The sequence below is a fragment of the Pedococcus soli genome, from assembly GCF_054782575.1.
This window is the reverse complement of the sequence record NZ_BAAGSF010000003.1, coordinates 111,130-165,414: the sequence shown is the minus strand read 5'-3', so window position 1 is coordinate 165,414 and position 54,285 is coordinate 111,130. Positions and strand designations below refer to the sequence as shown.

At 71.7% G+C, this 54,285-nt stretch carries 58 protein-coding genes (1 of these 58 only partly in view); 25 read left to right on the top strand and 33 right to left on the bottom strand.

Annotated elements, in window-relative coordinates:
* Positions 1–4: 4 nt before the first annotated feature.
* The gene (moeB, locus tag ACYVKF_RS03765) at positions 5–1,219 is read right to left on the bottom strand and encodes a molybdopterin-synthase adenylyltransferase MoeB (RefSeq protein WP_460964931.1); all 1,215 of its coding nucleotides are present in this window, start codon (positions 1,217–1,219) and stop codon (positions 5–7) included.
* A 76-nt stretch (positions 1,220–1,295) separates the two neighbouring features.
* Here moeB and ACYVKF_RS03760 point away from each other — a divergent pair, with 76 nt between their 5' ends.
* From ACYVKF_RS03760 to ACYVKF_RS03750, 3 genes are all read left to right on the top strand, one after another.
* Entirely contained in the window at positions 1,296–1,952 is a 657-nt protein-coding gene (locus ACYVKF_RS03760; protein ID WP_460964929.1) for a TetR/AcrR family transcriptional regulator, read from the top strand.
* Between the two features lie 76 nt (positions 1,953–2,028).
* On the top strand, positions 2,029–2,253 hold the full coding sequence (locus ACYVKF_RS03755; RefSeq protein WP_460965523.1) for a DUF3107 domain-containing protein: 225 nt from the start codon (positions 2,029–2,031) through the stop codon (positions 2,251–2,253).
* Between the two features lie 240 nt (positions 2,254–2,493).
* The gene (locus tag ACYVKF_RS03750) at positions 2,494–2,763 is read left to right on the top strand and encodes a GlsB/YeaQ/YmgE family stress response membrane protein (RefSeq protein ID WP_460964927.1); all 270 of its coding nucleotides are present in this window, start codon (positions 2,494–2,496) and stop codon (positions 2,761–2,763) included.
* Between the two features lie 82 nt (positions 2,764–2,845).
* Here the strand turns inward: ACYVKF_RS03750 and ACYVKF_RS03745 are convergent, their stop codons facing one another.
* Entirely contained in the window at positions 2,846–3,538 is a 693-nt protein-coding gene (locus ACYVKF_RS03745) for a ferritin-like fold-containing protein (protein WP_056915352.1), read from the bottom strand.
* A 241-nt stretch (positions 3,539–3,779) separates the two neighbouring features.
* Here ACYVKF_RS03745 and ACYVKF_RS03740 point away from each other — a divergent pair, with 241 nt between their 5' ends.
* Complete coding sequence (locus ACYVKF_RS03740) at positions 3,780–5,330, top strand: DEAD/DEAH box helicase (protein ID WP_056915353.1); 1,551 nt, start codon at positions 3,780–3,782, stop codon at positions 5,328–5,330.
* Between the two features lie 81 nt (positions 5,331–5,411).
* A complete protein-coding gene (locus ACYVKF_RS03735) occupies positions 5,412–6,947 on the top strand; it encodes a hypothetical protein (protein WP_460964924.1) in 1,536 nt (511 codons plus the stop codon).
* 47 nt (positions 6,948–6,994) lie between these two features.
* Here the strand turns inward: ACYVKF_RS03735 and ACYVKF_RS03730 are convergent, their stop codons facing one another.
* The 3 genes from ACYVKF_RS03730 to ACYVKF_RS03720 all read right to left on the bottom strand — a co-directional run bounded on the left by ACYVKF_RS03730 (position 6,995) and on the right by ACYVKF_RS03720 (position 9,444).
* Positions 6,995–8,041, bottom strand: coding sequence for an NAD(P)-dependent alcohol dehydrogenase (locus tag ACYVKF_RS03730; protein ID WP_056915355.1), 1,047 nt, complete (start codon positions 8,039–8,041; stop codon positions 6,995–6,997).
* 131 nt (positions 8,042–8,172) lie between these two features.
* Entirely contained in the window at positions 8,173–8,415 is a 243-nt protein-coding gene (locus ACYVKF_RS03725) for a hypothetical protein (RefSeq protein WP_056915356.1), read from the bottom strand.
* A gap of 240 nt (positions 8,416–8,655) precedes the next feature.
* Entirely contained in the window at positions 8,656–9,444 is a 789-nt protein-coding gene (locus ACYVKF_RS03720; protein WP_056915357.1) for a ParA family protein, read from the bottom strand.
* Positions 9,445–9,640: 196 nt separating this feature from the next.
* Here ACYVKF_RS03720 and ACYVKF_RS03715 point away from each other — a divergent pair, with 196 nt between their 5' ends.
* Positions 9,641–10,555 carry a hypothetical protein gene (locus tag ACYVKF_RS03715; protein WP_056915358.1) on the top strand — a complete coding sequence of 305 codons (915 nt, stop codon included), beginning with the start codon at positions 9,641–9,643 and terminating at the stop codon, positions 10,553–10,555.
* A gap of 21 nt (positions 10,556–10,576) precedes the next feature.
* Here ACYVKF_RS03715 and ACYVKF_RS03710 read toward each other — a convergent pair whose 3' ends face one another.
* Genes ACYVKF_RS03710 through ACYVKF_RS03700 form a run of 3 tightly spaced genes read right to left on the bottom strand, consistent with a single transcriptional unit; the run spans position 10,577 to position 12,970 of the window.
* Positions 10,577–11,494, bottom strand: a complete 918-nt coding sequence (locus tag ACYVKF_RS03710) for a RecB family exonuclease (protein WP_460964921.1) — start codon at positions 11,492–11,494, stop codon at positions 10,577–10,579.
* A 10-nt stretch (positions 11,495–11,504) separates the two neighbouring features.
* On the bottom strand, positions 11,505–12,122 hold the full coding sequence (locus tag ACYVKF_RS03705) for a MarC family protein (protein ID WP_056915359.1): 618 nt from the start codon (positions 12,120–12,122) through the stop codon (positions 11,505–11,507).
* Positions 12,119–12,970: a PHP domain-containing protein gene (locus ACYVKF_RS03700; RefSeq protein ID WP_056915360.1), complete on the bottom strand. Its 852-nt coding sequence runs from the start codon at positions 12,968–12,970 to the stop codon at positions 12,119–12,121. The genes ACYVKF_RS03705 and ACYVKF_RS03700 overlap by 4 nt, the downstream gene beginning before the upstream one ends.
* A gap of 108 nt (positions 12,971–13,078) precedes the next feature.
* Here ACYVKF_RS03700 and ACYVKF_RS03695 point away from each other — a divergent pair, with 108 nt between their 5' ends.
* Positions 13,079–13,597: a SigE family RNA polymerase sigma factor gene (locus ACYVKF_RS03695; RefSeq protein ID WP_056918327.1), complete on the top strand. Its 519-nt coding sequence runs from the start codon at positions 13,079–13,081 to the stop codon at positions 13,595–13,597.
* Positions 13,594–14,712, top strand: coding sequence for a hypothetical protein (locus ACYVKF_RS03690; protein ID WP_460964918.1), 1,119 nt, complete (start codon positions 13,594–13,596; stop codon positions 14,710–14,712). Before ACYVKF_RS03695 ends, ACYVKF_RS03690 begins: the two co-directional genes overlap by 4 nt.
* A gap of 36 nt (positions 14,713–14,748) precedes the next feature.
* Here ACYVKF_RS03690 and ACYVKF_RS03685 read toward each other — a convergent pair whose 3' ends face one another.
* Positions 14,749–15,123, bottom strand: a complete 375-nt coding sequence (locus ACYVKF_RS03685) for a YciI family protein (RefSeq protein WP_056915361.1) — start codon at positions 15,121–15,123, stop codon at positions 14,749–14,751.
* A 180-nt stretch (positions 15,124–15,303) separates the two neighbouring features.
* Here ACYVKF_RS03685 and ACYVKF_RS03680 point away from each other — a divergent pair, with 180 nt between their 5' ends.
* From ACYVKF_RS03680 to ACYVKF_RS03660, 5 genes are all read left to right on the top strand, one after another.
* A complete protein-coding gene (locus ACYVKF_RS03680; protein WP_460964916.1) occupies positions 15,304–15,849 on the top strand; it encodes a MaoC family dehydratase in 546 nt (181 codons plus the stop codon).
* A gap of 130 nt (positions 15,850–15,979) precedes the next feature.
* Positions 15,980–17,503 (top strand): glycerol kinase GlpK, encoded by a 1,524-nt coding sequence (glpK, locus tag ACYVKF_RS03675; protein WP_460964914.1) that lies wholly within the window; start codon positions 15,980–15,982, stop codon positions 17,501–17,503.
* A 4-nt stretch (positions 17,504–17,507) separates the two neighbouring features.
* Positions 17,508–19,250, top strand: a complete 1,743-nt coding sequence (locus ACYVKF_RS03670) for a glycerol-3-phosphate dehydrogenase/oxidase (protein WP_460964912.1) — start codon at positions 17,508–17,510, stop codon at positions 19,248–19,250.
* A gap of 63 nt (positions 19,251–19,313) precedes the next feature.
* Complete coding sequence (locus ACYVKF_RS03665) at positions 19,314–20,315, top strand: DNA topoisomerase IB (protein ID WP_056915364.1); 1,002 nt, start codon at positions 19,314–19,316, stop codon at positions 20,313–20,315.
* A gap of 52 nt (positions 20,316–20,367) precedes the next feature.
* On the top strand, positions 20,368–21,861 hold the full coding sequence (locus ACYVKF_RS03660; RefSeq protein ID WP_460964909.1) for an aminopeptidase P family protein: 1,494 nt from the start codon (positions 20,368–20,370) through the stop codon (positions 21,859–21,861).
* Positions 21,862–21,903: 42 nt separating this feature from the next.
* Here ACYVKF_RS03660 and ACYVKF_RS03655 read toward each other — a convergent pair whose 3' ends face one another.
* Positions 21,904–22,647, bottom strand: a complete 744-nt coding sequence (locus ACYVKF_RS03655; RefSeq protein WP_056918465.1) for a PIG-L deacetylase family protein — start codon at positions 22,645–22,647, stop codon at positions 21,904–21,906.
* Positions 22,648–22,760: 113 nt separating this feature from the next.
* Positions 22,761–23,333 (bottom strand): YflT domain-containing protein, encoded by a 573-nt coding sequence (locus tag ACYVKF_RS03650; protein WP_460964907.1) that lies wholly within the window; start codon positions 23,331–23,333, stop codon positions 22,761–22,763.
* A 122-nt stretch (positions 23,334–23,455) separates the two neighbouring features.
* Here ACYVKF_RS03650 and ACYVKF_RS03645 point away from each other — a divergent pair, with 122 nt between their 5' ends.
* The gene (locus tag ACYVKF_RS03645) at positions 23,456–25,162 is read left to right on the top strand and encodes a cell wall-binding repeat-containing protein (protein ID WP_460964904.1); all 1,707 of its coding nucleotides are present in this window, start codon (positions 23,456–23,458) and stop codon (positions 25,160–25,162) included.
* Between the two features lie 20 nt (positions 25,163–25,182).
* Here the strand turns inward: ACYVKF_RS03645 and ACYVKF_RS03640 are convergent, their stop codons facing one another.
* Positions 25,183–26,394 carry an acyl-CoA dehydrogenase family protein gene (locus ACYVKF_RS03640; protein WP_460964902.1) on the bottom strand — a complete coding sequence of 404 codons (1,212 nt, stop codon included), beginning with the start codon at positions 26,392–26,394 and terminating at the stop codon, positions 25,183–25,185.
* Between the two features lie 288 nt (positions 26,395–26,682).
* Between ACYVKF_RS03640 and ACYVKF_RS03635 the strand changes: the two genes are divergently transcribed.
* Positions 26,683–27,537, top strand: coding sequence for a serine protein kinase RIO (locus tag ACYVKF_RS03635; RefSeq protein ID WP_056915369.1), 855 nt, complete (start codon positions 26,683–26,685; stop codon positions 27,535–27,537).
* Positions 27,538–27,582: 45 nt separating this feature from the next.
* Positions 27,583–28,350 carry an alpha/beta hydrolase gene (locus ACYVKF_RS03630; protein WP_460964900.1) on the top strand — a complete coding sequence of 256 codons (768 nt, stop codon included), beginning with the start codon at positions 27,583–27,585 and terminating at the stop codon, positions 28,348–28,350.
* Positions 28,351–28,360: 10 nt separating this feature from the next.
* Here the strand turns inward: ACYVKF_RS03630 and ACYVKF_RS03625 are convergent, their stop codons facing one another.
* The 3 genes from ACYVKF_RS03625 to ACYVKF_RS03615 all read right to left on the bottom strand — a co-directional run bounded on the left by ACYVKF_RS03625 (position 28,361) and on the right by ACYVKF_RS03615 (position 31,560).
* A complete protein-coding gene (locus ACYVKF_RS03625) occupies positions 28,361–29,335 on the bottom strand; it encodes a L,D-transpeptidase family protein (RefSeq protein ID WP_460964897.1) in 975 nt (324 codons plus the stop codon).
* A 222-nt stretch (positions 29,336–29,557) separates the two neighbouring features.
* The gene (locus ACYVKF_RS03620; protein WP_056918337.1) at positions 29,558–30,469 is read right to left on the bottom strand and encodes an HpcH/HpaI aldolase/citrate lyase family protein; all 912 of its coding nucleotides are present in this window, start codon (positions 30,467–30,469) and stop codon (positions 29,558–29,560) included.
* A complete protein-coding gene (locus ACYVKF_RS03615; protein WP_056918338.1) occupies positions 30,469–31,560 on the bottom strand; it encodes an HpcH/HpaI aldolase/citrate lyase family protein in 1,092 nt (363 codons plus the stop codon). The genes ACYVKF_RS03620 and ACYVKF_RS03615 overlap by 1 nt, the downstream gene beginning before the upstream one ends.
* A gap of 51 nt (positions 31,561–31,611) precedes the next feature.
* On the opposite strand from ACYVKF_RS03615, the gene ACYVKF_RS03610 reads away from it, so the two are divergent.
* The 4 genes from ACYVKF_RS03610 to ACYVKF_RS03595 are packed head-to-tail and all read left to right on the top strand — an operon-like array spanning position 31,612 to position 35,188.
* Entirely contained in the window at positions 31,612–32,175 is a 564-nt protein-coding gene (locus ACYVKF_RS03610) for a hypothetical protein (RefSeq protein ID WP_460964895.1), read from the top strand.
* 21 nt (positions 32,176–32,196) lie between these two features.
* Positions 32,197–33,474 carry a magnesium transporter MgtE N-terminal domain-containing protein gene (locus ACYVKF_RS03605; RefSeq protein WP_056915373.1) on the top strand — a complete coding sequence of 426 codons (1,278 nt, stop codon included), beginning with the start codon at positions 32,197–32,199 and terminating at the stop codon, positions 33,472–33,474.
* Positions 33,467–34,033 carry a DUF1003 domain-containing protein gene (locus ACYVKF_RS03600; protein WP_082552874.1) on the top strand — a complete coding sequence of 189 codons (567 nt, stop codon included), beginning with the start codon at positions 33,467–33,469 and terminating at the stop codon, positions 34,031–34,033. Before ACYVKF_RS03605 ends, ACYVKF_RS03600 begins: the two co-directional genes overlap by 8 nt.
* Before the next feature lie 9 nt (positions 34,034–34,042).
* The gene (locus ACYVKF_RS03595; protein ID WP_056915374.1) at positions 34,043–35,188 is read left to right on the top strand and encodes an Mrp/NBP35 family ATP-binding protein; all 1,146 of its coding nucleotides are present in this window, start codon (positions 34,043–34,045) and stop codon (positions 35,186–35,188) included.
* 6 nt (positions 35,189–35,194) lie between these two features.
* On the opposite strand, the gene ACYVKF_RS03590 is transcribed toward ACYVKF_RS03595, so the two are convergent.
* The 4 genes from ACYVKF_RS03590 to sigE form a co-directional block, all read right to left on the bottom strand.
* The gene (locus ACYVKF_RS03590) at positions 35,195–35,539 is read right to left on the bottom strand and encodes a Sec-independent protein translocase family protein (RefSeq protein ID WP_056915375.1); all 345 of its coding nucleotides are present in this window, start codon (positions 35,537–35,539) and stop codon (positions 35,195–35,197) included.
* 11 nt (positions 35,540–35,550) lie between these two features.
* On the bottom strand, positions 35,551–37,380 hold the full coding sequence (locus ACYVKF_RS03585) for a S1C family serine protease (protein ID WP_460964892.1): 1,830 nt from the start codon (positions 37,378–37,380) through the stop codon (positions 35,551–35,553).
* Positions 37,377–37,961 (bottom strand): hypothetical protein, encoded by a 585-nt coding sequence (locus tag ACYVKF_RS03580; RefSeq protein ID WP_460964890.1) that lies wholly within the window; start codon positions 37,959–37,961, stop codon positions 37,377–37,379. The genes ACYVKF_RS03585 and ACYVKF_RS03580 overlap by 4 nt, the downstream gene beginning before the upstream one ends.
* A 65-nt stretch (positions 37,962–38,026) precedes the next feature.
* A complete protein-coding gene (gene sigE / locus ACYVKF_RS03575; RefSeq protein ID WP_200956927.1) occupies positions 38,027–38,680 on the bottom strand; it encodes an RNA polymerase sigma factor SigE in 654 nt (217 codons plus the stop codon).
* A 168-nt stretch (positions 38,681–38,848) separates the two neighbouring features.
* Between sigE and ACYVKF_RS03570 the strand changes: the two genes are divergently transcribed.
* A complete protein-coding gene (locus ACYVKF_RS03570; RefSeq protein WP_056915379.1) occupies positions 38,849–39,481 on the top strand; it encodes an O-methyltransferase in 633 nt (210 codons plus the stop codon).
* 3 nt (positions 39,482–39,484) lie between these two features.
* Here ACYVKF_RS03570 and ACYVKF_RS03565 read toward each other — a convergent pair whose 3' ends face one another.
* The 3 genes from ACYVKF_RS03565 to ACYVKF_RS03555 all read right to left on the bottom strand — a co-directional run bounded on the left by ACYVKF_RS03565 (position 39,485) and on the right by ACYVKF_RS03555 (position 41,672).
* Positions 39,485–39,841 (bottom strand): hypothetical protein, encoded by a 357-nt coding sequence (locus ACYVKF_RS03565; protein ID WP_056915380.1) that lies wholly within the window; start codon positions 39,839–39,841, stop codon positions 39,485–39,487.
* Positions 39,838–41,358 (bottom strand): leucyl aminopeptidase family protein, encoded by a 1,521-nt coding sequence (locus ACYVKF_RS03560; RefSeq protein ID WP_460964887.1) that lies wholly within the window; start codon positions 41,356–41,358, stop codon positions 39,838–39,840. The genes ACYVKF_RS03565 and ACYVKF_RS03560 overlap by 4 nt, the downstream gene beginning before the upstream one ends.
* A gap of 140 nt (positions 41,359–41,498) precedes the next feature.
* Positions 41,499–41,672 (bottom strand): DUF3117 domain-containing protein, encoded by a 174-nt coding sequence (locus ACYVKF_RS03555; RefSeq protein ID WP_082552876.1) that lies wholly within the window; start codon positions 41,670–41,672, stop codon positions 41,499–41,501.
* Between the two features lie 178 nt (positions 41,673–41,850).
* Between ACYVKF_RS03555 and ACYVKF_RS03550 the strand changes: the two genes are divergently transcribed.
* Positions 41,851–42,669: an enoyl-CoA hydratase/isomerase family protein gene (locus tag ACYVKF_RS03550; RefSeq protein WP_460964885.1), complete on the top strand. Its 819-nt coding sequence runs from the start codon at positions 41,851–41,853 to the stop codon at positions 42,667–42,669.
* 42 nt (positions 42,670–42,711) lie between these two features.
* Here ACYVKF_RS03550 and ACYVKF_RS03545 read toward each other — a convergent pair whose 3' ends face one another.
* The 8 genes from ACYVKF_RS03545 to dapE are packed head-to-tail and all read right to left on the bottom strand — an operon-like array spanning position 42,712 to position 48,869.
* Positions 42,712–44,013: a hypothetical protein gene (locus ACYVKF_RS03545; protein ID WP_056918342.1), complete on the bottom strand. Its 1,302-nt coding sequence runs from the start codon at positions 44,011–44,013 to the stop codon at positions 42,712–42,714.
* Entirely contained in the window at positions 44,010–45,221 is a 1,212-nt protein-coding gene (locus ACYVKF_RS03540; RefSeq protein ID WP_460964883.1) for a hypothetical protein, read from the bottom strand. The genes ACYVKF_RS03545 and ACYVKF_RS03540 overlap by 4 nt, the downstream gene beginning before the upstream one ends.
* Positions 45,218–45,820, bottom strand: a complete 603-nt coding sequence (locus ACYVKF_RS03535) for a DNA-3-methyladenine glycosylase I (protein WP_460964881.1) — start codon at positions 45,818–45,820, stop codon at positions 45,218–45,220. The genes ACYVKF_RS03540 and ACYVKF_RS03535 overlap by 4 nt, the downstream gene beginning before the upstream one ends.
* Positions 45,817–46,305: an SRPBCC family protein gene (locus ACYVKF_RS03530; RefSeq protein ID WP_460964879.1), complete on the bottom strand. Its 489-nt coding sequence runs from the start codon at positions 46,303–46,305 to the stop codon at positions 45,817–45,819. The genes ACYVKF_RS03535 and ACYVKF_RS03530 overlap by 4 nt, the downstream gene beginning before the upstream one ends.
* A 4-nt stretch (positions 46,306–46,309) precedes the next feature.
* Positions 46,310–46,609, bottom strand: a complete 300-nt coding sequence (locus ACYVKF_RS03525; RefSeq protein WP_056918345.1) for a DivIVA domain-containing protein — start codon at positions 46,607–46,609, stop codon at positions 46,310–46,312.
* Positions 46,610–46,647: 38 nt separating this feature from the next.
* Positions 46,648–46,899, bottom strand: coding sequence for a hypothetical protein (locus ACYVKF_RS03520; protein ID WP_460964877.1), 252 nt, complete (start codon positions 46,897–46,899; stop codon positions 46,648–46,650).
* A 56-nt stretch (positions 46,900–46,955) separates the two neighbouring features.
* Positions 46,956–47,735, bottom strand: coding sequence for an LOG family protein (locus ACYVKF_RS03515; RefSeq protein ID WP_460964875.1), 780 nt, complete (start codon positions 47,733–47,735; stop codon positions 46,956–46,958).
* 9 nt (positions 47,736–47,744) lie between these two features.
* The gene (gene dapE, locus ACYVKF_RS03510) at positions 47,745–48,869 is read right to left on the bottom strand and encodes a succinyl-diaminopimelate desuccinylase (protein ID WP_460964873.1); all 1,125 of its coding nucleotides are present in this window, start codon (positions 48,867–48,869) and stop codon (positions 47,745–47,747) included.
* A 57-nt stretch (positions 48,870–48,926) separates the two neighbouring features.
* Between dapE and dapD the strand changes: the two genes are divergently transcribed.
* Both dapD and ACYVKF_RS03500 read left to right on the top strand, forming a co-directional pair.
* Complete coding sequence (gene dapD / locus ACYVKF_RS03505; protein ID WP_056918347.1) at positions 48,927–49,859, top strand: 2,3,4,5-tetrahydropyridine-2,6-dicarboxylate N-succinyltransferase; 933 nt, start codon at positions 48,927–48,929, stop codon at positions 49,857–49,859.
* Between the two features lie 2 nt (positions 49,860–49,861).
* Positions 49,862–50,749 carry a hypothetical protein gene (locus tag ACYVKF_RS03500; protein ID WP_460964870.1) on the top strand — a complete coding sequence of 296 codons (888 nt, stop codon included), beginning with the start codon at positions 49,862–49,864 and terminating at the stop codon, positions 50,747–50,749.
* A gap of 289 nt (positions 50,750–51,038) precedes the next feature.
* On the opposite strand, the gene ACYVKF_RS03495 is transcribed toward ACYVKF_RS03500, so the two are convergent.
* The 3 genes from ACYVKF_RS03495 to fdxA all read right to left on the bottom strand — a co-directional run bounded on the left by ACYVKF_RS03495 (position 51,039) and on the right by fdxA (position 53,886).
* Entirely contained in the window at positions 51,039–52,337 is a 1,299-nt protein-coding gene (locus ACYVKF_RS03495) for a citrate synthase (RefSeq protein WP_056918349.1), read from the bottom strand.
* 104 nt (positions 52,338–52,441) lie between these two features.
* Positions 52,442–53,563 carry a succinyldiaminopimelate transaminase gene (gene dapC / locus ACYVKF_RS03490; protein WP_460964867.1) on the bottom strand — a complete coding sequence of 374 codons (1,122 nt, stop codon included), beginning with the start codon at positions 53,561–53,563 and terminating at the stop codon, positions 52,442–52,444.
* A complete protein-coding gene (gene fdxA / locus ACYVKF_RS03485; RefSeq protein ID WP_056917233.1) occupies positions 53,560–53,886 on the bottom strand; it encodes a ferredoxin in 327 nt (108 codons plus the stop codon). The genes dapC and fdxA overlap by 4 nt, the downstream gene beginning before the upstream one ends.
* 12 nt (positions 53,887–53,898) lie before the next feature.
* Between fdxA and ACYVKF_RS03480 the strand changes: the two genes are divergently transcribed.
* On the top strand, positions 53,899–54,285 hold the beginning of the coding sequence (locus ACYVKF_RS03480; RefSeq protein WP_460964865.1) for a GNAT family N-acetyltransferase. It continues 702 nt past the right edge of the window; 387 of the gene's 1,089 nt are visible here — the first part of the coding sequence; its start codon is at positions 53,899–53,901; the stop codon falls past the right edge of the window.

Genomic DNA, 54,285 nt, shown 5'->3' with positions numbered 1-54,285 from the left:
CTCCTCAGTAGACGGGAAGGGACGGGTCGACGTCGCGCACCCACGCGAGCACCCCGCCGGTCAGGTTGCTGACGTCGTCGCGTCCGGTCGCGGCGAGCAGTCCCGCGGCCTCTGCCGACCGGGCTCCCGACTTGCAGTGCACGACCACCGGTATGTCGCGCGGCAGCTCGTCCGCGGCCGTGCCGGAACGGAACTCGTCGAGGTGCACGGCGCGGGCGCCGGGGATCGACACGATCGCGCGCTCGCCGGGTTCACGGACGTCGACGAGCTCGAACCTCGTCTCCCCCCGCTCGCGGGCGGCCAGCAGGTCGGCCAGCTCGGTCGCGGACACCTCCGCGAAGGCAGGCGTCGCCGCCCGCTCGGACGGTTCGCCCTCGACCACGACGGCGCCCGCCGTGCCGCAGAACTCCTCGTAGTCGACCAGTGCGGTGATCGTCGGGGACTCGCCGCACACGGGGCAGTCGGGGTTGGCGCGGACCATGAGCGAGTCCCACGTCTGGCGCATCGCATCGTGCACAAGCAGCCGGCCGACGAGGGTCTCGCCCCGACCGACGATGAGCTTGACCGCCTCGGCGACCTGCACCGAACCCACCGCCGCACACAGCACCCCGAGCACGCCACCGGTCGCGCAGGAGGGCACGGCGTCGGGCGGGGGCGGCTCCGGGAACACGCAGCGGTAGCACGGGCCGTACCCCGCGAACCACACCGACACCTGCCCGTCGAACCGGTAGATCGACCCCCACACGTGCGGGAGCCCGAGCAGCACGCAGGCGTCGTTGACGAGGTACCGGGTGGCGAAGTTGTCGGCGCCGTCGAGGACGACGTCGTAGTCGGCGAGGACCTCCAGCGCGTTCTCCGAGGTGAGCCGCAGGTCGTGGCGGACCACGGTCACCAGGGGGTTGATCGCCGCGACGGTCTCGGCGGCCGACTCGGTCTTGCGGCGCCCGACGTCGGCGACCCCGTGGACGACCTGGCGCTGGAGGTTCGAGGCGTCGACCACGTCGTCGTCGACGACGCCGATCGTGCCGACACCGGCCGCCGCGAGGTACATCAGCGCGGGCGACCCGAGCCCGCCCGCACCCACGACGAGCACGCGGGCGTTGGACAGTCGTTGCTGCCCCTCGAGGCCGATGTCGGGGAGCAGGATGTGCCGCGCGTACCGACCCTTCTGCTCGACCGTGAGCTCGGGACCGGGCGCAACCAGCGGTGGGATGGCCATGTGACTCACGTTACCCACCCGTACGATGTCCCCGACACCGCCGCCCGGCGGTGACCTCCCGACCTGAGAGGCACGCATGTCGCTTCGCGCCGACACCGGCAACGACGCCGCCCGCGGACAGCGGATGCCGCGGTCCGCACGCCGTGCCCAGCTCCTCGAGGCCGCGCAGGCGGCGTTCGTCGAGTCCGGCTACCACGCTGCCGCGATGGACGACATCGCCGAGCGCGCGGGCGTGTCCAAACCCGTCCTGTACCAGCACTTCCCCGGCAAGCTCGAGCTCTACCTCGCGCTGCTCGACAAGCACAGCGAGGCGCTCGAGATGCTCGTGCGCGAGGCGCTGGCCTCCACGCACGACAACAAGGAGCGCGTCTACGCCTCCATCGCCGCCTACTTCGACTTCGTGTCCCGGGACGGCGCCGCCTTCCGCTTGATCTTCGAGTCCGACCTCACGAACGAGTCGGCGGTCCGCAACCGCCTCGACGCCGTCGGCCTGGTCTGCGCGGAGGCGGTGGCCGAGGTGATCGCCGAGGACACCAGCCTCCCCGACGAGGACGCCTCGCTGCTCGGTATGGCGCTCACCGGGCTCGCCCAGGTCAGTGCCCGCCACTGGCTCGCCCAGGGGTCGGACGTGCCCAAGGACGAGGCCGCCCGCCTCGTCGGCACGCTCGCCTGGCGCGGTCTCGGCTCCTTCCCCAAGGTGGGCGGGGAAGGTTCCCCCGAGCACGCTGGTTAGCCTTACCGACAAGTCAGACCGACAGTCCGCACCGGCAGCTGTGCCGCGTGCTCCGTCCCACAGAAAGGCCATGACCGTGGAGGTCCGGATCGGCGTGCAGAACGTCTCCCGTGAGGTCGTCATCGAGTCCGCCCAGAGCCCCGACGAGGTCGCCAAGGCCGTGGCGGCCTCCATCGACGAGGGCGCTTCCCTGTCGCTCACCGACGACAAGGGCCGCGTCACCGTGGTCCCCGCCGGCGCGCTCGGCTACGTGCAGATCGGCGAGTCCGAGAAGCGCGGCGTCGGCTTCGGCAACATCTGAGCCGCCGGTCACCGGGAGCCCGCCACCGGGCCCCGGCGACCCTCGGACCGGACAGCGCCGGACGTATACCGCAGGGCCCTGACCTGCGCAAACTCGCCGTGATCGTTCCCTGACCGTGACCTCACCCGACGGCTGGCCGGCGTGCGAATGCGCGCAAACCGGTGTTGAGTTGTCGCCGTGAGGGCCGCAGACGTGGCCCAGCAACAGCACCGGTGAACCCGGTGCAGAAGGAGCGGGGAAATGATCACTGGAATCATCGGCACCATCATCTTCGGTGCCATCATCGGGATCTTGGCTCGCCTGGTCCTCCCGGGCCGCCAGAACATCAGCACTCTTGTCACCGTGATCCTCGGCATCCTCGGCGCCCTCGTGGGCTACTGGGTGTGGGGCGCACCGAAGGACGACGGCAGCATCGACTGGCTCCGCTGGATCACCAGCATCGTCGTCGCCGCCGTGTTCGTGGTCGTCTACGAGCGGGTCACCGGCCGCAAGGGCAGCCACCACGCCTGACGTCACCCCTGACGCCGAGAGGGCCCGGTCCACGTGGACCGGGCCCTCTCGTGTGCCGTGGACGAGCCGTCGGCCGGTGCACTCAGGCAGCCAGGCCGAGGCGTCCCATCCGGCGGGTGTGCTCGTCGGTGAGCCGGGCGAACATCCGGCCGAGCTCGGCGAGGTCGGCGCTCGGCCGGTCAGGGCCCCCGGCACCACCCACGAGCAGGGAGGCGAGCGCATCGCGCTCGACCGCCACCTGCTGGGCCTGCGACAGGGCCTCGCCCACGAGGCGACGACCCCACAGCGCGAGCCGCCCGGAGATGCGGGGGTCGGTGCGGATGGCCTCCCGGACCACCTTGACGACGAAGTCGGCCTGGCCGACGTCCTGCATCGCCGAGTGCACGAGCGCCTTGGTCGAGGGGTCCACGTACGCGGCGACCTCGCGGTAGAAGTCGGTGGCGATGCCGTCGCCGACGTAGGCCTTGACCAGGCCCTCGAGCCACGTGCTCGGACGGGTCCGCTCGTGGAAGGCGTCCACGGGGGCGATGAACGGGGCCATGGCCGTCTCGGGCGCCACCCCCATGTCGTCGAGGCGGGCGACGATCATCTCGTAGTGCCGGAACTCGGCCACGGCGAGCCCGGCGACGGCGGCCTTGAGGGGCTGGGTCGGCGAGAGCTCGGAGTCACCGGCCAGTCGGGTGAACGCGGTGAGCTCGCCGTAGGCAAGGGCACCGAGGAGGTCCGCGACCGCCTCGCGGTACTGCGGATCAGCCAGCCAGTCGTCCTGCGTCATGTCCGTCACCCTAACGGCGCGACCGCACCCGCCGACGCCCGACGACCCACCGCCGGGGACCGACGATGAGGGGATGGGAGGGCCCCGGCGGTAGACTGGACGCGTCAAAGGTGCCCGGTCGGCACGAATCAGCCGCGGACGTGGTCCGCGCAACCGCTCGACGAGCATGGAAGACCTCCGATCGGCCCGCTGCGCGACGGCCTCCTCCCCCGTGGGGAGCGCCCCCGATCGAGAGAACTTCATGACCGAGACCACCACGGACGCTGCTGCGCCCGCAGAGCCGACGTTCGCCGACTTCGACGTCCACCCCGACATCGTCGCCTCCCTGAGCGCCGCCGGCATCGTCACCCCCTTCCCCATCCAGGCGATGACCCTCCCGGTCGCCCTCGCCGGCCACGACATCATCGGCCAGGCGAAGACCGGCACCGGCAAGACGCTCGGCTTCGGCGTCCCGATGCTCAACCGCACGATCGCCCGCGTCGACGACGCCTGGGACGGCTTCAAGCACGCCGGCAAGCCGCAGGCCCTGGCCGTGGCACCCACCCGCGAGCTCGCGGTCCAGGTCGCCGCCGACCTCGAGCGCGCCGGCAAGGGACGCGGCATCCGCGTCCTCACCGTCTACGGTGGCCGCGCGTACGAGCCGCAGGTCGAGGCGCTGCGCAACGGCGTCGAGGTCGTCGTCGGCACGCCCGGTCGCCTCATCGACCTGGCCAAGCAGGGCCACCTCGACCTGTCCCACGTGAAGTCCGTCGTCCTCGACGAGGCCGACGAGATGCTCGACCTCGGGTTCCTGCCCGACGTGGAGAAGCTCCTCGCCATGACGCCGCCGAACCGCCAGACCATGCTGTTCTCGGCGACCATGCCGGGCGCGGTCGTGGCGCTGGCCCGTCGCTACATGAAGCAGCCGACCCACATCCGGGCCATGGGCGACGACCAGGAGAACGCCCACACGGTCAAGGCCGTCGAGCAGTTCGTCTACCGCGCCCACGCGATGGACAAGGTCGAGATGCTGGCGCGCATGCTGCAGGCCGAGGGCCGTGGCCTGACCATCATCTTCAGCCGCACGAAGCGCACCGCCGCCAAGGTCGCCGACGAGCTCGTCGACCGCGGGTTCGCCGCCGCCGCGATCCACGGTGACCTCGGCCAGGGCGCCCGCGAGCAGGCGCTGCGCGCGTTCCGCAACGGCAAGGTCGACATCCTCGTCGCCACCGACGTCGCGGCCCGCGGCATCGACGTCGACAACGTCACCCACGTCATCAACTACCAGTGCCCCGAGGACGAGAAGACCTACCTGCACCGCATCGGCCGCACCGCCCGCGCCGGCAACACGGGTATCGCCGTCACGTTCGTCGACTGGGACGACATCCCCCGCTGGGGCCTGATCAACAAGACGCTGGACCTGGGCATCCCGGACCCGGAGGAGACCTACTCCTCCTCGGACCACCTGTACGAGCAGCTCGACATCCCGCGCACCGCCAAGGGCCGCCTGCCGAAGGCCGCCCAGAAGCTCGCGGGGCTCGACGCCGAGGTGCTCGAGGACCTCGGCGAGACCGGCAAGGCCAGCGGTCGGCGCCCCGCCGGCGGTGGCCGCAGTGGTCGTGACGGCGCCCGAGAGGGAAGCCGCGACGGTGGTCGTGGACGCGAGGGTTCGCGCGACGCCGGCCGCAGCGAGCGCCGCCCCGACTCGGCGCCCAAGGACGGCGACGCAGCCACCAAGCCGCGTCGCAACCGCAACCGGCGTCGCACCCGCGGCGGCACGGGCGACGCCGCCCCCGCCGGCCAGGAGGGCTGACCCCACTGCCGGGTACGGCGCCGCGTTGCGAATCGGTCACGTCGGCGCCATACCCGTGGGCACTGGTGCCATCCTCACGTCGTGGGGGACTTCATGCACCGTTCCGGGCGCCGGACCGTCGCGATCCTGCTGGTGGCCGCGGTCGCGGTCGTCGCGGTCGTGGTCGCGGTGCTGCGGCCGAGCGAGCAGGAGCGCTTCCGGTCCTGGTTGCGTGACCAGCCCGACATCGTGTCCGTCGACGAACCCGCCCGGGCCGTGGCCCTCGGCGTCGCCGGGGTGGCCGGCCGGGTGTTCGAGCCCACCGACCGTGCCGTGGTGGCCGTGCCGCTCGACGTCGCGGTCGTCGACCGCCTGGCTCGCGCCATCGTCGCGTATGCCGCCGCCCACCCGTCCCTGAGCGGTCCAGCCGTGGAGCTGCGGCAGGGCCGGGACGTCGTGCTCGTCGGTGCGCGCCCGGGTACCAATGCCACGACCCTGCGGGTGCTCGGCGCGATGCGTGACCTGCCTGGTGTCGTCGCGGTTCAGATCGCCGTGCGATCGGGGTCCGCGCCCTTCACCGCCACCGTGGAGACCGGCTCCGACCTGCCAGCCGCTGTGACGACCCTGGCCGGCGCCGTGCCGCACCCGGACGAGTCGTGGGTCAACGGACCCCCGTCCGTCGCGGTCCGCGACCCCGAGGGCCACGAGGTACGGGTCCTCGACGGCGGCACCGTCAGTGCGTCGGACCGGCGGGCCTTCGCCCTGGCGGTGCGACTGGCCCCGGCCCGAGCAGTCATGCTCACGATCTCCGGGACACCGAGCACGGACCGCCGGAGCGTGATCAGGCTCCCGGGCCCTGGTCTGGTGGCCGAGGACATCGACGCCCTGCACCGGTCGGGTTTCGGCCTGAGCCGGTTCGGTGAGGTCGTCGAGGGCCCTGTCGGTCCGGTCACCATGGACGAGCAGGCGTGGGCCACCTCCGCGGCGGCCCAGCTGCGGCGGGACTCAGGAGCCGTGGCAGTCACCGTGGACCCCGGCACCTCCGACACCAGGCGTCCCGTCACCGCCGACCTGCGGGTCACTCCCGACGTCTCGTTCCCACGGGTCCTCGCGGCCCTGCCGGAGGCTGTCGAGCAGGTGGAGCTGCACACCTCACCCGCGCCTCCCGACTACGACCGCGACGACGCCCTCGCCCCCGACCCCGAGGTCGACTGCCCCGACGTGGGCCACGGCCTCAACCTCGCGTACACGGGCCCGCCCGGACGGCTCGGCAAGGCCGCCAACTACCTTGCCGCCCTGCGCGCGGGCGCGAGCGGTGCGACCTGCGTCCACTGGGCGGAGGCCGACGAGCACGGACGTCGCCCGACCACCCAGACCCTGCTCGTCCGGCTCCCCCTGCGCGAGGCGAGCTGGCGGCCCCTGCTGGACGTCGTCCGGGCCCGCCGGGCGGACCTGGGGTCGGCCCATCCCACCGTGCTCCTGCTCCTGCCGGTCCCCGGGACGTCGGTCACCGGGCTCGTCGACCTCGCCGAGGGCCAGGCGCCCTCGGTCAGCGCTCTGGACACGGACAGCCAAGGGCAGACCCGCGCGGTCCAGGACGCACTTCAGCCCCTGGTCCGGTACTGGGCCAGGGGCTGAAGGCTCGCCGTGCGGGACGCGTGGCGCGCCGCGCGTCGGGCGGGGCGTCAGGCGCCGATGGTCGCCGTGTCGATGACGAAGCGGTAGCGCACGTCGGAGTTCACGACGCGGTCGTAGGCCTCGTTGACCTTGCTGGCGTCGATCGTCTCGATCTCGGCGGCGATGCCGTGCTCGGCCGCGAAGTCGAGCATCTCCTGGGTCTGCGGGATCCCGCCGATGTTGGAGCCGGCCAGTGCCTTGCTGCCACCGATGAGCGAGAACGCCACGAAGGTGCTCGGGTCGCTCGGGGCGCCCACGTTGACCATGGCGCCGTTCGCCTTGAGCAGCGACAGGTAGTCGTCGAACGGCAGGTTCGCGCTCACCGTGTTGAGGATGAGGTCGAACGAGCCGCGCAGCTTCTCGAAGGTCTCCGGGTCCTTGGTGGCGTAGTGGGCCACAGCGCCGAAGGCCTTGCTGTCGGCCTCCTTGGAGGTCGTCTGGCTCAGCACGGTGACCTCGGCGCCGAGGGCGGCGGCGAACTTCACGCCGAGGTGGCCGAGGCCACCGAGGCCGACGACGGCGACCTTCTTGCCGGGACCTGCGCCCCAGCGCTTGAGCGGGTTGAACGTCGTGATGCCGGCGCACAGGAGCGGTGCGGCGACGTCGAGCTCGAGGGCGTCGGGGATGCGGACGGCGAAACGCTCGCTCACGACGACGGACTGCGCGTAGCCGCCCATGGTCTTCTCGCCGTCGTAGCCGGTGCCGTTGTACGTCATGACGGCACCCTTGAGGCAGAACTGCTCCTGGCCGTCCTTGCAGTACTCACACTCGCCACAGGAGTCGACCATGCAGCCGACGCCGACGCGGTCGCCGACCTTGTAACGGGTCACGCCGCCACCGACCTCGGAGACGACTCCGGCGATCTCGTGGCCGGGCACCATCGGGAAGATGGCGCTCCCCCACTCCTCACGGACCTGGTGGATGTCGCTGTGGCAGATTCCGGCAAATGCGATGTCGATGACGATGTCGTCATCGCGCAGCTCGCGGCGCTCGATCGTGGTCGCCTCGAGGGCGGCTCCGGCGGACGCGGCGGACAGTGCTGCAGTGCGGGACATGATTCTCCTTGGGGGGTCGGGGTCAGTCACCGTCAAGGGACAAGTCCCTCGCGGACGTGACTATTCCGAGCCCGCCGGCGGGGCTGGTGCGCGACCGCGCCGCGAACGCCGGGGAGAATGCTTCGGACGAGCTACCGCGACTGCCCGGAGACCCGGTATGCGGCGGGGACGGCGGACTGCGCCGACGTGGAGTTCCCGACCTGCTGGAGCTGGACCGCCGGGGCGCCCGAGCCCGTGGTGGCGTCGGAGGTGTCGTTGATGCCCACGGACCAGTAGAGGACGCACACGGCGATCGCCGCGAGGATGGTCTGCAGCGGTCCGGCGTGGGCGCCGGTCGAGCGGGTGGTGGATGTCGGCTGGGGGGTGGACGACATTGGGGGACTCCTCGGATCTGCGCCGCGCTCGACGACCAGCAGGGGGTCTGGTCGTGCTCCGTGGCGGATGCAGAGATCGTCGCAGCGCATCAACGAGCGGTCACGACCTCTTTGCCAGTTCCATACCTTCCGACACGCCGACGGCGCCGTTTCCGGCCCGATCGGCTCAGTAGGGGGTCGTCCGTTCGGTTGAGGTGCGGTAGCCGCGTCACAGGCGTCTCACAGGCAACGCACGCCACCTCAGAGCGTGGCGAGCTGCTTCGCGAGCGCCTTCGCGACCTCACGGTAGGCCTTGGCCCCCTTGGACGTGCGGGAGGTGGCCAAGATGCTGCGGCCCACCGCCGGCGCCTCCGCGAACCGCACCGTCTTCGGGATGGGCGGGCTGAGGACCGGCAGGTCGTAGCGCTGGCCGACGTCGGCGAGCACCTCCTGGGCGTGGTTGCTGCGGCCGTCGAACATCGTGGGCAGGATCCCGAGGACCCGCAGGTCCTTGTTGAGGATCTTCTGCACGTCGGCGACGGTGTCGAGCAGCTGGCCGACCCCGCGGTGGCTGAGCATCTCGCACGGCATCGGGATGACCAGCCCCTGGCTCGCGGTCAGGGCGTTCAGCGTGAGGACCCCCAGGCTGGGTGAGCAGTCGAGCAGGATGACGTCGTAGTCGCCGCGCACGTCCTCGAGGGCGGTGCGCAGCACGTACTCGCGTCCGGGTCGCGGGAGCAGCTGGGCCTCGGCGCCCGCGAGGTCGATCACGCTGGGCACCAGGTCGACACCGTCGTCGCAGGCGACCCGGACGTCGGCGATGGTCGCCTTGCCCAGGAGCACCTCGTTGACGGAGGCCTCGACCTCGTCGGGGTCCACACCGAGGCTGAACGTGAGGCACGCCTGGGCGTCGAGGTCGACCAGCAGCACGCGCTTGCCCTGCTCGGCGAACGCCGCCCCGAGGGAGGCGACCGACGTCGTCTTCGCGACGCCGCCCTTCTGGTTGGCCACCGAGACGATGGCTGCGGGCCGGGTGCGAGCTCTGGCCAACGGGAGGGCCCTTCCGTGCGAGGTGGGTGTGCCGGGGGCGCCAGTCTGTCAGGTACGAACGGTGACGATGCGGCGGCCGTACGGACAGGGATTGTCCGGTCCCCGCGCGAAGAGATAGTTGAACGCTTATCGTGTTGGGCGTAGCGCAGGGCTACGCAAAGGGCGGCGCGGACGTGCCGACAGGAGAGGTTTGGCTGTGGCGACGCCGCAACACCGGGGCCAGGGGGGCCCCCAGGGACTCGACGATGCCACCTTCCCTGCAGCCCTCCGCACCGCCGTCAAGCGCAGCGGACGCAGCCTGGAGTCGTTGCGTCGCCGCCTCGACGAGCGCGGCACCCCCGTCAGCATCGCGACCCTCAGCTACTGGCAGTCCGGGCGCAGCCAGCCCCAGCGGGTCGGCTCGCTGGAAGCCGTCGCCCACCTCGAGGAGATCCTCGGGGTTCCGCGCGGCCACCTCCTGAGCAAGCTCGGCCCTCGACGCCGGCCCGGTCCGCCCCGCGAGCTGCCCCGCGCCGCCGACCTCCCGGTCGAGATCCCGCTCGCGACCCAGGCGATGGAGCAGCTGGGGTTCGGCGACACCCTCGAGCTCGTCGACCTCACGGTGCACGACACCCTCGACGTCGACGCCCACGGCGTTCAGCGCGTGCGGACCATCCGCAACGTCGTCCGTGCCATGCGCGACGGCGCCCAGCGCATCCCTGCCCTCCTCGCGACCGACCAGCCGAGCGGCGAACGGGCCGAGTTCCGGGCGGTCAGCGGCTGCCGCGTCGGGCGCACGATCTCCCACGACGCCGACGGCGTGTTCGCCGCCGAGATCATCCTCGACCGGCCCCTGCGCGTCGACGAGACCGCAGCGGCCGAGCACCAGGTCGTGCTCCCCCGCGACCTCGACCCCGAGCAGTCGATCGAGTACTTCCTCCTGCACCGGGTCACCGAGCTGATGATCTGGGTGCGGTTCCACCCGGCCAGGCTGCCCGTCACCGTCGAGACCTACAGTGTGCTCGACGGGATGACCACCTCGTCCCTGATCGACCTCGGCGACTCCACCAGCGTCCAGCACGTGGTGCACCGGGTCGGGCCGGGACGCGTCGGCATCCGCTGGAACTTCTGAGACCCGCCCTCGACGAGGCGGTCAGGCGCCGGTGCGCGAGGACGGTGCCGCCGGTCGCGCGGGGTCCTCGAGGGCGGCCCAGCTCGACTTCTCCGGCCCGAACGCCTGGCCGGCCGGGCAGTGCGCCCTGAAGTCGCACCACTGGCACAGCGGCCCCACCGTGGCGGGGAACCGTCCCGAGTCGACGCCGAACTGCGCATAGTCGTCCTCGGCGCGACGGGCGTCGCGTGCGATGGACTCGGCCTCCGCGATCTTGCGCTGCAGCGACTCGCCGCTGTGCTCGTGCGTGGCCACTGCACCGCTGGGCAGGTGGTGCAGCTCGACCCGGACGCAGCGGCGGCGGAACATCTTCCACGCCGCCGCGGCATACAGGGCGAGCGGGAGCGAGGTGCGCGCGTCGTCGTCGGTGGGCTCCCACCGGCTCGTCTTGTAGTCGACGACCGCCAGCTCGCTGCCGCGGTCGTCGAGCCGGTCGATGCGGCCCTGGAGGGCCAGCTTCTCGGTCTTGAGCGACACGGTGCGCTCGATGCCCAGCGGCTGGTCGACGGGGTCGACGTCGGAGAGGTAGGTGCGCACCTGCCCCTGCGCCCGCTGGCGCCACTCCAGCGACTGGTCGGCGTCGCGGAAGCCCGCCTCGATCCACGAGGTCCGCACGAGCTCGGCACCGGCCTCCGGGGTGCGCTGCTCCGGGGCGAGGTCCCACCAGTCGCGCAGGGCGTTGTGCACCGCCGTGCCCACCGAGGTGTGCGCCCGCTGGGGGCGCTGGGGCGGGGAGGGTCGGTCGAGGTACTGCATGCGGTACCGGCGCGGGCAGTCGACCCATGCGAGCAGGCGGCTCGGGCTGGCGCGGAACAGGCGCCGCGGCATACCGCCGAACGACTCCTGCACGAAAGCGGACCGGGCGGCCGACGCCGGCCCCGCGGGACTCCCCTGCTGCATGCCCGCCACGTTAGGCGCTGCCACTGACGAAGGCCCGGATGCTGTCCGCGACCATCTGGACGGCGATCGCGGACAGGAGCAGTCCTGCGATGCGCGTGATGAGGACCGTGCCACTGTCCTTGAGCACCCGGTGGACCTGCCCCGCGAACCGGAAGAACAGCCACACGACGAACATCGTGGCCATCAGCCCCAGCGCCACCGCGACGTACTGGCTGAGGCCGTCGGCACGCTTGACCTGGAGCATCGTGGCGACGATCGCCCCCGGTCCGGCGAGCAGCGGGGTGCCGAGCGGCACCAGGGCGACGTTCACGCCTGCGTCCGCGTGCTGCTCCTGCTCCGAACCGGTGAGCAGCTGCAGGGCCACGAGGAGCAGCAGCAGGCCACCGGCCCCCTGCAGCGCCGGCAGCGAGATGTGCAGGTAGGTGAGGATCTGCTGCCCGAACACCGCGAACAGCACGATGACGCCCAGCGCCACGAGCGAGGCGCGACGGGCGGCGGCGATCTTCTGCTTCTGCGTTAGGGTGCCGGTGAGGGCCAGGAAGATCGGCAGGGCGCCCGGCGGGTCCATGATCACGAGCAGGGTGACGAAGACCGAGCCCAGGACCTGCAGGTCGACGATGTCGTTCACGGCCTGACCACCTCGATGTCGCTCCGTGCCTGGTCCTCGATCTCGGCGAGCACCAGGGGGTCCGTGGTGTTCTCGCCGAGCACGTTCTGCTTGCCGGTGCCGTGGTAGTCGCTCGAGCCGGTCGTGAACAGTCCCAGCTGCGCGGCGAGGTCGACGGCGTGCGCCTTCTCCCGCGGGGTGTGGTCACGGTGGTCGGCCTCGAGCCCACCCAGCCCGGCCCGGGCCATCGACTCGATGACCTCGTCGCCGACCGTCCAGCCGCGACCGTTGGCGAACGGGTGCGCCATGACCGGCACCCCGCCCGCCGCCCGGACGAGCTCGACGGCGCGCACCGGGTCGGGCGCGTAGTGCGAGGCGTAGTAGCGGCTTCCGTTGCGCAGCAGGTCCTCGAACGCCTCGTCGCGGGTGCGGATCACGCCGCTGTCGACGAGGGCGTCGGCGATGTGCGGCCGGCCCAGGGTGGCACCGTCACCGGCGAGCCCGCGCACCTGCTCGAGCGTGACCGGTATGCCGTCGGCCGCCATGGCGTGCACCATGCGTGCCACCCGGGTCTCGCGGGAGTCCTTGGCGTGGGCCAGCTCGGCGCGCAGCTCGGGGTGGTCCGGGTCGACGAGGTAGCCGAGCAGGTGGACGCTGATGCCCCGGTGCTGGCAGCTGATCTCCACGCCGCGGACCAGGCCGACCCCGACCTCGAGGGCGGCGTCGACGGCGGCCGGCCACCCGGCATACGTGTCGTGGTCGGTCAGGGCCACCACGTCCAGTCCGGCCAGTGCGGCCGACCGGACCACGTCGGCGGACGGCTGGGTGCCGTCACTCGCCGAGGAGTGGGTGTGGAGGTCGATGAGCACGCCCCAAGGGTAGGGGCAGGCCCGGCGTGTCCTCGCCGCCCTGCGCGCGCGGCAACCTTTCGGACGCTCCCGCCGTAGTGCAGGGTGTCGACCACGGGAGGGGTGAGCATGAGCAGGAGCGACAAGGCGGCACGCGATGCCGCCTTCGCCGACTTCGTGACGCGGTCCACACCGTCCCTGCTGCGCACTGCCTGGCTGCTGACCGGCTCGCACGATGCCGCCCACGAGCTGGTCCAGGGCGCGCTGGTGAAGACCTACGTCGTCTGGTCCAGGGTCCACGAGGACGAGGCCCTCCCCTACGCGCGCAGGATCCTCATCAACCATCGCACGGACACGTGGCGCAAGACGAGGGGCGAGCACCCGGTGGCCGAGCCTCCCGAACGCCCCCACCACGACGGAACCACCGCCGACGACCGGGACCGGGTCGTGCGGATGCTCGCCGCACTGCCCGACCAGCAGCGACGGGTCGTCGTGCTGCGGTACTACAACGACCTGTCGGAGCACGCCGTGGCCGACCTGCTCGGCATCTCCGTCGGCTCGGTGAAGAGCGCCGCCTCACGAGGACTTGCCACCCTTCGGGCCTCCTACCCCACAAACGAGTCGACCACCGAGGGAAGCCTGCGATGACCAGCACCTTCGAGGACCGCGTCCGCGAGGACCTCCACGCGGCTGCCGGCGAGGTCGCCTTCGACCACCTCGACCCGGCCTCGGTGATCGGGCTCGGTCGGCGCGCCGCGAGACGACGTGGGCTGTCGCGTGCAGCGGCCGCGACCGCCGTGTCGCTCGCGGCCCTGGCGGTCGGGGTGGCGCTCGGCGACACCGCGCCGAGGCGGGCCGTCGCGCCCGTGGGCACGGCCACCTCCTCGACACCGTCGACTGCTTCGACAGCCACGGCACGGGTGAATGCGGGCGCGTTCGGGTCCCGCTCCGAGCTGCGGCCCGCCGGCTCGACCATGGCCTACACGGTCCGCGGCCTCGTCTCGGACGGGCATCGCTTCGCCGCCCTCGAGAACTCCGTCGAGGGGGTCCCCCGGACGGTGGCCGGGCTTCGCCTCGACCGGCCGGAACTCGCAGACGTGGCGTACACCGACGGGCCGCTCGCGATCTTGGTCACGCAAGGACCGGTGGACTCGATCCGGATGGGCTCGACGGGGTTCGCGCTGGACCACCTGGGGTCGGCCCCGGTGGCCGGGACCTCCCAGTGGCTGACGGTCGCGTCGATCCCCGCGTCGTGGACGAAGCCGTGGCAGGACCTGGCGTGGACCACGGGAACGGGCAAGCGAGGCGCCGCCCGGATGCCGGCGTCGTTCACGGCAACCATCCCCGCCAAGGGGGGCGGGGCAGGATGGTCCCCCCTTCCGGTGCGCTTCACCGCCCGGCCCACGCCCACCGGCACCGCCCTCGTGGAGGTGGAGAAGGCGGACTCCCCCACACTGGGACTGCAGCACCTGGGCCTCCTAACGCTCGACCCGGGTCAGTCACAGGAGTTCGCCCGCGGCGACGGCGGCGCCTACGCCACCCTCTACGGGCTCACCCGTTCCAAGCCCGTATCCGTCGCGCCCCGGGGCGACACCGCTGCGCGCTTCGTCGACGGGTGGACCTTCACGACGGTCGAGGTAACGGGCGGCGTGTGGGCAACGGCGATCCAGCTGACGGGGATGGACGACAGCAGCCCCGACCCTGTCCCCTCAGTCAGCTGGACGGACGGAACCGGGGCCTCGCATTCTTTCGACCTGCCGTGAGTTCAGGGGGCGTCGCCCCTTCAGCGACGACCCCGCTCACTCTGCGACGGGGCGCAGCTCGACGGTCTCCCCGGGTCCTGCGAACTTCAGCACGACCTCCTCGGCCCGTGCGCGGTCGGCGACGTCGATGAGGAAGAACCCCGCGAAGTGCTCGGTCGTCTCGGCGTAGGGACCTTCGGTCACCTTGCGCCGGCCACCCTCGAACCGCACCAGGGTCGCCTCCCGCGGATCGCCCAGGGCCTGGCCGCCGACCAGCTCGCCGCGTTCGGACAGGTCCTGCATGACCGCCTCGAAGTCCGCGTTGAGCCGCTCCCGCTCGGCTGCCGGCATCGCCTGGTGCTCGGCCAGGAAGTCGGCCGTCGGGTGACCCCAGGGCTGGGGGTTGGAGTGGATGAGGATGACGTACTTCATGTGGGGCTCCCTGTCTGGGTGCTGGTGGCCGTGCGGCCCGGTCACCACCATGACGCCCGGAGCCCGGCGTGCTCGACATTTCGCTCAGGATCTTTCTCCACGTGCCCACCCGACGTGCGCGCGCGCTGTGAGGGAACCCACGCGGCATACCGGTGTCCTTGTCCGGCAAGCCTCGGCAGGATGGCCACCATGCAATTCGGACGCAGCTACGAGGAGTTCGAGGTCGGCGCGGTCTACAAGCACTGGCCCGGCAAGACGGTGACCGAGTACGACGACCACCTGTTCTGCCTCCTGACCATGAACCACCACCCGCTCCACCTCGACTCGAACTACGCGGAGAACACGACGCAGTTCAAGAAGAACGTCGTGGTCGGCAACTACATCTACTCGTTGCTGCTGGGCATGTCCGTCCCCGACGTCTCGGGCAAGGCCATCGCCAACCTCGAGGTCGAGTCGCTGCGCCACGTCGCACCGACGTTCCACGGCGACACGATCTACGGCCAGACCGAGGTCCTGGACAAGTGGGAGAGCAAGTCCAAGGACGACCGCGGAGTGGTCCACGTCGAGACCAAGGGCTACAACCAGGACGGCACGCTGGTCTGCATCTTCCGCCGCAAGGTCATGGTGCCCAAGGAGAGCTACCTCGCCGCCCGCGGTGGTGAGCAGCCCGGCCGCCCCGAGCTGGTCGAGCCCGCGCCGGCCCCCACCCCCGCGCCCGAGGGCTGAGCCCTCCGTCACTCGGTGAGCACCAACTGTCGCAAAGGCCCAGCCTTGCCGACAGTTCGCGCTCACTGAGCGCGGATCGGGTCACGAACAGCCCCCGTCGGGTCGGTCACTGCACCGCTAGGGTCTGGGCATGGCCGATTTCGTTGGCGCGGTGGACCAGGGGACGACGAGCACGCGGTTCATGGTGTTCGACCACGCGGGAGCCGAGGTGGGCCGCCGTCAGCTCGAGCACGAGCAGATCATGCCGCGCGCCGGGTGGGTCGAGCACAGCCCGCTGGAGGTCTGGGAACGCACCCAGACCGTGATCGCGTCCGCCCTGGCCCACCTCGACCTGCAGGCCAGCGACCTGTCCGCGCTCGGCATCACCAACCAGCGCGAGACCACCGTCGTGTGGAACCGTCGCACCGGTCGCCCCCTGTACAACGCGATCGTCTGGCAGGACACCCGCACCGACAAGATCGCCCGCGCCCTCGACCAGTCGGGGAAGGGCGAGGTCATCCGCGAGCGCGCGGGCATCCCGCCGGCCGCCTACTTCGCCGCGGGCAAGGTCCAGTGGATCCTCGAGAACGTCGACGGCGCACGCAAGGCGGCCGACGACGGCGACGCGGTCTTCGGCACCATCGACACCTGGCTGCTGTGGAACCTCACCGGTGGCACCGACGGCGGCGTCCACGTCACCGACGTGACCAACGCCAGCCGCACCATGCTCATGGACCTGCGGACCCTCGACTGGGACGACGAGCTGCTGTCCTTCTTCGACATCCCGCGCTCGATGCTCCCCGAGATCCGGCCGAGCTCCGACCCGGCGTTCTACGGCACCACCCGCCCCGGTGGCCCCCTGGGTGGGGAAGTCCCGCTCGCCGGCGACCTCGGTGACCAGCACGCGGCCACCGTCGGCCAGGTCTGCTTCAGCCCCGGCGAGGCGAAGAACACCTACGGCACCGGCAACTTCATGCTGCTCAACACCGGTGAGGAGATCGTCCGCAGCGAGTCCGGGCTGCTGACGACGGTCGCCTACCAGTTCGGCGACGCCAAGCCGGTCTACGCGCTCGAGGGGTCCATCGCCGTCACCGGCTCGGCCGTCCAGTGGCTGCGCGACCAGCTCGGGATCATCTCCGGGGCCGGCGACGTCGAGCGCCTCGCCCGGTCCGTGCAGGACACCGGCGGCCTCTACTTCGTCCCAGCCTTCTCCGGGCTGTTCGCGCCCTACTGGCGCCCCGACGCCCGCGGCGCCATCGTCGGCATGTCCCGCTTCAACACCGGGGCCCACCTGGCCCGGGCCACCCTCGAGGCGATCTGCTACCAGAGCCGCGACGTCGCCGACGCGATGACCAAGGACTCCGGCGTCGAGCTCGAGGTGCTCAAGGTCGACGGCGGCGTCACCGCCAACAGCCTCTGCATGCAGCTGCAAGCGGACATTCTGGGCGTGCCCGTCTCACGCCCGGTGGTCGCCGAAACCACCGCCCTGGGCGCGGCCTACGCTGCAGGTCTGGCCACTGGCTTCTGGTCCGGCACCGAGGAGCTGCGCGCCAACTGGCAGGAGTCCCAGCGATGGTCGCCGACCTGGAGCGACGAGCAGCGCACCGACGGGTATGCCGGGTGGCGCAAGGCCGTGGAACGCACCCTGGACTGGGTGGACGTCGACGAGGGGTAGGGCAATGACCACGGGAACCGCCACCGGGACGACCGGGAACGCCCGGACCACAGGGCTCTCGCCGCAGTCCCGCCAGCGCGCCATCGAAACCCTCAAGTCCGGCGAGGAGCTCGAGCTGCTCGTCATCGGCGGCGGGGTCGTCGGCAGCGGCACGGCCCTCGACGCCGTGACGCGGGGCCTGTCGACAGGCCTGATCGAGCAGCGCGACTTCGCCAGCGGCACGTCGTCACGGTCGAGCAAGCTCATCCACGGCGGCCTGCGCTACCTCGAGATGCTCGACTTCGCGCTGGTCCGGGAGGCCCTGCACGAACGCGGCCTGCTGCTCACCCGCCTCGCGCCGCACCTCGTGCGCCCGGTCCCGTTCCTCTACCCCCTCACCCACCACGGCTGGGAACGCGCCTACGTCGGCTCGGGCATCGCGCTCTACGACGCGATGGCCATGGCGGCCAGCGGCGGCGCCGGGCTGCCCCACCACCGCCACCTCACCCGCCGCCAGGCGCTGCGGCTCATGCCCAGCCTGCGCAACGACGCCCTCACCGGCGCCGTGCAGTACTACGACGCCCAGGTCGACGACGCCCGCCACACGATGGAGCTGGCCCGGACCGCCGCCCACTACGGCGCCCACGTCGCCAACCGTGTCGCCGCCATCGGGTTCCTGCGCCAGGGTGAGCGCGTCACCGGGGTCCGGGCGATCGACAAGCTCACCGACGAGGAGTTCGTCATCAACGCCCGGCAGATCGTCAACGCGACGGGTGTCTGGACCGACGACACCCAGGCGATGGTCGGCGAGCGCGGGCAGTTCCACGTGCGCGCCTCGAAGGGCATCCACCTCGTCGTGCCGCGGGACCGTATCCACTCCTCGACCGGCCTGATCCTGCGCACCGAGAAGTCCGTGCTCTTCGTCATCCCGTGGGGCCGGCACTGGATCATCGGCACCACCGACACCGACTGGGCACTCGACAAGGCGCACCCCGCGGCCACCCGTGCCGACATCGACTACATCCTCGACCACGTCAACCGCGTCCTCCAGACGCCGCTCACCCACGAGGACGTCGAGGGCGTGTACGCCGGGCTGCGCCCACTGCTCGCCGGCGAGTCCGAGTCCACGAGCAAGCTGTCCCGCGAGCACGTGGTGGCCCACAGCGCCCCCGGACTCGTCGTCGTCGCCGGAGGCAAGTACACGACCTACCGCGTGATGGCCAAGGACGCCGTGGACGAAGCGGCACAGGCGATCTCGCGCCGAGTCCCCGCGTCCACGACCGACACGGTTCCCCTCGTGGGGGCCGTCGGCTACGCCGCGATCTGGAACCAGCGCCACTCCCTCGCCGCCGACGCCGGGCTGCACGTCGCCCGGGTGGAGCACCTGCTGCAGCGCTACGGCGTCCTCACCCAGGAGGTCCTCGCCCTCGTCGCCGAGCGCCCGGAGCTGGGACAACCCCTCGACGGCGCCGAGGACCACCTCCAGGCCGAGGTCGTGTATGCCGCGTCCCACGAGGGAGCGCTCCACCTCACCGACATCCTGACCCGCCGCACCCGCATCTCGATCGAGGCCTGGGACCGCGGGGTCTCGGCAGCACCCGTGGCAGCGGCCCTCGTCGCACCCGTGCTCGGCTGGGACGAGGCCCGCACGCAGGAGGAGATCGCGATCTACCTCGGCCGGGTCGAGGCCGAACGGGTCAGCCAGACCATGCCGGACGACGCCTCCGCCGACGAGGCCCGTCGCAGCGGGCCGGACAGCACCCTGTAGCGCGGCCGCGCCATACGCCCTCTCCAAGGGGCCTGACCTGCGCTTTTGGCTTAGGGTCCCACCATGGCTCGCCTGCGCACCGTCTCCCCCGCCTCCCGTGGCTGGACCCGTCGCCGGGCCGGCAAGGGGTTCGTCTACCTCGACGCCGACGGCGCCCGTCTCCCCGCCGCCGACGTCGAACGCATCCGCGCCCTCGTCATCCCCCCAGCGTGGGAGAACGTCTGGATCTGCCCCGTCCCCAACGGCCACATCCAGGCCGTCGGGAGCGACGCGGCCGGCCGTCGGCAGTACCTGTACCACCCGGACTGGCGGATCAAGCGGGACGCCGCGAAGTTCGACCGCGTCCTGGGCGCCGCCGCCCGCCTGCCGGCCGCGCGCAAGCGGGTCCTCGCGGACCTCGCGCTGGAGGGTATGCCGCGCGGCCGGGCGTCCGCCGTGGCCGTCCGGCTGCTCGACCTGGGCTACTTCCGTATCGGCAGCGACGCGTACACCGAGGACAACGGGTCGTTCGGGCTGACGACCCTGGAGCGCCAGCACGTCACGCGCAAGGGTGACGTCATCGTGTTCTGCTTCGTGGGAAAGTCGGGGATCGAGCACTGCATCGAGATCGACGACACGGCCGCGATGGAGGCGCTCGACCGGCTGCGCAAGCGGCGCTCGGCGAGCAGGCGGCTGCTGGCCTACCAGGACGCGAAGCGGTGGTCCGACCTCGACGCCACCACGGTGAACGCCTACCTCGCCGAGCTGCTCGGCGGCGAGATGACCGCGAAGGACTTCCGGACGTGGCACGCGACGGTGCTGGCAGCGGTCGCCCTCCGCTCCAGCAACGAGCCCGGCGACACCAAGACCTCACGCAAGCGCGCCATCAAGGCCGCCGTCGAGGAGGTGGCCAGCTACCTCGGCAATACTCCCACCATCGCCAAGAACTCCTACATCGACCCGCGCGTCCTCGACAGCTACGAGTCGGGCACGACGATCGACGTCGACCCCAGCCGGTTCCGCAGCCCCGAACGCCGTCAGGCCGCCATCGAGAAGGCCGTGCTCGCGCTGCTCGCGCCGAGCTGAGGGCCCGCCCCGGGGGCTGCGACACGTCATACCTCCATGGCACGATGGCGCCGTGAGCAGCGAAGAGCAGACCAAGCCGGAGAACCGCGCCCGCCCGACGACCGACGAGTTCCGCGCGTTCGTCGCCGAGGACTGGGCACCGCGCACCCCGGGTGCCACCGGGCTGAGCGAGGCCGCCCGGTATGCCGCGGACCGGCGTGCCGCCGTGAGCGCCGCCTACGAGGGCGACCGCCTGGTCATCCCCGCCGGGGGCCTCAAGGTGCGCAGCAACGACACGGACTACGTGTTCCGGCCCCACACGGCGTTCGTCCACCTGACCGGCCTCGGCGGTGACCGGGAGCCGGACGCCGTCCTCGTCCTCGAGCCCCGCGACGACGGCTCGCACGAGTCGATCCTCTACTTCCGTCCCCTCGCGGGTCGTGACAGCGACGAGTTCTTCGCCGACTCCAGGTACGGCGAGTTCTGGGTCGGCGCACGCCCCACCATCGAGGACATCGAGACCGAGCTCGGCCTCACCGCCCGCCACATCGACGAGTTCGCCGATGCCGCGGTCAAGGACTCGGGCGAGGTGACCGTCCGCGTCGTGCGTGACGCCGACCGCGACCTCACCCGCCAGCTCGACGCCGCACGCGCCTCGGAGAACACCGATCAGGACGAGCTCACCGAGAGCGACGACGAGCTCGCCCACTTCCTCTCCCACCTGCGCCTGACCAAGGACGAGTGGGAGGTCGAGGAGATGCGCAAGGCCGTCGAGGCGACCCACCACGGGTTCGAGGCGGTCATCGCCGACCTGCCCGAGGCGCTGGCCAACGGCCGCGGCGAGCGCTGGGTCGAGGGCGTCTTCGGCCTCACCGCCCGGCACGAGGGCAACGGTGTCGGCTACGACTCCATCTGCGCCGCCGGCGACCACGCCACCACGCTGCACTGGATCAAGAACACCGGGGAGATCAACGACGGCGACCTCATCCTGCTCGACGCAGGGGTCGAGGTGGACTCCCTCTTCACCGCCGACATCACCCGCACGCTCCCCGTCAACGGCACCTTCTCTGACGCGCAGCGCGAGATCTACGACGCCGTGTATGCCGCGCAGGAGGCCGGCCTCGCAGCGGTCAAGCCCGGCAACAAGTTCTCCGACGTGCACGCCGCCGCGATCCGCGTGATTGCCGAGCACCTGCACACCTGGGGTCTGCTGCCGGAGGGCGTCGACGTCGAGGGGACCCTCGACAAGGAGCACGGTCAGTACCACCGCCGCTGGATGGTGCACGGCACCAGCCACCACCTCGGCCTCGACGTGCACGACTGCGCGCTCGCGACGCGCGAGGAGTACATGGACGCCGAGCTCGTGCCGGGCATGGTCCTCACCGTCGAGCCGGGGCTCTACTTCAAGGCTGACGACCTCAAGGCACCCGAGCGGTTCCGTGGCATCGGGGTGCGCATCGAGGACGACGTCCTGGTGACCGCCGACGGCCACGAGAACCTGTCCGCCGGCATGCCGCGCACGTCCCAGGACGTCGAGGCCTGGATCGCCGAGGTCCAGTCCCGCTGAGTCGCTGAGTCGCTGAGCGAGGCGCGACGTGTCGTGCCTCGTTCAGCGGCGGTCCACCACGTCGAGGGTCAGCGCCTTGTCGACGCCGGCCGCCTGACCACCCCACCCGAGGATCATGCCGATCAGCTCGGCCGGCTTGGGGAACGTGTCGGGCAGGGCCGCGTTGTAGGCCGCGTGGGCCTCGAGCGAGGCCACCGACTGCTCGACGTGGTCGGTGACGTCGACGAAGTGGGTGGGGGTGGGTGAGCCGCCGAAGCAGAGCCGCTTGACGTTCCAGGGTTCGAACCCCTCGTCGACCAGCTCGGGGAAGATCCAGCGGTTCCCGGCGTCGGCCACCGCGTCGACGCAGGCGAGCCCGACGGCCCGGTGGTCGGCCTGGTTGAGCATCCCCTGGACGAACCGGTCCCCGTAGTGACCGGTGACGACCACGTCCGGCTTGCGGCGCCGGATCTCGCGGGCGATGTCCCGGCGCAGTGGGAGCCCGTACTCGACGTTCCCGTCGCGGTGGTCGCCGAAGTCGACCTCGGTCACCCCCACGAGCGCGGCGCCGTCCCGTTCCTCCTGCTCGCGGACACCGGCCGCCTGGTCGGGGTGCATCGTGTCGATCCCCGCCTCGCCGCGGGTCAGCAGGAAGTAGGTGACGGTCTTGCCGGCCGCGGTCCACTTCGCCACGGCTGCCGCGGTGCCGTACTCGATGTCGTCCGGGTGCGCGACCACGCACAGGACGGAGGAGAAGTCGTCACCGAAGTCGACGAGGGCGGGTCGGTCACCGGCGGGCTCGCTCATCCCGGCAGCGTACGACCCGGCGTCCGTCCTGCCCATCCCCCGAGGTCACGCATCCAGGGACCGGCTGCGGGTGCGCCGCCGGGGACCGGCTGTGGGTGTGCCGGGTGGCTCCGTCAGGCGGGCGGGGGTTGCTGACCCGGGTGCGCCTGCTGCTGCCGAGCCGCCTCGAGGTTCGCCGCGGCCTGCGCCTGGGCAGCGGCCATCGGGTCCATCTGGGTGAGCAGCTCACGGGCCTGGGCGGCGAACTTGTGCTCGACGAGGACCTCGTACTGCGTGGCCACGACCTGCATGACCGAGGTGAAGTCCCTCGGGCCCCGGGTGATCTGATAACCGAGGAGGCTCCACACGACGCCGAACAAGGCGCCGAAGGCCACCGTGGCGAGGATGCCGGACAGGCCCTGGTTGTCGAACAGGGCGAAGGCCGCGCCGACGAACAGGCCGAGCCAGGCGCCGGAGATGAGCCCGCCGAGGGCAGCCCGTCCGCGGGTCAGGCGTCCGGTCACCCTCTCGAGCTGCTTGAGGTCGGTGCCGACGATGAGGACGTTCTGCACCGGGAACTCGTGGTCCGACAGGTAGTCGACCGCCCGCTGCGCCTTGTCGTAGGTGTCGTACCGGCCCAGGGACATCGGGTACTCCAGCGCGAGGACGGCGCGGGAGCGACTGAGGGCGGTCGGCTGCGTGCTCATGCCCCCAGTGTGTCAAAGCCCGCTGGACGTTGCCTGAACGGCCGGGGTCCGGTCCTCCCCTGTTCAGCCGTGACGGGGACACCACCCTCGCGCCCGTTCGGGGAAGGTGTCACTCTGGAGTGGTGTCCCCGGCCAGCACTCTCCGTCGCGCCAGGGCGGTCTCGGCCTGTGCCGCGATCGCCCTCCTCGCCGTCCCGGCAACGGCGCACGCGGCACCCAGGGCCGATCCCGACGCCCGCGCCGGCAAGGCCACCACCCGGGACGTCGGTCCCGACGCCGGCCCGGTGCCGTCTCCCGTCACCGCTGCCGCCGCCCCGACCACGGACCGCCTCGCGGGCGCCGACCGCTACGCCACCGCCGCCGCCGCCTCCCGGGCTGCCTTCCCGAGCGCGAACCCCGCGGGCCTGACCACCGTGTACCTCGCCTCCGGGGCCGACTACGCGGACGCCCTGGCTGCCGGCCCGACCGCGGTGGCCCGCGGCGGCGGGCTGCTCCTCACCCAGCCCGACCGACTCACCGCATCGACGGCGACCGAGCTGCGTCGCCTGGCGCCCGACCGTGTCGTGGTCGTCGGTGGCGCCGGGGCGGTCTCCGCCAGGGCGATGCGGGACGTCAGCGCCCTCGGCCTCCCCGTGAGCCGGATCTCGGGGGCCGATCGCTACGCCACCTCCGCGGCGGTCGCGCGGGAGGGCTTCCCGTCCGGCGCCCGCACCGCCTGGGTCGCCACCGGCCAGGGGTATGCCGACGCCCTCTCCGCCGGCCCCGCGGCCTCCGCCGCAGGCGGTCCCGTCGTCCTCGTCGACGGTCGTTCGCGCACACTGCCCGCTGCGACCAGCCAGCTGCTCAAGGACCTCGGTGTGACGACGGTGCGGATCGCGGGCGGCACCGGGGTGGTCTCCAGCGGCATCGAGTCGGGTCTGCGGTCCCTCGTCGGCTCCTCGGCGGTGACCCGCTCCGCCGGCGCCGACCGGTACACCACCACGATCGCCGTCAACAGCCGGGCGTTCCCGTCCCTCTCCCGGGGGGACGCCTACGTGGCCGCGGGGAACGGCTTCGCCGACGCCCTCGCCGTCGGGGTGCTCGCGGGGCGGTCCAAGCGACCCCTCTACCTCTCCTACGCCTACTGCGCCAACGGTTCCGTGCGCACAGAGCTGAGTCGCACGGCCATCTCGAGGGTTCGCCTCGTCGGCGGTCCGGGAGCGATCCGCGGGTACGTCGGGACGCTCGGAACCTGTCGGAGCCTGACGGCCGCGGACAGCCTGTGGGTGGTCGCCAACAAGCAGCGACGCCTCAGCCCGAAGAGCTATGCACCCAGCGGCCTCGTCCAGCCCGACGTCGCGACGATCAACGGCCACAAGCTCCGCAGGGACGCTGCCGCCGCGCTCAAGACGATGATCGACGCCGCCAGAGCCGAGGGCGCCGGTCGCATCGCGCTCCTCAGCGGCTACCGCTCCTACTCCTACCAGGTGCAGGTCTACAACGCCGAGGTCGCACTGCGGGGCGTGGCCGCCGCCGACAAGGTGGTCGCCCGGCCCGGCTACAGCGAGCACCAGACCGGACTCGGCATGGACCTGTCACCCGTGGGTGACCCCAGCTGCAACGACTACCGCTGCATCGGCAACACCCCGCAGGGCCGCTGGCTCGCGGCCAACGCCCCCCGGTTCGGATTCGTCCTGCGTTACGAGAGCGGGCGCACCCCGACCACGGGCTACAGCCCCGAGCCGTGGCACTTCCGCTACCTCGGCGCCGCGACGTCACGCGACTACAAGGCCGGTGGGTTCCACACCATCGAGGACTACTTCGGGTTGCCGGCAGCACCGAGGTACTGAGCCCGCTCCCGGGTCCGCTGCTACTTCTTGAGCGCGAAGTCCTCGAGCAGGCGCCGACCGATGATCATCTTCTGGATCTCGGCGGTGCCCTCGCCGATGAGGAGCATCGGGGCCTCGCGGTACAGCCGCTCGATCTCGTACTCCTTCGAGTAGCCGTAGCCACCGTGGATGCGGAACGACTGCTCGACCACGTCCGCGCAGTTCTCGGAGGCGAGGTACTTGGCCATCCCTGCCTCGAGGTCGTTGCGCTTGCCGGCGTCCTTGAGCCGGGCGGCCTTCACCATCATCTGGTGGCTGGCCTCGACCTTGGTGGCCATGTCGGCAAGGCGGAAGAGGATGCCCTGGTGCTCGGCGATCTTCTTGCCGAACGTCTCGCGCTGCTGGGAGTAGGCGATCCCGAGCTCGAAGGCCCGCATCGAGACGCCGCAGGCGCGGGCCGCGACGTTGACGCGGCCCACCTCGACGCCGTCCATCATCTGGTAGAAGCCCTTGCCCGGCTCGCCACCGAGGATCTGGGCCGACGTGGTGCGGTGCCCGTCGAGGACGAGCTCGGTGGTGTCCACACCCTTGTAGCCCATCTTCTCGATCTTCCCGGGGATGGTGACGCCCTGCGCGGTCTCGCCGAAGCCGGGCTCCTTCTCGACGAGGAAGGTCGTCATGTTCTTGTAGACCGAGTCGGCGCCGAGGTCCGACTTCACCAGCACCGCAACGAGATTCGCGCTGCCGCCGTTCGTGAGCCACATCTTCTGGCCGGTCAGGGTCCACTCGGTCGCGTCGCCCTCGCCGCCGCCCTTGACGGCCTTGGACTTGATCGCCGAGACGTCCGACCCCAGACCCGGCTCGCTCATCGAGAACGCCCCTCGCACCTCACCGGTCGCCATCCGCGGCAGGTACCGCTGCTTCTGCTCCTCGGTGCCGTGCTGCAGCAGCATGTAGGCGACGATGAAGTGCGTGTTGATGATGCCGCTCACGGACATCCAGCCCCGGGCGATCTCCTCCACCACGAGCGCATAGGTCAGCAGGGACTCGCCGAGGCCGCCGTACTCCTCGGGGATCATCAACCCGAAGATCCCCATCTCCTTCATGCCCTCGACGATCTGCGTCGGGTACTCGTCGGCGTGCTCGAGCTCCTGCGCCACCGGGATGATCTGCTCGTCGACGAACTCCTTGACGAGCTTGACCAGCTCGACCTGCTCGTCGCTCAGTCCGTCGGTCTGCTGGAGTCGGGACATCCGGGGATCGCCACCTTGCGTTCGCGGGAAAGGAAACCTCCCGCGAGTATGCCGAGCGGCTCGGTCCCGGCACAGGTTCAGCCCGTGTGAGCCTCCCCACCCGCGGGGAGGCGCAGCGTCGGTAAATCGGTGGCGGGGCGGCCTACCGGTCTGTCACGCTCTCACCGGAAGCGCTGGGCAGCCGAGCCCGCGCCCGAGCTCCACACCGGAAGAGACGGAGGGCCGAGATGTCCACGACGGTCCCGGGCACCACCTGTGCCCTCTCCCCTCTTCCCTTGGAGTTCACCCATGCAGTTCAAGGAGTCCGCGGCCCTTCCAGGGGCTGACCTCTTCTCGTTCGACAGCCTTCCCGACGACCCGCCCGAGGGCGAGCGCTGGTCGAGCTGGGACGGTGCCACGCACGGTCCGAAACCCCGACCCGACTGGGTCATCACCGCGCTCGGCGCCGTCGAGACCGACCTCGGCGTCCTCAAGACGGGCAAGGAGGCGGACGTCCACATCGTCCGTCGCTGGATCCCCGACGGCACGACCGAGCCGGCGGTCGACAGCTTCCTCGCCGCCAAGCGCTACCGCACCGGGGAGCACCGGATGTTCCACCGCGACGCCGGCTACCAGGAGGGACGCCGGGTCCGTCGCAGCCGCGAGATGCGAGCCATGGCACGACGCACCGAGTTCGGCAGGGAGCTGCTCTCCGGGCAGTGGGCCATCGCGGAGTTCGAGGCCCTGGGAACGTTGTGGGAGATGGGGATCCCCGTTCCCTACCCCGTGCAGCTCAGCGATCGCGAGATGCTCATGGAGTTCATCGGCGCCGACGGAGTGGCCGCACCGCGGCTGGCCCAGGCGCGACCGGAGGCGGCCCTGCTGCCCGAGCTCTTCGAGCAGCTGCGTTCGGTCATGGTCGTCCTGGCGGAGCGGGGCTGGACCCACGGCGACCTCTCGCCGTACAACGTCCTGCTCCACCACGACCGCCTCGTCGTCATCGACTGGCCCCAGATCGTCGACATCATCGGCAACCCGCGCGGGTTCGAGTTCCTGGAGCGCGACGTCACGAACATGTGCCGCTGGTTCACCACCCGGGGCCTGGCGGTCGACGAGGGCGAGCTCCTCGGTGACCTCGTCGCCGCCTCGACCGCCCGGTGGTGAGGCGCGGCGACCGAGCGCCCAGCGGGGCGCGGCTAGGCTCGCGGCATGTCCACGGTGAGCCGGCGCGGGGTGCTCCTCGGCGCAGCCGGAGCAGCTCTCGGCCTCGCGGGGTGCGGCGCCAGCGGCCCCCGGCGCCGGTCCGGGACCCTGCGCAGCCGTCACTGGCCGGACCACGACATCCGGTGGGAGATGGCCCTCCCCGACGCCGGGCGCGGCGCCAGCCCGCTCGTCGTCGTCCTGCACGGCAAGGGCGGCAGCGCGCGCTCGGCGTTCGACTCGCTGCACCTCGACGAGCACGTGGCGGCGACCGGGCTCACCATCGCCTCGGTCGACGGCGGCGACTCCTACTGGCACCGGCGCCGCAGCGGCGTGGACACGGGGGCCATGGTCGTCGACGACTTCCTGCCGCTCGCCCGCAGCGAGGGCGGGTACGGCGGCCCGGTGGCCCTCCTCGGGTGGTCGATGGGCGGCTACGGGGCCCTGTTGCTGGCGTCACAGCTCGGTCGTGAGGGCGTGGGCGCCGTGGTCGCCGAGAGTGCGGCCCTCTGGACCGGCCCGGGCGCGAGCGCCTCGGGTGCGTTCGACGACCGGGAGGACTTCCTCGCGCACGACGTGTTCGACCGGGCCGACGTCCTCGCGGGCCTCTCCGTCCGGCTCGACTGCGGGGACCGCGACCCCTTCGTGGCGGCGAACCGTGCCTTCGCGAAGGTACTCCCGTCAGCGACCCTGACCGTCGACGCCGGAGGCCACACGAACACCTACTGGCGCGAGCACGCCCGGGGCCAGCTCGAGTGGATCGCCAAGCAGCTCTGAGCGATCCGCGTCAGTAGACGACGACGCGGCTACCGATCGGCATCAGGTTGTCGGCCCAGATCATGTTCATCGCCGGGTTGCTCACGCGGGCGCAGCCGTGCGACGCCGGGTATCCGGGGATCGAAGCCGCCCCGTGGACGGCGATGCCACCGTTGAAGTACCGGGGGCGCCAGAGGTCGCCGAGCGGGCCCTTGTCGAGGTGGTCGACGGAGCGGAAGGTGCTGAACGTCCCGGCCGGGGTGTTCGCGACGTGCTGGCTGCCCCTCGAGGTGTACGTCTCGCCGCTCCCGGTGCTGGTGTTGAGGATCGTCGTGACGCGCCCACCGCGGACCACGAGCAGCAGCTGTCGGGCCTTGTCGATCTCGATGCCGGTGCCACCGATGCGCGACTGCGGGCGGGTCCCCGCCTGGAGGGCCTTCCGGGTCGAGGGCCCGTACACACCGTCACGGCCCAGGCCGGCGGCCTTCTGCAAGGCCATCACGGCCTGCGACGTCAGCAGGCCGAACTCGCCGTCCGCGGTGCCGTTCCAGTAGCCGAGCGATGAGAGTCGCTGCTGCACCGACTTCACGTACGGCCCCGAGTCGCCGACGTGGAGGGTGTCGCCCTCCGTCGGGACCGGCTGCGGCTTCGGCGCGGTCGGAGTGGGGGCGGGCTTGGTGGTCGGCTTCGGCCTGGTCGGCGCCGGAGCCGGCTTCGTGGTCGGCTTCGTCGTCGGCGTGGCCGTTGCCCTGTCGCTGGGGACGGCCGGCGTCGCCTCGGTGGGCTCGCTGGTCGTGGGGTCGGCGCTCGGGGTGTCCGCGGAGGGGGTGTCGGCGGACGTCTGGTCCGAGGAGGACGGCGCAGCTCCGGCGACCGGTCCGCTCGACGAGGCGCTCGCGCTCCCGACCGACACCATGCCGCACCCGCTGAGGGCCGTGGCGGCAACCATCAGGCCCGTGGCCAGGACCGTCGTCGAACGGCGTGGGTCGAGTCGGTGGTGGGTCATGGTGTCCCTCTCGTCGCTGCGCGGTGAGGCCGTACCTGCGGAACCTCACACAGGGTGACGCACCAGCACGCAAACCGGTTGTCCCGGATGCGTGTCGTTGCCGACTCGAGACCTGGCCCCACGGCCCCGGACATGGCGCGGTCGCCCTCCCCCCGAGGGCGACCGCACTCACCTAGACGCGGAGCGGGGGCCAAAGGTTGCCTGCCGATTCGAGTTGATTTCTCAACTTGTCGAGGTGGACCCCGAGACCGCTTCGTGCACCGTCAGCACCCGGCGGGCGGTGTCGACGTGGAGGCTCTCGATCATCCTGCCGCCGTAGGTCACGACCCCTGCTCCGGCCCCGTCCTCCCATGCGCGCAGGATGCCCTTGGCCTCCTCCACGGCTTCGGGGCTCGGCGCGAACACCGCGTTGCAGGGCTCGACCTGTCCGGGGTGCACCAGCGTCTTCCCGTCGAACCCCAGCTGCCTGGCCTGCAGGCACTCCGCAGCGAAGCCCTCTGCGTCACGGACGTCGTTGTAGACGCCGTCGAGGATGACCGTGCCCGTCGCGCGGGCTGCGAGCAGGCACAGCCCGAGCCCGGTGAGCAGCGGCTGCCGCCCGGGCACGTGCTCGGCCTGCAGCTCCTTGGCGAGGTCGTTGGTCCCCATCACGAGGACGGTCAGCCGCTCGGAGGCGGCCGCGATCTCCTCGCAGTGCAGCATCGCGGCGGGCGTCTCCACCATCGCCCACAGCGAGGTGCGTGCCGGGGCCCCGGCTGCCTCCATCGCGGCAACGAGGTCGCGCACCTCCTGCGCCGACCCGACCTTGGGGACGACGACCGCGTCGGGGCCTGCCGCGCACGCCGCCGCGAGGTCCTCCTCGTGCCACTGCGTCCCGCTGCCGTTGATGCGGATGGTCACCTCGCGCGGCCCGTACTCACCGGATCGTGCTGCAGCACAAGCGTTCTCGCGTGCCTGGACCTTCGCGTCGGGGGCCACCGCATCCTCGAGGTCGAGGATCAGCGCGTCCACGGGAAGCGTCTTGGCCTTCTCCAGGGCCCGCTCGTTGGACGCGGGCATGTAGAGGACCGAACGACGAGGCCGGTATGCCGCCTGCGCACCCTCGTCGCCTGCACCCGGTCCGAGGTCACCCATCAGGAACCCTCGCCCTCGAGAGAAGGCGACTTCACGGCATACGCCTGCGCGAGTGCGGGATCGGTCCTGGCGAGCCGCTCGGCGAGCTCGAGCACCACCTGGCACTGCTTGAGGCTCGCGTCGTCCTCCATCTTCCCGTCGAGCATCACCGCACCGGTGCCGTCACCCATGGCGTCCACCACGCGCCGGGCGTGGGCCACGTCCTCGGGCGACGGACTGAACACCCGCTTGGCGATCTCGACCTGCACCGGGTGCAGCGACCACGTGCCGACGCAGCCGAGCAGGAACGCGTTGCGGAACTGGTCCTCGCACGCGACGACGTCGGCGATGTCACCGAAGGGACCGTAGTAGGGGAAGATCCCGTGCATCGCGCAGGCGTCGACCATGCGCGCGATCGTGTAGTGCCACAGGTCCTGCTGGTAGGTGGCGCGCGCGGCGTGCACGGCGTCGTCGACGCCCTCGGGAGGGTCCTGGCGGACGAGGTACCCGGGGTGCCCACCACCGACGCGGGTCGTCTTCATCCGGCGGTCGGCCGCGAGGTCGGCCGGTCCGAGCGACATCCCCTGCATGCGCGGGCTGGCGCCGGCGATCTCCTCGACGTTCGCGACGCCGCGGGCGGTCTCCAGGATGGCGTGCACCAGGATCGGGCGGGTCAGCCCGGCCCTGGCCTCGAGCTGGGCGAGGAGGCGGTCGACGTAGTGGATGTCCTCCGGGCCCTGGACCTTCGGCACCATGATGACGTCGAGCTTGTCGCCGATCTCGGTGACCAGCGTCGTCAGGTCGTCCAGCACCCAGGGGCTGTCGAGGCTGTTGACGCGGGTCCACAGCTGGGTGGAGTCGCCGAAGTCGGTCGCCTTCGCGATCGCGACCAGGCCCTCGCGGGCGGCGACCTTGCGGTCGGCCTTCACGGCGTCCTCGAGGTTGCCGAGCAGGACGTCGACCGTGCCGACCATCGCCGGCACCTTGGCGGCCATCTTCTCGTTGCTCGGGTCGAAGAAGTGGATGACCCGGGAGGGCCTCGAGGGCACCTGCGTCAGGGGGGCCGGGGCACCCACGGCAAGGGGGGCGAAGTAGTCCTTGGGGCTGCGCACGCGGCGACGCTAGCAGCGACAGTCACGCGGGGGTTATGACAGAGTTCACGTGTGACCGAGACCGCTCCCGACCAGCCCGGGACGGCACCAGCGAGCCCGCCGCTGAACGTGACGGCGCTGTTCGCCGAGGCAGCCTCCAAGTCAGGCCTGATGTGGGTGCAACCCCCCGGCGACCGGGCCTGGCCCTTCTGGCACGCCTGGGCCGAGGACACGGTCTACGTCGTCTCCGGTCCGGGCGAGCAGACGTTGCCGTGGCTGCCGGAGGAGGTCACGCTCGTGGCCCGCAGCAAGGACACCGGCGGACGGCTCCTCACCGTGTCCGCGAGCGTGCGCGAGATCCGGCCCGACGAGGAGCGCTGGGCCGTGGCGACCGACGCCCTCAAGGCGGGCCGGCTCAACGCCGCCGCCGATGCGCTGGACCGCTGGGCCCGGGAGTGCACGGTCCGGGCGCTCACCCCCTACGGAGCACCGCTCGAGGCACCCGGCAGCTACGACACCGGGTCGGGCGCCGCACCGGTGCCGGTGTCCGTGGCGACGACCTCCACGTGGCGTCCGTGGCACTGGCGCGGACGGCCACGGCGCCGTCGCGGCAACCGCCTCCCTGACGGCGGCTGACCGGCCGGATAGCCTTGCGGCGTGAGCACTCCGTCGCGTGTCTTCGTGGGCCGCCTGACCAGCCTGAGCGTGTTCGACCCGCTCGGTGACCAGGTGGGTCGGGTGCGCGACGTCGTCGTGACCTTCGGGGCTTCACGGCGCCGACCACGCGTCATCGGCCTCGTTGTCGAGGTGCCCGGCCGACGTCGCGTCTTCGTGCCGATGACCCGCGTGACCTCGGTCGACGGCGGACAGGTCATCACGACCGGCCTGGTCAACATGCGCCGCTTCGAGCAGCGCACGAACGAGGTCCTCGTCATGGCCGAGATCCTCGAGCGCCCGGTCACGGTCGCCGACCCGGAGGGCGCGTACTCCGCGACCGTCGAGGACGTCGCGATCGAGCGCGAGCGCAGCCGCGACTGGTCGATCTCGAAGGTGTTCGTGCGCCAGGGCGGGAGCAGCCGGACCGCGATCGGGCCGTTCCGCCGACGCCGCGGCGCGACCGTGCTGGTTCCTGTCGAGGACGTCACCGGCATCCACCAGTCGTCGAGCAGCCAGTCCGCGGCCCTGCTGCTGGAGACCTACGACGACCTCAAGTCCGCCGACCTCGCCGACGTCATCCACGACCTGTCGCCCAAGCGCCGTGCCGAGGTCGCCGAGGCGATGGACGACGACAAGCTGGCCGACGTCCTCGAGGAGCTGCCCGAGGACGACCAGGTGGAGATCCTCGACTCGCTCCCGGTGGAGCGGGCCGCCGACGTCCTCGAGGCCATGGAGCCCGACGACGCGACCGACCTGCTGCACAACCTCACCACCGAGAAGCAGGAGGAGCTCCTGCAGCTCATGGAGCCCGACGAGGCCGCCGACCTGCGGCGCCTCCTCACGTACGACGAGGAGTCCGCCGGCGGCATGATGACCACCGAGCCGGTCATCCTCGGCCCTGAGGCGTCCATCGCCGAGGCCCTGGCCGTCGTGCGCCGGGTCGAGCTGTCCCCCGCCCTCGCCGCAACGATCTACGTCTGCCGCGCCCCGCACGAGACCCCGTCGGGCAAGTACCTCGGCATGGTCCACATCCAGCGCCTGCTGCGCGAACCCCCGCACGGCTCCATCGGCAGCATCCTCGACAAGGAGATCGAGCCCCTGACGGCCGAGGCGCCCCTGGGCCAGGTCACCCGGATGCTCGCGACGTACAACCTCGTCGGGGTGCCCGTGGTCGACGAGGACGGCCGCCTCGTCGGAGCGGTCACCGTGGACGACGTGCTCGACCACATCCTGCCCGACGACTGGCGCGAGGAGCGGCACGAGGTGACCCGTGGCTGAGCGCCAGAACCGCGCCCCCGCCCGCCTGGACCAGCCACGCGAGACCCGTCGCACGCTGCTGCCCCGGCCGTCGGTCAACCAGGAGACGTTCGGCGTCTGGAGCGAGCGCTTCGCCCGGTTCATGGGGACGCCGCGCTTCCTGATCTACATGACGTTGTTCGTCATCGCGTGGATCGGCTGGAACGCCTTCGGCCCGGTTGACCTGCGCTGGGACCCCTACGCCTTCATCTTCCTCACGCTCATGCTCAGCCTGCAGGCCTCGTATGCCGCGCCGCTCATCCTCCTCGCGCAGAACCGCCAGGCCGACCGCGACCGCGTGGCCCTCGAGCAGGACCGGGCCCGAGACGAGCGCAACCTCGCCGACACCGAGTTCCTCACCCGCGAGGTGGCGGCCCTGCGGCTGGCGATGCGCGACACCGCGACGCGCGACTTCGTGCGTTCCGAGCTGCGCAGCCTGCTCGAGGAGCTCGACGAGCGGGGGTTCGAGTCGCGCCGGCGTGAGGGAGATGACAGCCGCGGCGGCCCGACCGGTTCTTCGCGGGACGGGTCCTCGACCTAGCATGGGGGCATGCCCCACCCCGCAGCACCTGTGACCGACGAGGCCCTCCACCAAGCGCTGGCGACGGTCATCGACCCCGAGATCCGCAAGCCGGTGACCGAGCTCGGCATGGTCGAGAGCTGCACGGTCGACGAGAGCGGCCGGGTCGCCGTCACCATCCTCCTGACCGTGTCGGGCTGCCCGATGAAGGACACGCTGACCAAGGACACCACCGCCGCCCTGGCGAAGGTGCCCGGCGTGACGTCCGTCGACGTCACCCTCGGCGTCATGAGCGACGAGCAGCGCACCGCCCTGCGACAGCAGCTGCGCGGGGGCGTCGCCGAGCGCGAGATCCCGTTCGCCCGCCCCGGCTCCCTCACCCGTGTGTATGCCGTGGCCTCCGGCAAGGGCGGCGTCGGCAAGTCCTCGGTCACCGTCAACCTCGCGGCCTCCCTGGCCCAGAGCGGGTTGCGGGTCGGGGTCGTCGACGCAGACGTCTACGGGTTCTCGGTGCCGCGCATGCTCGGTGTCGAGCACCGCCCCACGCAGGTCGACGACATGATCCTGCCGCCCATCAGCCACGAGGTGAAGGTCATCTCGATCGGCATGTTCGTGCCCGGCAACCAGCCGGTCGTGTGGCGCGGCCCGATGCTCCACCGGGCCCTGCAGCAGTTCCTCGGCGACGTCTTCTGGGGCGACCTCGACGTCCTCCTGCTCGACCTGCCGCCGGGCACCGGCGACATCGCCATCTCGGTCGCCCAGCTCATCCCCGGTGCCGAGATCCTCGTCGTCACGACCCCGCAGCAGGCAGCCGCCGAGGTCGCCGAGCGTGCGGGCTCGATCGCCCTCCAGACGCACCAGCGCCTCGTCGGGGTCATCGAGAACATGTCGTGGCTCGAGCTGCCGGACGGCTCGCGGCAGGAGATCTTCGGCTCCGGTGGCGGTCAGCGCGTCGCCGACTCGCTCACCCGCGCCGTCGGGGCGGACGTGCCCCTGCTGGGCCAGATCCCCCTCGACACCAACCTGCGCGAGGGTGCCGACGAGGGTGTGCCGGTCGTCCTGCGCAACCCCGACTCGGCTGCCGCCGTGGCGCTTCGCGGGATCGCGCGCGGCCTGGGCACGCGCTCGCGCGGCCTCGCTGGTCGTTCGCTGGGCCTGTCGCCCGTCGGTCGCTGACGTCCCTCAGGTCGCGTCGACGTCGTACGGCGTGGCCCGTGACGGATCGTGCGCCACGACGTCGGGGGCCGTGGAGCCGACGTGGTCGTCGTCCGCGTCCGGCTCCATCAGCGCCTCGCGCACGATGCGTCGCGGGTCGTACTGCCGCGGGTCGTACTGCTTCCAGTTGATGTCGTCGAACTCCGGGCCCATCTGCTCACGCAGCTGACCCTTGGCACCCTCGGCCATCGACCGCGCCTGGCGGACGAACTGGCCCAGCTTCGCGGCATACTCGGGCAGCCGCTCGGGGCCGAGGATGACCACGGCGAGAACGATCAGGGCGATGAACTCCCACCCGTTGATGTCCATCATGTGATGTCGTCCTAGCTGCCCGAGGTACCGGTCAGGGTGACCGTGACGCTGATCGTCTCACTCCCGCGGCGCACCTTCATCGGCACCTTGTCCCCGACGCTCTTGGCACGGATCGCCACGACGAGGTCGTCGGGGTCGGACACGGGCCGTCCGTCGAACTCGACGATGACGTCACCGGGCTTGATACCCGCCTTGCCGGCGGGACCGTCGGGCGTGACGGGGTTGGCGCTGGCTCCGGACCCGGAGGCCAGGATCTTCACGCCGCTGCCGGTGTACTGGCGGTCCAGGATCACCCCGATGACGGGGTGCTCGGCCTTGCCGGTCTTGATCAGCTGGGCCGCGGTCTTGGCCACCTGGTCGCTCGGGATCGAGAAACCGACACCGATGTTGCCGGACTGCACGTCCGCGGCGCCGGGGATCCGGGCGATGGCGGAGTTGATGCCGATGACGTGGCCCTGCATGTCGAGCAGCGGACCGCCGCTGTTGCCGGGGTTGATCGCGGCGTCCGTCTGGATCGCGTTGATGAAGGACTGCTGGTCGCCGTCACCACCGGGGCTGACCGGCCGGTTCAGGGCGCTGACGATGCCCGAGGTGACGCTGGACTCCAGGCCGAGGGGGGCGCCGACGGCGATGACCTGGTCACCGACGACGACGTCCTTGGACGCCCCGATGACGAGCGGAACGAGGTCGGTCCGGCTGGTCTTGAGGACCGCGAGGTCGTAGGAGCTGTCGCGCCCCAGGATGGTCGCCTCGATCTCGGTGCCGTTGGACAGCTCCACCGCGATGGTGCCGCCTGCGGCGGCACTGGCGACCACGTGGTTGTTGGTGATGATGTGGCCGTCCCGGTCGAGCACGAAGCCCGACCCGGTCCCGGCACCGTCGGCGCCCTTGACCTTGATCGTCACGACGCTGGGCAGCGCCTTGGCCGCGATGTTGGCGATGCTGCCCTCGGGCCGGGCGGTCGCCCCGGCGCCGACCGTGGGGATCGAGGTACCGGTGCGGTCGAGGTTGCCGAAGCCGAGCCGGTCGGTCGCACCGAGCCAGCCACCGAACATCCCGCCGAGGGTCGCCGCGACGAGCGCGGCGACGGCCGCGACCCCGACGAGGGCACCCCAGCCCGGGCCCTTCTGGTGCGGGGCACTGGGGGCCAGCGGCTGACCGCCGACCCAGTGGCCCTGATGGCCGCCGTACCCCGCATCGGCACTCGTGGCCGAGATCGGGTCCCAGCCGCTGCCCTGGGCCGAGGGCGCAGGCGCCCCCGCCGCGCCCAGGGTTGCCGCGCCGAGCGCGGGCGCGCCCGCACCGGCGGAGGCGTCCCCGGGCCCGTGCTCACGGTCGGCTTGGCTCGGCCAGCCGGTGGGCTCGCTCGCCCAGGCCTGCTCCCGCGCCGGAGCCTGGGCAGGAGTCTGCGCCGGGGTCTGGGCCGGGGTCTGGACCGGGTCCCCTGCCGAAGCCGTGGAGCCGGAGAGCTCCTGGGTGTGCGAGAGGTCGACCGGCTGGGTGTGGTCGGGAGCCGAACCGGCGCCATACCCCTGCTGGGGCTGGGCCACCGGCTGGTCGTCGCGCGGCGGCGCCCAGGGGTCCCACGCGGGCTCCACGGGCGTGACGTCCCGCGGTGACGCGGGCTCGTGAACGCCGGCCCCGTCGGGGACAGGCCGGCCCGGGTGTGCTGGGGTCGCCTCGGACCACACCGGCTCCGGCGCCGGTTCGGGGGTGTCCGCGGGTTCAGGAGTCGGGTCGGGGATGGCGACGGCCTCGGTCTCCGGCGTCTGGCCGTGGCCCTCGTGCTGGCCCGCCTCGTGACCGGGCTGGTCGCTGCTCGGGGGACGCTCGTCGCTCATGGGGTCGATTGTGCCGAACCCAGCCGCGCCGCGCCCACGTCGGGGGTGGACGAGGTGGGCCGCGTGCTGCGCGGCGGCGCCGCGGTCACCCTCGTCCCGAGGGACGGGACGGTGAACGCCGCGGTCGCGAAGCCCGGGGTGGCCGGACGGGCCCGCTGGACCGTGCCCGGTGTGACGGGCGTCGGCGCGGGAGAGGTGAGGCTCCCACCGGTGACGACCAGGCTCCACGCGGCGGCGGCCGTGGCACCGGCTGCGAGACCGGCGAACATCGTGGCCCGACGTGCGGACCGGTGCATCGCCGGGGCGCCCCGGTCCATCACCGGGACGGGAGCGGTCGGGACCGGCGGGACCATGGGCAGCGACCACGCCGAGCGGACGTCCGCGCCGGCGGCGGACGCGTCTTCGGCGCGGACGGGCTCGTTCGCCATCGCGAGGAGCAGCCCCCGAAGGTCGCGCGAGACCTCCGGCGCCGACGGCGAGCGCAACGACGCGAGCACGCGCCGCTCGTCGTCGACGGCGGCGCGGCAGCAGGTGCAGGCCACCACGTGCCGGTCCCACTTGAGCAGGGTGGCGGCGTCCATCGCCCGATCCGCGTACGCGGTCAGGTCAGCGCCCAGGCACCGGGCGCCCGGCAGGCCCAGCCGGCTCACCGCGACCCCGGGACCGCGCGGCGGATCACCGGGAGACGCCGACGGGAGACGGGGGCGGGGGTTCGGTCGATGTCGAGCGCGGGGCGGTCGAGGGTCGGGTCGCGGTGGGCGAGGGCCTCACGCAGCTGGGCCCGGCCGCGGTGGATGCGCGAACGCACCGTCCCCAGCTTGACGCCCAGCGTCGTCGCGATCTCCTCGTACGACAGCCCCTCGATGTCGCACAGCACGACCGCTGCACGGAAGTCGGGTGAGAGGGCGTCCAGGGCGCGCTGGACGTCGTCGTCGAAGTGGGTGGCGTCGTACGCGGCCTCGGGGCCGGCCTCGCGGGTGGGGAGGCGGGCCGCACTCTCGTCGGACAGCGCGTCGAACCGGATGCGCTGCTTGCGCCGCATCTTGTCGAGGAAGACGTTGGTCGTGATGCGGTGCAGCCAGCCCTCGAACGTCCCGGGCTGGTAGCTGTGCAGCGACCGGAAGACGCGGATGAACACGTCGTGGGTCAGGTCCTCGGCGTCGTGCGGGTTGCCGGTGAGACGGTAGGCCAGGCGGTAGACGCGCGCCGAGTGCTGCTCGACGATCTCCTCCCACGTCGGGGGCACCCAGGCGGGGGCCTCCTGGACGTCACTCTGGACATCCTGTCGGGCCGGGCCGATCGTGTCGGTCGCGGTCACGTCCCTCACCTCCGTCGGGCGCCGTTGCGGCGCTCACACCATGCATTCGGTCCAGACGACCGAGTGGCTTGCATGGTTCCCCAACAACCTGAGCGTTTCCTGTATGCCGCGGGGCCGGCGGCGCGTGTTCGCGGCAGTAGGGTTTCCCGCATGAGTGCACAGAAGCCGGCCAGCTGGGCCTACGCCGAGGAGTTCGTCACCGAGAACGAGGTGATCGAGAACGCCCGCCGCCGCGGCGAGGAGCTCGGCGCGACCCCCGTCGGCAACGGTGCCGGAGTCCTGCTGCGCCTGCTGGCAGCAGCCGCCAAGGCGCGCTCCGTGGTGGAGATCGGCACCGGCGCCGGCACCTCGGGCCTGTGGATGCTCCAGGGGATGCCGGAGGACGGCATCCTCACGACGATCGACGTCGAGGCCGAGCACCAGGGCGTCGCCAAGAAGGCGTACGCCGAGGCGGGCGTCGCCCACCAGCGGACCCGCGTCATCACGGGACGGGCGCTGGACGTCCTCCCCCGCATGACCGACGGCGCCTACGACATGGTGGTCGTCGACGGGGACAAGGCCGAGTACCCGGAGTACGTCGACCACGCGATCCGGCTGCTGCGCTCCGGTGGCGTGCTGGTCCTGGACAACATGTTGTGGCACGACAAGGTGGCCGACCCGGCTGCCCGGGACGCCCAGACGACGGTGCTGCGCGACCTCGGCAAGAAGCTGCGCGACGACGACCGCCTCGTCCCGGCCCTGCTGCCCGTGGGCGACGGCGTCCTCGCGGCCGTCAAGCGCTGACCCTCAGGCGGTGCCGGGCCCCGGGCCCCGGCGGAAGCGCTCGGGTCCCTCGGCGATGGCCACGACCTCGAACGGCTCCATGAGGATCGGCGCCGAGCCGATGATCGCGCTGCCCGCGGACTCCGCGGCGGTCTCGGCGAACTCCTTGAGGAAGTCGTCGCGGTAGACCTGCTGGTCGAAGACGTACGTGCCCTCGAACCACTCCCCCTCGACCATCCGCCAGGTCTTGAACGCCAGCCCGTCGAGGAACATGAACTTCGCCATCGACGTGCCGACCACGTAGTCGCGCAACGACGTCGCGACGTCCTTCGGTGCGTCCTCGAGCGACCAGCGCACCGACAACCCGTATCCCGCGTTCATGCCATCTCCTCCAGCCAGGTGAGCAGCAGGCGGGCACCGAAGCCCGTCCCACCCTTGGTGAGGAGTCCGCGGTCGACGTCGGAACGACCCACCCCGGCGATGTCGAGGTGCGCCCAGCGTCGCTCGCCCACGAACTCGCGCAGGAACAATGCTGCCGTGATCGAGCCGGCGCCGACAGGAGTGCCCGCGATGTGGTTGACGTCGGCCACGACGCTGTCGAGGGCGAACCGGTAGTCCTCCACCAGGGGGAACGGCCACAGCAGCTCGCCGCTGGCCCGGCCGGCCGCCACCAGGGCGTCGCTCAGGGCGTCGTCGGTGGCGTACACCGGTGCCATGCTGCGGCCGAGGGCCACCCTCGCGGCCCCGGTGAGGGTGGCGATGTCGAGCAGGACGTCCGGCGCGAGGTGGGCGTCCGCGTAGGCCAGGGCGTCGGCCATGACGATGCGGCCCTCGGCGTCGGTGTTGCCGATCTCGACGGTGCGACCGCCGTACATCGTGATGACGTCGGAGGGCCGGTAGGCGCTGCCGCTCACCGCGTTCTCGGCGAGCGCGAGCAGTCCCGTGACCCGTACCGGGAGGTCGAGCGCGGCGCAGGCCGCCACGACGGCGAGCACGATGGCCGAGCCTGACATGTCCGTCTTCATGGCCAGCATGCCCTCGGCGGGCTTGATGTCGAGGCCACCGGTGTCGAAGGTGATCCCCTTGCCGACGAGGACGACGTGCGGGGTGCTCGAGGTGGCGCCGGCGGGTTCGTGTGACAGCTGCACCAGGCGCGGCGGCGTGGCCGATCCGCCCCCGACCGCGAGGAGCCCACCGAAGCCCTCGGACCTGAGGTCGCGCTCGGTCCAGACCTTGACGTCCAGCCCGGCCCGCCGCCCGATGGTGCGCGCCTGGGCGGCCATCCACGCCGGGTTCTTGGTGTTGGAGGGGACGACCGCGAGGTTCCGGGCCACCATCGTGGCCCGGGCCCGGGTCACCGCACGTCGGCAGGCCACCTCGTCGAAGGTCCCGACCAGCGTCACCTCTGCCACCGGTGCGCTCGAGGGCGTGGCGTCGGGACCACGCCAGCGCGGCGAGGTGTACCCACCCAGGGCGATGCCCTCCACGAGAGCTGCCTGGGCCTGCGCGTCGAGGCCCGTGACGGCGACCACGAGGTGGGCCCGGCCGCGTCCGGCCCGACCGAGGGCGGCGCCGGCGCTGCGCAGGTCCGCCGGACCCGCGTCACCCAGCCCGACCAGCAGCACCGTGCGGGCGGCGCGCTCCCCGGGCACCAGCGGCAGCCGGGTGACGGCGCCGGGTTCGCCGGAGGGCTCGTGGGCCGCCTGCACGTCCGTGGCGTCGAGACCGACCACCGGCAGCCACCTGGCCGCGTCCGAGTCCGCGCGCAGGCCGCCCCGGTGGACCGGGACTGCAAGGAGCAGGTCGGTCGGGTCGAGGTCGGCGAGGACGTCGGCGAGTGCGTTGGGCCGGACCGACCACGAGCTGGACGGGGGGTCGAGCAGTTCTGGAGCAGGCACGGCCCGACCCTACCCACCCGACCGGAGTCGGCGGCATACCCGTGGCCCTCGGTGGACCGGTCGACCCGTGCGGCCCCGCACAGGCGAGGACCCCCTCCGGCAGGCGCCGGAGGGGGTCCTCGAAAGCTGTGGAGGCAGGACTACTTGAGGCCCTCGCAGTTGTCGATGGCCTCGCCCAGTGCACGGACCTCGTCGGGGGTCATCTCGACGACGAGGCGCCCACCACCCTCGAGAGGCATGCGCAGCACGATGCCGCGACCTTCCTTGGTCACCTCGAGCGGGCCGTCGCCAGTCCTCGGCTTCATTGCCGCCATGGGTGTGTCCCTTCCGTATGGCGTGGTTTGCTGCTGGGCACGCGGGTCCACGCCAGTGCTTGAGTTCCGCCCGTGCGTGCCAGATTTGCTCCATTATCCCGTGAACCTGCTCACAGGCGAAATCCGGTCCGGGGTGCAGCCCCGGGCGACCCGGTGGCCGCAGGGCATGATGTCCGGCATGACCCAGAGTCCTGCAGCGCCGCAGCCCCCTCACCTGCCCGTCGTCGTCGAACGCGAGGGTGCGGTCGCCACCGTCAGGCTCAACCGGCCGGAGGCGATGAACTCCCTCGACACCCCCACGAAGGAGGCCCTGCTCGCGGCCCTGACGGAGGTGGCCGCCGACTCCACGGTCCGGTGCGTCGTGCTCACCGGCAGCGGTCGCGCCTTCTGCGTCGGCCAGGACCTCAAGGAGCACATCCGGCTCCAGCAGTCCGACGACCCGTCCCTGTGGGAGACCGTCCCCAAGCACTACAACCCGATCGTCGAGCTGCTGACGACGATGAACAAGCCGGTCGTGGCCGCGGTCAACGGGGTCGCGGCAGGTGCCGGCGCCGCCTTCGCGATGGCGGCGGACTTCCGGGTGATGGTGGACACGGCAGGCTTCAACCTGGCGTTCGCCGGGATCGCACTGTCCTGCGACTCGGGTTCGTCCTGGAGCCTCCAGCGGCTCGTCGGCCCGGCCCGCGCCAAGGAGCTGCTCCTGCTGCCGCGCACGGTCCCCGCCGACGAGTGCCTCTCCCTCGGCCTGGTCACCCGGGTCGTCGCCGCGGCCGACCTCGACGCCGCCGTGCTGGAGCTGGCGACCACCCTGGCCGACGGCCCGACACTGGCGTACGGCTCGATCCGCCAGGCCGTCGCGTTCGCCGCCGGCCACGGCCTGGGCGAGTCCCTCGAGCGGGAGGGCGAGTACATGGCGCTCACCGGTGCCAGTGCCGACCACAAGGCGGCGGTGGCTGCGTTCCTCGCGAAGGAGAAGCCGGTGTTCACCGGCGAGTGACCGGCTGACGGACCGGCGGGCGGCCAGCGACCGGCGACACGGTCAGGGCGGGGCTGCCGCCCACGGCGTGTACGTCAGCAGGGTGCAGGTGAACCAGAACATGCCCCCGAGCAGGACGAGGGCCACGACGGCGACCCGGCGCCGCCAGTGCGGCACCACCCGCTCCCCCGTCGAGGTCCGCATCGCCACGGACGCCACGAGCGCGGCGATGGGGAAGTCGAGCAGCAGGAACCGCCACATGCTCGTGATCGGCCGGACGACCGCCAGCAGGTAGAGCGGGTAGGCCAGGGCCCAGACCCGCAGCTCGATCGCCAGCCAGCGGCCGTGGCGGCCGACGATGAGGGCGATGTACGTCGCCACGAGGCCGACGAGGACCGCCACCCCGACGACGCCGTGGCCGTCCCACGCCCACGACAGCCACAGCACGAACGGCCCCGACTCCGGCCTCTGCCCCCAGGCGGCCTGCACGTCGAAGAACGCCATCGGCAGCCCGCTGGCGATCCCGACGACGACGGGCCAGGCGATGGAGGAGGCGGCCGTCGCCAGCAGCATCAGGGCCGCGGTCGTCCGCTGCCCGGTCAGCGGCCGGGTGCCCGCCGCCCGGTCCTCGCGCCAGCGCAGGGCGAGGTGCGCGATCGCGGCACAGGCGATCGCAGGGGCGGCGGCACGCGTGAACCCGAGCCCGATCGTGACCAGCGCGACGAGGGCGTACTGCCGCCGCATCAGCAGGAGCAGCGACCCGGCGATGAGCACGCCCGCGAGGGCCTCGGTGTACGGCATAACCAGCACCGAGGTCGCGGGGTAGAGGCACCAGAGGATGCCCGCGACGAGGGCCAGCCGCTCGCGGGCCGGCTGCGGGGCCGCGTGGAGGGCGAAGTTGAGGCACTTCCAGACGAGGATCGTGCAGACCGCACCGAGGACGAGGTTGAGCAGGACCGCGGACACCTCGAACGACATCCCCGTGACCATGAGGGCGCGGACGAGCATCGGGAACGCCGGGTAGAACGCCCATGCGCTGTAGGTCAGCAGCCCGGTGTCGGGGTCGGCAGGCAGTGGCACGGGGTAGCCGTCGACGGCCACCCGGCGGTACCAGACGCTGTCCCACCCACCGAGGACGTCACCGATCGTCGGGTGGAGGTGGCCCACCCCCGCAGGGGTCTGGAACCACGTCGCGGCGACCGCCATGGTGACGAACACGAGGACCCGCGTCACGGCATACCAGAGGAGCAGGAAGACGACGGGGCGGCGCAGGGCCCACCCGGCGGCGGCGCTGCGGCCGCTGGAGGTGAGCAGGGAGGAGGTCAGCAGGGACGGGACGCTGCGGACGCGGGCGACGGCGGTCACGGCGGGTAGTCCGCCGGCGCGTGGTAGACGAGCAGCTTCCAGATCCAGGCGACCTGGCCCACGATGCCCGCAGCCACGAGGAAGCCGACGCGGACGGTCAGGTGGCGCGCGGCCCGCTCGAGCCAGCCGCCGCCCAGCACCACGACGAGCAGCGGGAACAGTGGCAGGGCGTAGCGGAAGATGCTCGTGAAGGGGTCGAGGACGACCGCGAGGTAGGCGGGGTACGCCAGGCACCAGACCCTCAGCTCGGGGCCGAGCCTGGTCGCCCAGGGGCCGCAGGTGAGCACGACGATGGTCGTCACGAGGGCGGCCAGCCCCACGGGGCCGTAGACGGCGGCACCGTCGAAGTCGCGGAAGGCCCACTGCGACATGCCCAGCCAGGGCTTGAGCGGGGTGATCTCACCTCCGGCGCGCCACGCGGCCATGGTGTCGGTGTATGCCGTGCGGGACCCGGTCACCTGCCAGGCGATGAGGGGCCACAGCACTGCGCCCACCGCGGTGGTGGCAAGCGCGGCCAGGGCCGAGACGAGCTCACCCCGGGTGACGTTCTGCTGGCGGCGCCTTCGCCACAGCAGGAGCACGGAGACACCGACCACGACGACCACCGGCACGGCGATGGGCCGGGTGAGGCCCAGCAGCAGCGAGAGCCCGGCCACCATCCCCCAGCTGCGTCGGACCAGCGCCCAGAGCAGGCCGCACAGGACGAACATCGCGAGCGACTCGGTGTACGCGAGCTGGAGGGACACCGCCGCCGGGAACGCGGCCCAGACGGCGACGGCGCCGAGGGCGACCCTGTCGCCCACCTTCTCGGCCAGCAGGCGGGCCATGAGGACGCTCGCGCCGAGCCCGGCGAGGAGGGCCAGGGTCGAGGCCACCACGGGGAACCCCAGACCCGTGGCCGACATGAGCATCCGCGCCAGGAGGGGGAAGAGCGGGTAGAACGCCCAGGCGTTCTGCGCGACGTGTCCGCTGGCCTGGTCGACGGGCAGCGGGTTGGGGTAGCCCTGCTCCGCCACGTTGCGGTACCAGCTGCCGTCCCAGAGGACGGTCATGTCGATCGGCTCGACGGTCGGGCCGGTCCAGTCCGGCATCACCGCCTGGTCCCGGCTGGCCAGCACGAGGAGCAGGCCCGACACGGCCCGCAGGGCGAGGTAGACCAGCGCTGTCCTGACGGTCAGCGACCTGAGGAGGACGGCGCCCCTGCTCATGCGGGGCCCTGGTCCGCCCCGGCACCGACCCCCGACCGGTGGCAGCCCACGACGTGGTCGTCCACGAGGCCGCACGCCTGCATGGCGGCATACATCGTCGTGGGGCCGACGAACACGAACCCCGCCTTCTTGAGGCCCTTGGCGAGGGCGACGCTCTCCGGGCTGGTCGCCCGGAAGTCCTCGGCCGACCTCGGCGGTGCGTGGTCGGCCGGCGCGTGCGACCAGACGAGGGCGTCGAGCCCGCCGTGCTCCCGCAGCGCGAGCACGGCGGCGGCGTTGTGGATGGCGGCGTCGACCTTGAGGCGGTTGCGGACGATGCCCACATCGGCCATCAGCCGGGCCCGATCGGCGTCGCCGAAGGTCGCGACCACCTCGGCGTCGAAGCCTGCGAACGCGGCGCGGAAGGCCTCGCGCTTGCGCAGGATGGTGATCCAGGACAGCCCGGACTGGAAGGCCTCGAGGGTGAGGCGTTCGTACAGCGCCTGCTCGCCGTGGACCGGCACACCCCACTCGGTGTCGTGGTAGGTGAGGTAGTCCGGGGTCGACCCGGCCCACGCGCAGCGCGCCAACCCGTCCGAGCCGACGAGGAGGCCGCTCACCGTCGGGACCCGGCGGCCCGCGCGAGCATGGCGTCGACGGCACGTCCGTAGAGCCACGTGCTGGCGCGGTCCAGCACCGGCTCGAACAGGCGCTTGAACGGCAGTGGACGCACGACGACGTCCTCGACCCAGTCGAGCCGAGAACCCAGCACACCCGGGCTGCCGATGTGTGGTTCGGGGGTCACCGTCACCTCGGCCCACCCACCGAGCAGGCGTCCGGTCTTGACCACCCGGAACACCGCGGGGGCGGCGGGGTCGCTGTCGGGCGATGGTGGGTCCCACCGGGTGACGAGCATGGAGTCGGAGAAGACGAGCGGACCGGGCCCGCTGAGCCCCGCGAACCCCCAGCCGACCCGCGGCTCCCCCGCGTCCGTGGTCATCCGGGTCATCGGCATCCAGTCGCCGTAGCCCGCGAAGTCGGCGACGACGTCCCACACGGCGGCAGGACTCGCCGCGGTGTGCCGGGTGAGGTGGAGGGTGGCCATCTGCTCAGCGCACCGTGTCGCGGGGGCTCTCCGGCTCGGTGGCCGCGCGCGGACCCTCCAGCTCGGCGAGGCGGGACTGCAACCGGTCGAGGACGGCATCGACCTGGTCCATGCGGTAACCGCGCAGGGCGGTGTCGAAGCGCACGGCGGAGATCTCGTCGGACGCGAATCCGTCGGACAGGGCTGGTGAGCTCTGGGTGCTCGTCGCGTCCGCCATCGGGTCGTAGCCCAGCCGGCCCGTCACGAGCGCGGCGAAGCCGCCGATGAGCAGCACGGCGATGACGGTGAAGAAGACCCAGATCACGCAGGTGATCGTCGCACGAACTGCTGGGAGCGTCCTATTCAGCCTGCCGTCTCGAGGGCGCGGGCGTCCTCCCCCGACGCGGCGGGGGTCAGCGCACTGCGCGCGAGCATCTCCACGACCGCGGGGACGTCCTCGGCCAGGAGACGGACCGTCGCCCTGCACACGGTGTCCTGCCAGATCGACAGCACCACCCGCCCGCTCTCCGGGTGACCGGAGATCCGCAGCGTCCGGCCGGCGACGTCGCGACCGACCACGACGTCACCCTGCCGTGGCAGCGGTGAGATGTTCACGGGTCCATCATCGCCCCCGGCCGGCCCCGGAGTCCATGGGTCGATCGGGCCGGACGTCACTCGGGACGCTTGGCCGCCACCGTCTGGTCGGTCGAGGTGACGATGCGGACGGCCTCGTCGACGTCGTCGGTGAGGTGCAGGAGTTCGATGTCCTTCTCGCTGACCGTGCCCGCATCGAGGACCGTGCCGCGCAACCAGTCCAGCAGCCCGCCCCAGTACTCGGTGCCCATCAGGACGATCGGGAAGGACGTGACCTTGCGGGTCTGCACGAGGGTGACGGCCTCGAACAGCTCGTCGAGGGTGCCGAACCCGCCCGGCAGGACGATGAACCCCTGCGCGTACTTGACGAACATCGTCTTGCGCGCGAAGAAGTAGCGGAAGTTCACCCCCAGGTTCACGTGCTCGTTCAGCCCCTGCTCGAACGGCAGCTCGATCCCCAGGCCGACCGAGGCCCCGCCCGCCTCACGGGCACCCTTGTTCGCCGCCTCCATGGCGCCGGGCCCGCCACCGGTGATCACGGCATACCCGGCCTCGACCAGGGCCCGCCCCACATGGGTGCCGAGCTCGTAGAAGGGCGTGCCGGGCTTCGTCCGGGCCGAACCGAACACGCTCACCGCCGGGCCGAGCTCGGCGAGCGCCCCGAACCCCTCGACGAACTCGCTCTGGATCCGCATCACCCGCCACGGGTCGGTGTGCAGCCACTCGCTGGAGCCGCGGCTGTCGAGCAGTCGCTGGTCGGTGGTTGTCCCGGGGACGCGCGAACCCCGAAGGGTCACCGGGCCGGTGTGGTACTCGTAGTCGCTCGCGCTGGTGATGTCCGTCGTCTCGTCACTCACGCGATCAACCTATGCGAGCCAACGCAGCAGGGCCGCCTCGGCGGACACTAGCTGCGAGACGGGACACCGCTCGTCGTCGTGGTGCGCGAGGTTGGGGTCACCGGGGCCGAAGTTCACCGCGGCGATGTCCATGGCCGAGAAGCGGGCGACGTCGGTCCAGCCCTCCTTGGCGATGACGGGCAGCCCGAGCGCCTCGACGAACGCCTTGGCGGCCGGGAGGTCCAGGCCGGGGCGGGCGCCGGGGGCGTTGTCGAGCTCGACGAGGTCATAGCCCTCGAACAGCTCGGCCACGTGGGCCAGCGCGACCTCCGGCGACTTGTCGGGGGCGTACCGGTAGTTGACCGTGAGGACGCACTCGTCCGGGATGACGTTGCCCGCGATGCCGCCACGGATCCCCGTGGCGTTGAGTGCCTCGTGGTAGTCCAGGCCGTCGACCGTCACCGTGGCCGGCTCGTATGCCGTGAGGCGGTTCAGCAGGTCGGCGGCGGCGTGGATCGCGTTGCGCCCGTTCCATGGTCGGGCCGAGTGCGCCGCGACGCCACGGGCGGTCACGTCGACCCGCAGGGTGCCCTTGCAGCCACCTTCGACCTGGCTGGCGGTCGGCTCGAGGAGGACGGCGAAGTCGGCGTCGGCGATCAGCTCGGGGCGCTGCTGCTGGACGTGCAGGAGGCCGTTGTGCTCGCTGTCGATCTCCTCCCCCTCGTAGAAGACGAAGGTGAGGTCGCGGCTCGGCTCGGTGACCAGGGCGGCCTTGAGCTGGACGGCGACGCCGCCCTTCATGTCGACGGTGCCGCGGCCCACGAGGTCGTCGCCCTCGCGACGGGTCGGCAGGTTGGCGGGAGCCTTGGTCAGCGGGACCGTGTCGATGTGGCCGGCGAGGACGACGCGCTCGTCACGGCCGAGCTCGGTGCGCGCGACGAGGGTGTTGCCGATGCGGGTGACCGTGAGGTGCTCCAGCGGCACGAGCGCCGCCTCGATCGCGTCGCACACCCGTCGCTCGTCGAGGCTGACGGACTCGATGTCGCACAGCGCCGCGGTCAACGTCACGACGTCGGCGGACAGGTCCAGCGGGACGAGGTCGTGGGCGCTGTCCTGGGTGGTGTGCTGGGGGGTGTCCTGAGAAGGGTTCGCCATGCCCACGACCCTATCCAGCGTCCGAATCCTCAGCCTCGCTCCCCTAGGCTTGCCCGCATGAGCAGTGAGCGCAGCGCATGGGGTTTCGGACTGGCCACCACGACCGTCGACGGCGTGGTCCTCGACACCTGGTACCCCGAGCCGGCGCTCGGCGCACGCCCTGCCGGTGCGAGCGTCCCCGAGGAGCTGCGCGCCCTCGCCGGCGCCGACGAGCTCCGTCGGGTGCGACGCACCGTCGTGGACGTGCAGGTCGACCTCGACGCGGCGCCGGCCGACCCCTCCGACGCGTACCTGCGCCTGCACCTGCTCTCGCACTGCCTGGTCGAGCCCAACAGCATCAACCTCGACGGCATCTTCGGGGTCCTCGCCAACGTCGTCTGGACGACCCAGGGCCCGTGCGCGGTCGACGGTTTCGAGATGACGCGCGCCCGGCTGCGCCTGCGCGGGACGGTCAACGTGCTGGGCATCGACAAGTTCCCCCGGATGGTCGACTACGTCGTCCCCACGGGCGTCCGCATCGCCGACGCCGACCGGGTTCGCCTGGGCGCGCACCTGGCGCCGGGCACCACGGTGATGCACGAGGGGTTCGTCAACTACAACGCCGGGACGCTCGGCAGCTCGATGGTCGAGGGCCGGATCTCCCAGGGTGTCGTCGTGGGCGACGGGTCCGACATCGGTGGCGGCGCCTCGACGATGGGCACCTTGTCGGGGGGCGGCACCGAGCGCGTGCGCGTCGGTGAGCGCTGCCTCCTCGGCGCCGAGGCCGGTCTCGGGATCGCCCTGGGTGACGACTGCGTGGTGGAGGCGGGCCTCTACCTCACGGCGGGTACCAAGGTCACCCTCGCGGACGGGCGGGTCGTCAAGGCCCGCGAGCTGTCCGGTCACGACAACCTCCTGTTCATCCGCAACTCGGTGACCGGCACCGTCGAGGCCAAGGCACGGGACGGGCACGGCATCGTGCTCAACTCCGCGCTGCACGCCAACGACTAGCCGTGCCCAGCACCAAGCGGGGCACCGTCCTCTCCGAGCACAGGCCCCCGTCGCGGACCCGGCGCCTCGTCACCCGGGTCGTGCTGCTGCTGTTCGTCGCGGGACTCGTGGGTGCCGGCTGGATCGGGCTGCGCGGCACCCTGCACAACCTGGGCGGCCCCCGGTGCCAGGCCACCGCGCTGGGCACCAGCGTGGACTTCGACCCCAGCCAGACCGCATACGCCGCAACGATCGTGGCCATCGCGGAGAAGCGCGGCCTGCCCGCCCGGGCCGGCACGATCGCCATCGCCACGGCGATCCAGGAGTCCAAGCTGCGCAACCTGACCTACGGCGACCGGGACTCGGTCGGGCTGTTCCAGCAGCGGCCGAGCCAGGGGTGGGGCACGGAGAAGCAGATCCTCGACCCGGTCTACGCCACGAACAAGTTCTACGACGCGCTCGTCAAGGTCGACGGGTACGAGCAGATGCGCATCACCGAGATCGCCCAGAAGGTGCAGCGCTCGGCCTATCCCGAGGCGTACGCCGACCACGAGCAGGAGGGCCGCCTCATGGCCTCGACGCTCAGCGGCCACTCCCCCGGCGGCCTCGGCTGCCGCCTCGACGACGCCACGGGTGGCCGGCCCGCCGACCTGAGGGCCGCGTTGTCGAAGGAGCTCGGGGTGAAGGGCTCGGTCAAGGGCAGGGTCCTCACCGTCAAGGCAGGCTCCGAGCGGCAGGCGTGGAGCACGGGGTCGTTCGCGGTCGCCAAGGCGGCGCAGTACGGCGCCACGAAGGTCCGGGTCGGCTCGAAGGAGTGGACCCGCACCCGCGACACCGACGGCTGGACGTGGAAGTCGGTCAAGGGCGGCGCCGGCACCACCGTGACCGTCACCTTCCCGACCACCAGCTGACCCGACGTCGTCTGGCGAGTCGTCCGCATCACCACTGCGGACCTGCGCGACCCCCGCCTGCGGCGAGAGCTCCTCGTCCTCCTGCACACCCTGGTGGGCTGAGGCACGTTCGGTGAGCGCCAACCGTCGCCCTGGCGGCGCCATACCGACAGTTGGCGCTCGCCGAACGCGGTGGGGTGGAACACCCGGTGGCGCCCTCCGCGCGGGCGGGCCGGAGGGACCCGGGTATGGCGCGAGGCCCGGTTCCGTGGGGAACCGGGCCTCGCGCCGTACCTGATGGCGGGGTGGGTCAGCGGGCGCTGAAGTCCACGTAGTCGCGCTCGGTGTGACCGGTGTAGATCTGGCGCGGGCGACCGATCTTGGTCTGCGGGTCCTCGATCATCTCGCGCCACTGGGCGATCCAGCCCGGCAGGCGACCGAGGGCGAACAGGACCGTGAACATCTTGGTCGGGAAGCCCATGGCCTTGTAGATCAGGCCGGTGTAGAAGTCGACGTTCGGGTAGAGCTTGCGCTCCACGAAGTAGTCGTCCTCGAGGGCGCGCTGCTCGAGCTGCAGCGCGATGTCGAGCAACGGGTCCTTCACGCCGTCCTTGTTGATGATGGTGTCGGCGGTCTTCTTGATGATCGCCGCGCGCGGGTCGTAGTTCTTGTAGACCCGGTGGCCGAAGCCCATCAGCTTGACGCCGTCCTCCTTGTTCTTCACCTTGCGTACGAACGCATCGACGTCGCCACCGTCCTTGGCGATCCCGTCGAGCATCTCGAGGACGGCCGAGTTGGCGCCGCCGTGCAGCGGGCCGGAAAGGGCGTGGATGCCGGCGGAGACCGAGTTGAACAGGTTGGCCTGGGCGGATCCGACGAGGCGGACCGTCGACGTCGAGCAGTTCTGCTCGTGGTCGGCGTGCAGGATGAGCAGGAGGTCCAGCGCCTTGACCATGTCGGGGTCGAGGTCGTACGGCTCGGCCGGGAAGCCGAACGTCATGCGCAGGAAGTTCTCGGTGACCGACAGGGAGTTGTCGGGGTAGAGGAACGGCTGACCGACCGACTTCTTGTAGGCGTAGGCCGCGATGGTCGGCAGCTTGGCCAGCAGGCGCACGGTCGAGATCTCGACCTGCTCCTTGTCGAACGGGTCCAGGCTGTCCTGGTAGAAGGTGCCGAGCGCAGACACGGCTGACGACAGCACCGGCATCGGGTGCGCATCACGCGGGAACCCACCGAAGAAGGCCTTGAGGTCCTCGTGCAGCAGCGTGTGGCGACGGATCTTGGAGTCGAAGTCGTCGAGCTCGGTCTGCGTCGGCAGCTCGCCGTAGATGAGCAGGTAGGAGACCTCGAGGAAGCTCGACTTCTCGGCGAGCTGCTCGATCGGGTACCCGCGGTAGCGCAGGATGCCCTGGTCGCCGTCGATGTAGGTCACCGCACTGTTGCAGGAGGCGGTGTTGACGAACCCGATGTCGAGGGTGGTGTTGCCGGTCTCCTTCATCAGCTTGCTGATGTCGTAGCCGTCGTTGCCCTCGGCTGCCTTGACCAGGGGGAGGTCGAGTTCCGTGGTGCCGGCCTTCAGCGTGGCGCCGGTGGATCCGTCATTGCTCATGCGTAACCATCCTCAAATGTCCCGGGGCGGGCACCCTTCACACGGCGTGCCTCGCGCACGCTCGACGCTACCCCAACCCACCGCACGGGCGGAAAACGGGCACCTCAGGCGAGGAGCCTGCCGACCGCGGCGTCGATGCGCTCGTCGGTCGCGGTCAGGGCGATCCGCACGTGCTCGCGCCCGACGTGACCGTAGAAGGTGCCCGGTGCCACGAGGATCCCGCGCGAGGCTAGGGCGTCGACCGTCTGCCAGGCGTCCTCGCCCCGCGTCGCCCAGAGGTACAGGCCCGCGTCGGAGTGGTCCACGCGGAGGCCGAACGCCTCGACCGCTTCGCGCAGGGCGGCACGCCGCGCGCCATACCTGGCCTTCTGCTCGGCCACGTGGGTGTCGTCACCGAGCGCGGCCGTGAGGGCGGCCTGCACCGGCCACGGCACGATCATGCCGGCGTGCTTGCGGACCTCGAGCAGCTGACGAACGAGGGTCACGTCCCCCGCGACGAACGCGGCGCGGTACCCGGCGAGGTTGGACTGCTTGCTCAGCGAGTAGACGGCGAGCAGGCCCTCGTGGCTGCCGCCGCAGACCCGTGGGTCGAGGATGCTCGGGGTGGTCGGCTCGGTCGAGTCGCTGCGCCAGTCCAGCTCGGCGTAGCACTCGTCCGAGGCGACGACCACGCCGTGCTGGCGGGCCCAGGCCACGACCTTGGCGAGGTGGTCGATGCCGAGGACGCGACCGGTGGGGTTGCTGGGGGTGTTGAGCCACAACAGCTTCGGTGTCGTGGCGGCCGTCAGCGGCCCGAGCGCGTTGAGCCCGTCGACGACCTGGGGGGTCGCCCCGGCGAGGCGGGCGCCGACGTCGTAGGTCGGGTAGGCGATGCCGGGGAACCCCACGACGTCACCCGCGCCCAGGCCGAGCAGGGTCGGCAGCCACGCGACCAGCTCCTTGGACCCGACGGTCGGCAGGACACCGTCGGGGTCGAGGTCCGGGACCCCCCGGCGACGGGCGAACCACGTGGCGACCGCTTCACGCAGGGCCGGGGTGCCGTAGGTCTGCGGGTAGCCGGGAGCGTCGGCGGCAGCACGCAGCGCCTCCTGCACGACACCCGGCGTGGGGTCGACGGGGGTGCCCACCGACAGGTCGACGATCCCGCCCGGGACAGCGGAACTCGCCCGCTCCTTGTACGGAGCGAGCGAGTCCCAGGGAAAGTCGGGGAGCGAGCGGATGCTCACTCGTCGTGCTCCTGCGGGGGCAGGTCGGCGATGATCGGGTGGTCCTTGTTGATGATGCCGAGCTTGGCGGCACCGCCGGGGCTGCCGAGGTCGTCGAAGAACTCGACGTTCGCCTTGTAGTACTCGGCCCACTGCTCGGGCACGTCGTCCTCGTAGTAGATCGCCTCGACGGGGCACACCGGCTCGCAGGCGCCGCAGTCGACGCACTCGTCCGGGTGGATGTAGAGGGACCGCTCACCTTCGTAGATGCAGTCGACCGGGCATTCCTCGATGCAGGCCTTGTCCTTGAGGTCAACGCAAGGCTGGGCGATCACGTACGTCATGGCGGACATACTATGCGGCCTGTGCCAGCAGACGTGCGGAGGATCCCCCTCGGGTCCCGAGTGGTGGTCAGGTGGCGCCTCGACGCCCCCGACGAGGCCACCGGGGCGACCCTGACCGACAGCGTGGGAACCCTTGCGGAGCGCGACGCGCAGCATGTGGTCGTCGAGACCTCGCGCGGCCCCGTCACCATCGCGCTGGCGCGGGTGACCACCGCCAAGGAGGTCCCCCCGAAGCCGTCGCGCCGCGGCGCACCCCACCTGGCCCTGACCATCGAGGACCTCCAGCGCGTCATGGTGCCGGCCTGGGGCGCGGTCGAGCGCGGAGCCCTCGGTGACTGGCAGCTGCGCGCCTCGGCGGGGTACACCCAGCGCGGCAACTCGGTCGTCCCGGTGGGGAGC

Bases quoted from the DNA above. Each gene is read 5' to 3' on its own strand.
- ACYVKF_RS03680 (WP_460964916.1), top strand. From the start codon at position 15,304: ATGGCCACCATGCAATTCGGACGCAGCTACGAGGAGTTCGAGGTCGGC.
- ACYVKF_RS03620 (WP_056918337.1), bottom strand. From the start codon at position 30,469: ATGGGTGACCTCGGACCGGGTGCAGGCGACGAGGGTGCGCAGGCGGCA.
- fdxA (WP_056917233.1), bottom strand. From the start codon at position 53,886: ATGACGTACGTGATCGCCCAGCCTTGCGTTGACCTCAAGGACAAGGCC.
- ACYVKF_RS03570 (WP_056915379.1), top strand. From the start codon at position 38,849: ATGAGTGCACAGAAGCCGGCCAGCTGGGCCTACGCCGAGGAGTTCGTC.
- ACYVKF_RS03740 (WP_056915353.1), top strand. From the start codon at position 3,780: ATGACCGAGACCACCACGGACGCTGCTGCGCCCGCAGAGCCGACGTTC.
- ACYVKF_RS03635 (WP_056915369.1), top strand. From the start codon at position 26,683: ATGCAGTTCAAGGAGTCCGCGGCCCTTCCAGGGGCTGACCTCTTCTCG.
- ACYVKF_RS03670 (WP_460964912.1), top strand. From the start codon at position 17,508: ATGACCACGGGAACCGCCACCGGGACGACCGGGAACGCCCGGACCACA.
- ACYVKF_RS03495 (WP_056918349.1), bottom strand. From the start codon at position 52,337: ATGAGCAATGACGGATCCACCGGCGCCACGCTGAAGGCCGGCACCACG.
- ACYVKF_RS03745 (WP_056915352.1), bottom strand. From the start codon at position 3,538: ATGACGCAGGACGACTGGCTGGCTGATCCGCAGTACCGCGAGGCGGTC.
- ACYVKF_RS03565 (WP_056915380.1), bottom strand. From the start codon at position 39,841: ATGAACGCGGGATACGGGTTGTCGGTGCGCTGGTCGCTCGAGGACGCA.
- ACYVKF_RS03685 (WP_056915361.1), bottom strand. From the start codon at position 15,123: ATGAAGTACGTCATCCTCATCCACTCCAACCCCCAGCCCTGGGGTCAC.
- ACYVKF_RS03750 (WP_460964927.1), top strand. From the start codon at position 2,494: ATGATCACTGGAATCATCGGCACCATCATCTTCGGTGCCATCATCGGG.
- ACYVKF_RS03625 (WP_460964897.1), bottom strand. From the start codon at position 29,335: ATGACCCACCACCGACTCGACCCACGCCGTTCGACGACGGTCCTGGCC.
- ACYVKF_RS03595 (WP_056915374.1), top strand. From the start codon at position 34,043: ATGCCCCACCCCGCAGCACCTGTGACCGACGAGGCCCTCCACCAAGCG.
- ACYVKF_RS03655 (WP_056918465.1), bottom strand. From the start codon at position 22,647: ATGAGCGAGCCCGCCGGTGACCGACCCGCCCTCGTCGACTTCGGTGAC.
- ACYVKF_RS03585 (WP_460964892.1), bottom strand. From the start codon at position 37,380: ATGAGCGACGAGCGTCCCCCGAGCAGCGACCAGCCCGGTCACGAGGCG.
- ACYVKF_RS03760 (WP_460964929.1), top strand. From the start codon at position 1,296: ATGTCGCTTCGCGCCGACACCGGCAACGACGCCGCCCGCGGACAGCGG.
- ACYVKF_RS03555 (WP_082552876.1), bottom strand. From the start codon at position 41,672: ATGGCGGCAATGAAGCCGAGGACTGGCGACGGCCCGCTCGAGGTGACC.
- ACYVKF_RS03530 (WP_460964879.1), bottom strand. From the start codon at position 46,305: ATGGCCACCCTCCACCTCACCCGGCACACCGCGGCGAGTCCTGCCGCC.
- ACYVKF_RS03690 (WP_460964918.1), top strand. From the start codon at position 13,594: ATGACCAGCACCTTCGAGGACCGCGTCCGCGAGGACCTCCACGCGGCT.
- ACYVKF_RS03695 (WP_056918327.1), top strand. From the start codon at position 13,079: ATGAGCAGGAGCGACAAGGCGGCACGCGATGCCGCCTTCGCCGACTTC.
- ACYVKF_RS03665 (WP_056915364.1), top strand. From the start codon at position 19,314: ATGGCTCGCCTGCGCACCGTCTCCCCCGCCTCCCGTGGCTGGACCCGT.
- dapE (WP_460964873.1), bottom strand. From the start codon at position 48,869: ATGGCGAACCCTTCTCAGGACACCCCCCAGCACACCACCCAGGACAGC.
- ACYVKF_RS03725 (WP_056915356.1), bottom strand. From the start codon at position 8,415: ATGTCGTCCACCCCCCAGCCGACATCCACCACCCGCTCGACCGGCGCC.
- ACYVKF_RS03580 (WP_460964890.1), bottom strand. From the start codon at position 37,961: ATGGACGCCGCCACCCTGCTCAAGTGGGACCGGCACGTGGTGGCCTGC.
- ACYVKF_RS03730 (WP_056915355.1), bottom strand. From the start codon at position 8,041: ATGTCCCGCACTGCAGCACTGTCCGCCGCGTCCGCCGGAGCCGCCCTC.
- ACYVKF_RS03550 (WP_460964885.1), top strand. From the start codon at position 41,851: ATGACCCAGAGTCCTGCAGCGCCGCAGCCCCCTCACCTGCCCGTCGTC.
- ACYVKF_RS03630 (WP_460964900.1), top strand. From the start codon at position 27,583: ATGTCCACGGTGAGCCGGCGCGGGGTGCTCCTCGGCGCAGCCGGAGCA.
- ACYVKF_RS03650 (WP_460964907.1), bottom strand. From the start codon at position 23,333: ATGAGCACGCAGCCGACCGCCCTCAGTCGCTCCCGCGCCGTCCTCGCG.
- ACYVKF_RS03540 (WP_460964883.1), bottom strand. From the start codon at position 45,221: ATGAGCAGGGGCGCCGTCCTCCTCAGGTCGCTGACCGTCAGGACAGCG.
- dapD (WP_056918347.1), top strand. From the start codon at position 48,927: ATGAGCAGTGAGCGCAGCGCATGGGGTTTCGGACTGGCCACCACGACC.
- ACYVKF_RS03710 (WP_460964921.1), bottom strand. From the start codon at position 11,494: ATGCAGCAGGGGAGTCCCGCGGGGCCGGCGTCGGCCGCCCGGTCCGCT.
- ACYVKF_RS03640 (WP_460964902.1), bottom strand. From the start codon at position 26,394: ATGTCCCGACTCCAGCAGACCGACGGACTGAGCGACGAGCAGGTCGAG.
- ACYVKF_RS03590 (WP_056915375.1), bottom strand. From the start codon at position 35,539: ATGATGGACATCAACGGGTGGGAGTTCATCGCCCTGATCGTTCTCGCC.
- moeB (WP_460964931.1), bottom strand. From the start codon at position 1,219: ATGGCCATCCCACCGCTGGTTGCGCCCGGTCCCGAGCTCACGGTCGAG.
- glpK (WP_460964914.1), top strand. From the start codon at position 15,980: ATGGCCGATTTCGTTGGCGCGGTGGACCAGGGGACGACGAGCACGCGG.